This window comes from Parasutterella secunda (assembly GCF_023336895.1).
GTDB classification, from domain to species: Bacteria; Pseudomonadota; Gammaproteobacteria; order Burkholderiales; family Burkholderiaceae_F; genus Aphodousia; species Aphodousia faecalis.
In genome coordinates this window covers 1-42148 of the sequence record NZ_JAMBLT010000013.1, presented here as the reverse complement: position 1 = coordinate 42148, position 42148 = coordinate 1, and the positions used below count along the sequence as shown (strand labels likewise).

Below are 42148 nucleotides of genomic sequence, written 5' to 3'. Positions count from 1 at the left end.
GACCGACTCAATGGCATTGGTTGTATAGATTACCCGACGGATATCCTCAGGATAGCTAAACATCGTGATGAGATGATCCCAATGTCGGCGCCATTGCTCGGCAATCACCGGATACTTATCCTTCCAATCCGCATCAAACTGCTCAAGGGCTTCCAAGGCTTGTTGTTCGGTTGCCGCTTGATAAATCGTACGTAACTGCGCTGCTACACGCTTGTAGTCTTTCCAACTGACAAAACGCAAGCTGTTGCGAACCATATGAACAACGCACAATTGAACCTGTGTGTTTGGATAGACAGCCTCAATGGCCTCAGGGAAGCCTTTCAGACCGTCAATGCAAGCAATCAAAATATCTTCAACACCCCGATTCTTAAGTTCGGTTAAAACCGATAGCCAGAACTTGGCTCCCTCATTTTCTGCCAGCCAAAGACCCAATAGTTCTTTGTTGCCGGATAAATTGATCCCCAACGAGACAAAGATGGCTTTGTTGACCACACGTTGATTGTCACGGACTTTGACAACGATACAGTCCATGAAAACGACCGGATAGACCGCATCCAAGGGACGATTTTGCCACTGGATAACTTCATTGATGACTCGGCCGGTCACATTGCTAATGAGCGTGGCCGACACATCGACGTCGTAAAGTTCCTTAATGGTTTCACTAATTTCACGAGTACTCATCCCTTTGCTGTAAAGGGCGATGATTTGGTCATCGAGCACGCCCGTTCGCGTTTGGCCCTTGGGGACGATTTGCGGTTCGAAACTGCCATCTCGATCTCTTGGAACCGAAATGGCAATCGGTCCCTTCTCGGTCTTTAACGTCTTCTTGCTTGAGCCATTTCGGCTATTGGTGCCACTATGACGCTCATATCGGTCATAGCCAAGATGGGCATCCATTTCGCCTTGTAAGGCTTGCTCAATCAAATGCTTACGCATCTGTTGGATGAAAGGCTCAATTTCATCACTTTTTAACTGTTCGGTTGGAATACTGGCGATTAGGTTTTAAGCTTGTCTTGGTTCATTGGTAAATCCATTTCCTTCACTCCTAAGAGATTAGCAAATATTGGATTTACACAAAGTTATTTACAGTCTCTCTTTTCCCATTCTATTCTTAATCTCCGTCAGATATTTTTCCACTCGATCAAGTTCTTCTCGCTTTTGAACGATTTGCTCAAGATATTCATTGACTCGCTCTAAGAGCCAAGGTGTTCCCAATGTAGGATTATCCCTAAACTGAAGAAACCTCTCGATACATTCCAATTTCATGCCGTTTGTTCGGCAGTCCATAATAAAGCGCAGACGTCTGAGGTCTTTCTCTGTATAAGACCTCTGTCCGCTCATGCTTCGGGCGATATTTGGCAGAACACCTTTTTGTTCATAAAAACGAATGGTTCCAATAGGGCAACCAGTTAATTTAGAAAGCTCTCCAATTTTCATTTCTATCCCTTGAAGCTACAGTAGCTGTAGATTTTATTCTTTCCTCATCTTTTATGAAAAAAAGAGGATGAAATGCTTTTTCAACAAATTCGCAGCGCTACCTCTATTGTCTCTTTTGGAGGAAAACGCTTTCTAATTGATCCGATGTTAGCCCCTGCCAACACCTATCCGATTGTTCCGGATGCACCGGTTTGCGGTCGAGGCAACCCAACCATTGAATTACCATGCCGCCCGGAGGATCTTTTTGATGTAGACGCTTATATCGTGACACACTGGCACTTTGACCATTTCGATGAAGTCGCAATGAGAATTCTGCCGAAGGATATTCCGCTTTTTGCAAAAAATGAGAAAGAGGCACAGGCCAGTCGAGAAGTCGGCTTTACAGACGTTCGGGTTTTAAAGGAAGAAGGGATTGAATTCGAGGGAATAAGCCTCTACAAGACACCTTGTGATCACGGTTCAGGGGATTTGGTTACTGAACATTTCTACCAACTTGTTCAATTAACCGATGAAGCGTGCGGTCTTATCTTTAAATGCAAAAATGAGCCCAAGACATTCTATTTAGCGGGTGACACCATTTATTACCAAGGTGTAGTTAATACGATTAATCGCTTTAATCCGAACGTCATAGCTGTCAATGCGGCTGGAGCCCAAGCTCCGAAAGGTCATGCGTTAATCATGAACGAATATGATGTATGGGCATTAATGAGCGACTTTCCACAATTGGAGGTAATCGCAACCCATGTTGAGGGTGTTTCTCACGCAACAGTTAATCGAAAATTGTTAGCGGATTTTGCCAAAAATAAAGGACTGTCTAAGTTATTTATTCCACAAGACCTTGAAACCTTAGAGTTCTGAAAATAATCTTTAAGTCCGTTTGATTTATAGTCAGATGGACTTATTTAGATATTAAATTAATATCGAAATAATATCAAACAACAATTATTTATTAGATATTCAATTAAATCCCTGTAAAGATTACAAGGTTTATGTTAGAGTTCGGACTGTTTAATTTACTCATCGATTAAGCACCATGCGTATTGGAGAACTGTCCAAATTATCCGGCGTGGCCGTAGAGACCATTCGTTTTTACGAAAACGAGGGACTTATCCCCAAAGCGGCCCGCTCGATGAACAATTACCGTTCTTACACGGAAAGTCACCTTAAGCGTCTGCAGTTTATTCGTCACTGCCGAAGCCTCGATATGAGTTTGGAAGACATCAAGCTTTTAAGTGATGTTGGAGCCAGGCGCAATGAAGAGGCCTGCAAAGTGCAGGAAATTATTTCCCGCCACATGAAAAAGATTGATGAACAAATCAATGCGTTAAAAGAGTTGCGCCAACATTTGGGACTATTGTCCCTATGTTGCCACGGCAATCACGCCAATGGCGAACCCTGCGGCATTATAGAAGGGCTCAATAGTGGCGCCTGTTGTCACAATTGTGAAAACCTCAAAGTCAAACGAACGGTTAAGAAAACGGACTTAACGAAACACACCAATCTCTAATTCATCATGCTCAGTCAATTTTTCACCTTTGAAGTTTTAATGGTTCTCGGAATTTTAGGAATTCTGACCGCTTGCCCAACTTATTTTATTTATGCGATTGCGCGCACCAAACCATCCGCGCGTCCCATTCCATACTTTCCGCATGGCGTGCACGGCTGGCTCCTAGTCTTTGTGGCAACGGTTATTCTCTCCATCATTCTGACAGCCATTGACGCGATAAACGCCGTTAATGTCATGAACCAAGCCGGCGCCATGAATTGGGCGGTCCTTTCTCCCTCCATCGTCATCATCGGCTTGTACATTTACTGCCTTTGGTTAATTGCCCGCAAGCGCGAAGCCTATGTTGTCAAACAAACCATTGTGATTTTGTGGGTGGTGGGGCCGATCTCGTTGATGTTCTTGAGCCTGCTTTTCGGAGCTTCGGTTGATAACGCCACGGTGGTTCGCTCATGCCTTTATGCAGCACTTTGGACGCTTTACTTTTTATTTTCAAAGCGGGTGGCCTGTACCTACGGAACCAAAGCCGTTGACTCTTATGTGCACTTGGCCATTGAAATGGCTGATGCTCAAAAAGCACAAAAAGAACGGGAAGAAAAGGCTGAAAAAGCTAAAAGAGTAAAAAAATAATGGCATAGCCGACAAAAAAGCCTTCCGAGTTAAAATTCAAGCGGAAGGCTTTTTTATAGAAACCGATTTTAGAAGCCGTATTCCTCACGACTGCGTTCAATGGCTTCCTTCTTTGATTCTTCATCAGTATAGAAACCCAGACGGTGATATTCCTGCTTAGGCGCATCCAAATAACCGACACAACGGAAGGTGTAAGTCACCTTGGCGCCGTTGCCTGTTTGATGTCCTGAACGAGACACAGCCTGCAGGGGCTGCATGCCCTGATTTCTTTTACCGCAAAAATCAATCGCTTCTTGGCGAGCGTTGTCGCGGACAATCACTTCTTGTTCAACCCACGGTTGTTGCAGTTGAAGCTCAAAAGTCGAGGAGTCTAATTGCTTCATGCTGCGCTCCGGAATAAATTTTTCGGATGAAGCGCAACCAGCAAGCAGGCTAACGGTCAAAGCTGAAGCAATCAAGGTCAATGTACGCATACCAATTCCTTATTTTTCAAACGAGGATATTGTACCGAGAATTAAAGTGACGAAGCGGCAACGATCGGGTAAGAAGTTGTTTCAACCGAGAGTGTACCGTCAGATACAAAAAGCATGTCCTGGCACGCTCCGCCGATTTTGATAAGCACATCACCGTGGCGAATACTTTCCTTCATTGAGGGTGCTTTTTGGCTTAAAAAAGCAATGGGAAGCCATCCGTTTGAAGATTCTATGGCAAGCTCAACGTGCTTGCGAGCCGTGTCTCGATAAAAGAATAGCGGTGCGCGAACGCCTTTGGTCGCATAGTTTTTGATGATTTCAGCAGCCGTAAAACCGGCAAGCACGCCGTAATAGTTGGCGTGCGCATAGAGCTCTTCACCTGAAGAGCAACCTAAAAGAAAGGTCAAAAGGCCGCTATCGGCATAGGTCAATTTGGATCGTTTCACTTGCCGACGCTCTTTGAGTTTCATTGAGGGGACTTCTAAAAGCACACCGCAATCGAGCAAAAAATCCGTCCAATAGATAGCCGTGGCATAACTGATCCCGGCTTCTTTTGCGTATTTGGAATGATTGAGCTCTTGCATATTGTGCTCGGCCAACACCTTCATGTAGCGGAAAAAGAGAGCGTCTTTATAGGCATGAAGGACATCTCGGACATGATTGGCAAAAAAATCAGCCAGCCAAGACTCATAAAAAGAGGAGGTTGATTGAGCCAAATCGCTGCGAGGTAAAAAACCGTTTCGAATCACATCAAAAAAGCCGGGTTGCGGATAGCTGATGCGAAGCGCAATCGCTTCGTTTCCCCAAAGACACGGTTCTTTTTGAGTGTACTCTCTTTGTGAGAAAGGCAACACACGGTGGCACTTTAAGCCACCGTATTCAATCAACAGATTTTTCTTTTCTATCGGCAAATACCCGACAAACACGATTTGTGAAGAATCGTCGGTTGGCAAAAAGTCCGTCAATTCAGGCGCCTTTTCGATTCCATCGACAATCAATCGTTTGCCATAAACCGAGAAAAAATCCGCCGGCTGGGTTCGAGCGAGATTTCTTGGGTAAATATCATTGAGATCCACATAGGCCAGATCGCTGAAAACCGCTTTGACCAATGAGGTCTTGCCGACGCCGGGCATTCCGCTGATAAGAAACAGACTATGACTTTCACGTTCCCTTTTCAAAACTTCGGTTAACGATCGGACAATATGGGCTGCAATAGGCATTTTTAACTTTCGGTAAAAATTGAAATTATATTTTTATTTTAACAAATGTTCCTGAGCCGTTGACGAAATAAACTTCTCACTCGCATAATGGACAAATAAATAATGAGCGGAGATTAACGATGTCAAACTCAATAAAACTCGCGGCGCTTACCAATCATTCGGCGATCTGTCCGGAAATCGGTCTTTTTAATACACGCTGGGCTGAATTCGTACGGCAATACCACCAAACAATCCCCGGTTATAGTCAGACACCGCTCAGGGCACTTAAGCAATTCAGTCAATCGTTTGATGTCGGAAATGTTTTTGTCAAGGACGAAAGTTTTCGTTTTGGCCTCAATGCCTTTAAAGCGTTAGGCAGCTCCTATTGCATGGCAACACTTTTAGCAGAGCGTCTCGGGTTGCCACTTGGTCAAATGACTTACGAGAAAATGACCACACCGGATGTCAAAAAGCGGCTCGGCACATTAACCTTTGTGACTGCCACCGATGGCAATCATGGCAGGGGAGTGGCATGGAGTGCAAAGACCTTGGGCCACAAAAGTATTGTTCTGATGCCCAAGGGCACCGCCGCAGAGCGCTTGGAGAATATTAAAAAACTTGGAGCAAACGCCTCCATCACAGAATATGAATACGATGACACGGTCAAAATGGCCGCTAATGTGGCTCGCCAGACGGGCGGTGTGTTGGTTCAAGATACTGCATGGGATGGCTATGAAGATATCCCCACCCGCATCATGCAAGGTTACTTGACTTTGGGGCTTGAAATCGTCGAGCAACTAAAGGGCATTACTCCGACGCACATTTTCCTTCAAGCCGGTGTCGGATCTATGGCTGCGGCCGTTGCTGCTTTCTTTGCAAACATCTACGGTGAAAATCGTCCGATTATCACCATTGTGGAACCTCATGGCGCTGATTGCCTTTATCGAACGGCCTGTGCCGATGACGGGGAAATCCATGCCTACGAGGGCGAGTTGCAGTCTATTATGGCCGGACTTTGCTGCGGCATTCCCTGCACCGTAGCCTGGCGACTGCTCAAGCACTGTGCGGATTTCTTTGTTTCGATGCCCGATTTGGTGGCCGCGAATGGAATGCGGATATTAGGGGCACCGTTAGGGGATGATCCCCGAATTATTTCCGGAGAAAGTGGTGCTTCAACCTTTGGTTTAGTGGCTGAAATTCTTCGCAAACCGGAAAACCGTCCTATTAAAGATGCTTTAGGGATTAATGCTCAATCCAATATTGTCTGTATTTCCACGGAAGGAGACACGGATCTGGCCAATTACCGACGTATTGTCTGGGACGGCGCGTACTGTTCGAACTAAGTTGAAAAAATCCCCGTTTCATCAAAATGAAGCGGGGATCAAATTTAAAAATTCAGAAAAAAGAATCAGAGCACGCGTTTTAAGAACGCACGTGTACGGGCTTCTTTCGGATTAACCAAAACTTCCTCAGGCGAGCCTTGCTCGACAATGACGCCACCGTCCATGAAAATGACGCGATCGGCCACTTCACGGGCAAAAGTGATTTCGTGAGTGACAACGATCATCGTCATGCCGTCATCGGCAAGGCTTTTCATGACAGCCAACACTTCACCCACCAATTCCGGATCAAGGGCCGAAGTCGGTTCGTCAAATAAAATCACCTTCGGGTCCATCGCAAGCGTTCGGGCAATGGCCACGCGCTGTTGCTGACCGCCTGACAAGCGAACCGGGTATTGATCGGCTTTATCTGCCAAACCCACACGCTCCAATGTTTCAAGCGCGCGTTTTTGAGCGGCTTCTTTCGATTTGCCGCTCACCACCATTTGGCCCAACATCACATTTTCAATGACGGTCTTGTGCGGCCAGAGGTTAAAGCGCTGAAAGACCATCCCTAAATGTTCACGGACCTTATTGATATTGATTTTGCGGTCGGTAATCTCTTGACCAGCCACTTTAATGGATCCCGAATCCGCATCTTCTAAGGCGTTAATGCAGCGAAGCATCGTGGACTTGCCGGAGCCTGACGGTCCCAACACAACCACTTTTTCCCCACGACGAACCGTAAGATCGATGCCTTTGAGTACTTCGAGCGGTCCGTAATTTTTATGTAAATCGCGAATCTCAACAACCACTTCATCACTCATTTGTCATCTCCTTTACCCAAACGCTTTTCCATTTCACGGATGAGATAGGCCAAGCCCAATGTCATCACCCAGTACATCAAAGAAATGGTGAGATACGGTTCCCAGTAACGTGCCGAAGCACCGGCAACGGTACGGGCTGCGTAGGCCAATTCTGTCAAACCGATGGCAGAAACGAGCGATGAGTCCTTCAAAATGGCAATGGCGTTATTACCTAAAGCGGGCAGCATGCGACGGAAGGCCTGCGGCATGATGATGTGACGCATTGTTTGCCACCAGGTCATACCGATGGATCGCGCGGCTTCCGTTTGACCTTTGTCGAGCGACTGAATACCGGCACGGAAAACCTCACTCATGTAGGCGCCGGCATTTAAGGTAATCGCAAAAAAGCCTGCGATAAAAGCACCATAGTCACTGCGAAGCTCACGAGCAAGTGCTCCGTCAATGATGAGGCCGTCGACCGGATGAATAAAGATCGGTAAAACGGCGAAATACATCAAGAAAATCTGAACGAAAAGGGGAGTGCCGCGGAAAAAGCTCACCCAAATGGTCACAGGCCAACGAACGCCGTAATAAAGAATTGTCTTCCAGGGATCATGCCGGGCACTGGCCATACGGGCCATGCCGAGAATCATCCCGAGAATAATGCCGAAAAACACACATCCGATGGTGAGTTCAATTGTGATCTCTGCGCCTTCAACGAACAGCGGCCAGTACTCAGCCAATACGTCTAAACGAAAACCACCCATTTATTCTTACCTCTTTTATCCGAAAAACCCGACAACGCTTTTATAAACGCTGTCGGGAACTTTTCTTTAACGTTTTTATGAATTACTTAATCGGCAATTGAGGAACGGGGGTGTTTTCACCGAACCACTTCTTGTAAACCTTGGCATAGGCACCCGATTCAATCGTCTTCTTCAAACCGGCGTTGATTTGATCGAGCAATTCTTTGTTGCCCTTACGGACGGCAATACCGAAGTATTGATCTTCAAAGCTCGGATCACGAGTCATATTGAATTGCTTATCCGGGTTTTGAGCAGCGTAGTAAGCAAAGACACCGACGTCACCGATCGCGGCGTCAACACCACCGGCGGAGAGTTCTTCCAAAGCCAACGGCGTATTGTCAAAGCGCTTAATGTTCTTGCTGGCTTTACCGAAAACCTTGGTGGCTGCAATGTCGCCTGCGGAATTAGCCACCACGGACACGTTCTTGCCCTTCAAATCGTTGATCGAATTGATCTTCAAATTCTTTTGCGTCAGAATCAATTGGTGGGCGGCGAAATAGGGCAGTGAGAAATCAACCGCTTCCTGACGTTGCGGCGTAATCGTGATGCCGCTCATGATCATGTCACGGTCACCGTTTTTGACGGATTCGAAAATCACGCCAAAGAGCGTGTTAATGAATTCCACCTTAAAGCCTTGGGCCTTGGCGATTTCTTTCATCAAGTCAATATCAAAACCCACGATTTCTTTGTTGGGGGTTTGGAATTCAAACGGACGGTACGTCGCACCGGTACCGACCGTGTAAGTCGGCACTTCTTTGGCGGAAGTGGTTTGGTCAGCCATCGCTCCGCAAGAAAAACCAGCGCAAGCAAGAGCAATCGAAGCAGAAACGATTAAGTGTTTAAAGGACATGTTGAACTCCGGTATCTAGTGTTTTATTCATTGGGAAAATTGCTTTTCCTTTTTCGTTAAATTATGGTGATTTTCCTTTCACAGACAAGAAGAATTTTTTCAAAGAGATCAAAAAGTTAAGCACTCTTACTTAGACGAAAAAATGAAAACAAAAGACAACTTTTTGTCGACATTTTTGATGATTTTGGCGGTAAAACAAAAAGCTTATAAAAATGAATAAGTTAAGAGAAAGCGAGTAATGACTGTTTTCTAATAATCGACAAATGTAGGACTTAAATCAGAAAAATCTGGTCGGGTTAAAAGGAAAATTCACGCTTGATAAAAGTGGAGTAGACTGCAAGCGTTTTTTAACAACTTTGGCTCGATTAATGACTTCCAACGACTCACAAAATAAAGGATTGACACTTGGGATTTTGAGCGCCCTCGGTGCCTATTGCATTTGGGGGATGATTGCGCTTTATTGGAAGTTACTGACTGAGGCCGATGATGTAGAAATTCTTGCCCACCGTATTGTTTGGTCTTTAGTATTTGTGATCGGTCTTCTGATCGTAAAACATCAGTTGGGATCAACGCTTCGTTTATTAAAAAATCTATTCACCGCCCCTAAAGAAAATCACACATTGCTTTTGGTGTTGGCCACCGTTTTTGCTTCCGCCAATTGGTTGGTCAATATTGTCGGCGTCACGGCCGAACGGGTAGTGGAATTAAGCTTAGGCACCTTTCTTACCCCATTGGCGACCATGGCAATCGGTGTTGTGGTGTTTTCCGAAAAGATTTCAAAACTCAGAATGGCCGCCATTGCTCTTGCCGCAATCGGCGTTGCGGTTTTAATTACCGGTCTTGATCGCTTTCCCTGGATTGCTATCTTGGTGTCTTCTACTTGGGCGACCTACGGAGCTTTAAAGAAAAAGATTGTGATTGAGCCGCTTAAAAGTGTCGCGATTGAACACATTCTGATGGTCGGTCCTGCTTTGGCTTACCTTTTAAGTTCTCAAGGCTATTACCTAACGCATTTTGCAGAGGGGTTTAACGGGCATCTCAGCTGGGCACTGATGGGCACGGGGATTGTCACCTCGGTCCCTATGATTTTCTTTTCCTTTGCCGCCCAAAGACTGCCCATGACTGTTTTAGGCATCATTCAGTTTTTAAGTCCGGTCTTAACGTTCCTGCTCGGGCTCTTTGTCTTCAAAGAACAGGTGACAACGGCTGAGTTCGTTGCTCTAGGCTGTATTCTCTGTGCGGTAGGTCTCTATATTCTAGGCAATCGCCGTACGCGGGCGACTTAAAACGTTCTATGCACCTCCATGCAACCCAAGATATAGTCGATCAAGTTGTCCAAGAGCCTCAGCTCGTTATTTTTCTGACAGCAATGACTCATGTATTTGAGCTTGCGAAACATTGATCTACTCAGATCATTTCACGGTCTTTTAGCCAAGCTTTTATATCAGCTAGCACCTGAATTCATAACCAACGACCGCTATGCGACGACCCACGTTCACGTTTTCAGTATTGCGTTTATATTCAAACCTTACATCACAATCTTGAGATTTCTCCTGTTTTTTCTAAATACTCGTGCTTGATGTAGGTGTTTTCCCACCTTGTATCTAAGTAAAACTTCTTACACAATATCTACCGACCAGAGTTTACTCTGCACGTCATTTCGAAAATTGAGGAGTTTTAAAATGAAAAAGACCTTGCTTGCGGCCGCCCTGGCCTTATCTCTCGCAGGCAGCGCCCTTGCCGCTCAATTACCTAACGTTGCCATTTTGGCTACAGGCGGCACGATTGCCGGTACCGCTGGTTCCAGCACCCAGGTGACTGGATACAAGGCCGGTGACCTTGCCATTCAAACCTTGATTGATGCCGTTCCCGCCATCAAAGACTTTGCCAATGTCTCCGGCGAACAAATCGTCAAGATCAGCTCCAATAACATGACCGATGACGTGCTCTTGAAGCTCGCCAAGCGTTGCAACGAATTGTTGGCTGATCCGAAGATTGCCGGTATTGTGATTACGCACGGCACCGATACGCTTGAAGAAACCGCCTACTTCTTGAACCTCACGGTTAAGAGCAAGAAACCTGTGGTGCTCGTGGGCTCCATGCGTCCCGCTACGGCCATCTCCGCTGACGGCCCGATGAATCTTTTAAATGCCGTGAAGCTCGCTGCTGACCCGAATGCACAAGACCGCGGTGTTTTGATTGCCTTAAACGACCAAATTAATGCTGCACGTGAAGGCACGAAGACCAATACAACTAACGTGGATACCTTCCAGGCTCCGACCTTGGGTCTTTTAGGTTACGTTGCCGGCGGTCAAAACTATTTCTTGCGTGACACAACGATGAAGCACACGCACGAAACAGAATTCGATGTAAGCAAGCTCGATAAGCTTCCGCGTGTTGACATTGTTTACTCTCACGCCAATGATGACTCCGTCTTAGTGGACGCCGCTGTTAAGGCCGGTGCCAAGGGCATCATCTCCGCCGGTTCCGGTAACGGCTCCATCCATAAGGACACGGAAGTGGGCTTGGCTAACGCTGTGAAGAAGGGTGTTGTGGTTGTGCGCTCCAGCCGTACTGGCAGTGGCATCGTCACCCCCACGGGTCCCGATGACAAGTACACCAAGGCTGGTTTCTTAAACGGCTACTCCTTGAATCCGCAAAAGGCTCGTTTGCTCTTGCAATTGGCTTTGACGAAGACGGATGATCCGAAGAAGATTCAAGAAATGTTCACAAAATACTAGAGACTTACTAGTGAAGTATTAATGAACGGCTTGAATAGTCTCTGACTATTCCGTCAAAAGCTCCGAAGTTGACAAAATTTCGGAGCTTTTTTAAATTAAATTATTACTTCAAAAGATCGGCTTTTAACTTGGTATCAATGGGCTTGGCGCCAAGCCAGATTTTTAAAACAGCTTGATAAAGTTTAAGACCGCCGATTTTTTCACCAATCAACTTTCCGTTGACACTGACGCTCGTTGCATGCTTATCAGAGAAATCAAAATCCACTTGATCGCCTTTTTTAACATCGCCGATTAAATTCATCACAGCAATTAAAGATTGCAATTCCGTTTTGAGTTCTTCTCTTTCTATTTCGGTCGTATTATCCGCGATCCCATCTTTGAGCGCATCAACAAAGTCGGCCGCATCCACATCGCGTTCCAACACCAAGCGGACACTCTTCGGTCCCTTCATGGTAATCACTGTATTCGCATCATTGGACTTTTGACTCAAATAAAGGCCAGCAGAATAAACATCAACAAAAAAGATCTCGCGCAGACCGGCGCCGTTTAAAACGAGTTCCGCACCTTCTTTTGTTAATTTTTCCGCAAATTGGCTGGAGCCCACTTGAACGGCGGCCATAGCAGAACCTGCCATCAAACAACAAGAAATCGAAATTAAAAGCTTTTTCATGGTCGAATTGAAATGAGTTGATACAAAGTCGTGATTTTAGACATGTTTTAATTTAAAAGGTCTGACCTAAAATCGGTAAAAAAGAGGGGAGGTATGTCATGGTTATTTCCGTACATGCGACCGATCATACCAGGCGTTATACAACAGGCGAAGAGATTGCCAATGCTGTTACGCATGGTATTGCGGCTTTAATGAGCATCGCCGGTTTAGCAATTTTAGTCGGCTTTGCTGTTGCCTACTCGGGCTCACCAACGGTCATTACCGCAGTCAGCGTATTTGGCGCAAGCATGATCTTTCTATACGTTGCCTCGACGCTTTATCACGCCATTCCCAATCCTAAAGCCAAACGAATCCTGCAACGGCTTGACCATTCAATGATTTATGTCCTGATTGCCGGCAGCTACACACCGTTTTGTTTAGTAACGCTTGAAGGAGTAACAGGTATTGCTCTTTGTATTGCGGTTTGGGCGATTGCGCTCGCCGGTATCGCATTACAAGGTGTTTTAATCAAAAAGAGTAAATGGCTTAATTCGCTTTTGTACCTGGCGATGGGCTGGTTAGTTATTCTGGTCATTGAGCCATTGATAGAAAATCTTGCAAACGGGGGATTGTGGTTGTTGACCGCTGGTGGCTTATCATATAGTCTTGGCGTGATCTTTTACATCTGGAAATCGATTCCCTATAGTCACGCAATATGGCACGTTTTTGTTTTTGCCGGCACTGCTCTACAGTTTCTTGCAGTATTACTGTACGTTATTCCTGTATTTCACTAATAAGAAATAATTAGGCCCGCAACAGCGGGCCGTGATTTTATTGAGCCAGATGAATCGGAATCACTCTTTGGTTTGTGCTCCCGAAATATTGTCCTTGTTCTTTCACTTTAAGTTTTTCAACGTAAGGACCATCAACCAATGTGTCAATGTAGTCCATGATTTCACGGTCTTTAAAGTGCTCATATTTGCGTCCTGTCCAAACCCAAATAGTCTTATCCGGGCAGGCTTGGCGAACTCGTTTGCACAATTGTGTGACAGGACCGATATTTTGCTCTTCAAACGGGTCTCCGCCTAAAACGCTCAAACCTGACATGTAAGGGCGCTTAAGTAACTCAATGATGCGCTCAATGGTTTTCTCGTTGAAATCGTCTCCGGCGTCAAAGTCCCAAGACTCAGGATTAAAACAGCCCTTGCAGTGCAGGGTGCAGCCCGAGACAAAAAGCGAAACTCGAACACCAGGGCCGTTCGTTGTATCAAATTCACGTAATTGAGCGTACTTCATTGACAAGCCTCACTACATCGACACACGGCGCTTGATTTCAGCCATTTTGCCATCGTTCATACGCGATTGACCGTTCACATTGCTGTAACCCAAGTAACCACAGACACGACTGATGACTGACAAGTTGTCGCTGCCGCAGTGCGGACACTTGAACATGACGTTCGTCGAGTGCTTGCCGCAATTATTGCAGTAAGCTGCGTCAAAATTAACACCTTGATAGAAGCCCATGTCCATGCCGCGTTCAATGATCGCCTTGTCAGCTTCGAAGTTTTCAGGGTTCGTTAAGCGGACATATTGAATATGGCCGCCTTCACACAAGTGGAAGCACTTGAATTCATGGTCTTGCTTTTCAAACGGAGAAATATCTTCCGTAACATTCAAGTGGAACGAATTCGTGAAGTATTCGGTACTGTAGTGTTCAGCCGTTGCAAATTCATTGACCAAGCCCATTTCCTTGCAGTAGTCGTCATACTGACGAGCCTGGGTGGCGCAAAGGCTCTCCGCGGGCGTACCGTAAATGGCATAAAGATAATGATCTTCAGCCTTGAATTCATTTAACTTTTGTTGCAAGTAACGCAACACTTGAACAGCAAATGCAGAATTATCTTCAATCATACGTTTGCCGGTCCAAAGATAAGTTGCATCATCCAATGCAGTGATACCGAAACTGGCCGTCATGTAATCGACCAAGTCACCGACACGGTCATCGGGATCCTTCGTACCCTTGTAGAAGCCGCCTTGCGTAAAGGCCAAGGGGTTGGAAGAGCAACGTTGGTTGCGAATCACATCGTAGCGCTTCTTTAAGAAGTCACGAATCACCTGCAGGCGATCGTCGAGCAAATCCCAGAACTTTTCTCGCCAATCCAAGGGATGCTCGGTCATGGCCACCTTGATCATCAAGGGGATGTTCAAGCTCACAGCACCGATATTGCAGCGGCCGATTGTGACATATTTGCCGGTTTCCGGATCCTTCCACGGAGAGAGGTAAGCGCGGCAACCCATGGGGCTCGTGATGACGCCTTCTTCTTTGAAAAGACGGGAGACCGTGCCGTACTCACTTGAAATGCTAAGGTAGTCCGGATACATGCAGGTCGAGGAAGTCTTAACGGCTTCGTCGAAAAGCTGCGCGCTGTGCAAATCACCGTGCACTTGCTTCTTATCGTAGAGATAAACCAACTTCGGAAAGACCACGGGCTTGTGGTCGGGACCGTGGCCGTTTCTGCGCACACGCAGCATAACGGAATTGATGAGACACAAGAGGCGCTTGTCATCCTCGGGCAAAGAGACATCCCATTGACCGAAAGAAATCGTGGTGAATGCAAAGTCGCCGCGGCTGCAGGGCACCGTGTTTAACTTCAATTCGAGAGACTGGAAGCCTTGCTCCAACTCGCGAAGCAAAATCTTATCGGCGTAGTGACGGGCAACGTCTTCATTCAAAGCCAATTCATTTTTTGCTTCACTGAAAGCTTTGTTCCAGGTCTTGTGAGCGTAGGGCAGGAGAACCTTATCCAATTCAGCTAAAGTAAAACCACCGAATTGCTGTGCCGTGGCCACGAGCGTGATGTCGCCGATCACCTGCAGGGCAGAAAGCACCGTCTTCGGTTCCGTGTATTGAACGTTAGACATTTCAAAGCCGCCCTGAAGGACCGTCTTAATATCAAACAAACAGCAGTTCACACAGCCCAAGATCATGTCGCGCAGGTCATGGATGTAAATGTCACCGCGTTCGATCAATTCTTTTTCTTTGGCAGACAGATAGAACTGTTTATAAAGGCTCTTTGTCAAATAACCCTTGATCAAAGAACCCTTGGTGGACACCAAGGAGCTGTCAAAGTTAGCATTTTCGCGATCGCCCAAACGAAGGACATCGTCGGCGTCTTGACGCAACTTTTCAAAAGTCTTGGCGTAATTGGTTTTGTAATAGCGGTACTCGGCGTATGACTTGGCGACGTCTTCAAAACCGGTCACCGACAACACGGCAATGACAAGCTCATGAAGTTCAGCGACGGTCACCTGGTCGCGGTCTTTGATACGACGGAGGATGGCTTCAACGATTTTGTGACAAGAAGGCTCGTCAACGGTTTTATCGCAACGCATGGCGGCCTTATTGACCGCGATAGAGATCTTTTGCGGGTTGAAGTCTTCAAGTGACTGATCTTTTTTTACAACTTTCATGGCACATCCTCTGACGGTCAAATGACGTCAACTCTTATTTTTTAATAGGGAACGAGGGAGTCATTTTAATCACTATCAATTGAATTTCAAATAGTAAAAACTACTATCTTTTGGATGTAAAATTCATATTGACACAAGATATTGGTTGCTAAAAAAGTATTATTTTTGAAAACTGAATGTGATCAATAAGTTAGGCAATTAGCATTAGTGTTTTTTAAAAGTGTAACTATCCGTCTTTTTAGTTCTTTTCTATAGCTTCAATAGTCAGTGTAATTAAATTTTTATTCTCTAAAAGAGATTGTCCGATATACACTGCATACAGTAGATACCGTTAAATTTATAGATGAACCCATTGGCAGTACGTGCGGTTTGTGTCTTCTGTTTCATTCAAAAGCGTCTCAAATGAGGCTGTAAATGCGATTTAGAGTTACTGTACTGACTGCCTTTCTTTCTATTGACATTGGTCCTACAACTGGATTGGAACCCGGGAGGCAGGACAGCCTCTGTGACTTAGGAATGGCCCTCCAGTTTAGCAAACATTTTCCAAGCGTTCTTCCGAGTTGCTAAGCATGAAGCCTGTAATTAAACAAATTGGGTCATCTAGTTTAGTTTGGGGCTCTATTAAGCCTTTCTTTTCTCTAAATTCCACCGGTGATAGGTAGCCTAAAGCAGAATGCGGATGCTCTTCGTTATAAAGCTTCACAACATCTGGCAAGCTACTTAATGCCGTTTCAGCACTTTCAAGCTCTATAAACGGTAGATAATCCCGTTTGAGTGTTTTAACATCAAGAAAAAACCGCTCGGGTTTCGAGCGGTTCAAAGGAGTCTAGAGCGCCTTATTTTGCTTTGTACTCACGCAATTTTTCCGTGCCGTACATCGCGGTCATGGCTTTCCCATCCGGACCGATGGTGCCGCGGTGCATACCGGCGGAATTCATCGGGAAGGCGTACTGACCCTTGCGATCCAAGATAATCAAGCCACCGGTGCCGCCGATGGCGCCGACATCCTTAATGGCCGCTTCGCCGGCTTTTTGCACATCAGGACCCTCGTACTTGTAGTGTACGGAAACGTTGTAAGCGGCAGAAGTACGGATAAACATTTCACCAGAACCGGTTGCGGAAACAGCCACCGTGTCGTTGTTGGCATAGGTGCCGGCACCGATGATGGGGCTATCGCCGATACGACCGAAACGCTTGTTGGTCATGCCGCCTGTGGAGGTGGCAGCAGCGAGGTTGCCGTGTTTATCCAGCGCAACTGCGCCGACCGTTCCGAATTTGTAGTCGTACATCAAAGGATCGATGTAGAGCTCGGCATTGGAAGTTTTCTTGGCGCCGTCGTGATCCAACAGGATTTGTTCTTTTTCTTGAGCTTTTTTCAACTGATCATAGCGATGTTGGGTGAAGAACCACTTGGGATCGACGATTTCGGCACCATTGGCCGCACAGAATTTTTCTGCGCCTTTTGAAGCCATCATGACATGGGGCGATTTGGTGCGAACCAAGTCAGCGCAATTCACCGGATGCTTGACGTTGGTCACGCCGGCAACAGCGCCTGCTGTCAACGTCTTGCCGTCCATGATGGAGGCATCCAACTCGTTTTTCCCTTCATTGGTGAAAACGGCACCGCGACCGGCGTTGAAAATGGGATTGAGTTCCATTTGGTTGATAGCAGCCTTTACCGCTTCGACGGAAGTGCCACCGCGATTGAGCACTTCATAGCCTGCTTTCAAAGCCGCCTGCAGACCTTCGTGATAGGCCTTTTCTTCTTCAGGTGAAAAACGGCCTTCGACGATATTGCCGGCGCCGCCGTGAATGACTAAGCGGAAATCATCGGCAGCCAAAGCCGTGCCGCTAAGCGCAAGTCCAAGAGATAGTGCAACGAGTGTTTTGCGCATTGCTGTATCCTTTCTGAAAGATGCGTTAAAACGAGCTTTGAGTATATCCAATCAGCCATTAAACACTTTGTTAATGTCGCTTTGTGCCGTTAGTTCATGTCAATGAATGACGAAAAACAATGGGAATATTTACTAGCTCTGAATACAAGATAATCAATTTAACCAAACAACTATCAGGCACATTTAATTCTCAAAAATTAAAAAATCTTGCTTTTATCCATCAAAATGCTAATGGTAGCTATTCGATTGATCCGTACCTAGTTCAATCTATTCAATCAAATCTCGCATTTAGAAATCTATTGACAGAGACCATTGAGTTTGGTTTAAAACAAAATCAAATACAATACGCAAATCGCTATAAAGAAACAGATTTTGTTTTATATCAAAAATACACCTATGATGAGGTTCAACGTCTTTTAGGGTGGACTCGCAATTTAAATGCTCAAAATATTGGCGGATACTTCTACGACGCAGAAACTAAGACACTTCCTGTCTTTATTAACTACGTTAAAGAAGAGAACGCTATTGCATATGAAGACCGATTCATTTCTCCGGATGAACTCATTGCATTATCTAAGCACCCGAGAAAAGCGAGTTCGACAGACGCTGACCATATGTTTAAGCGTACCGAAGCCGATCGGAACAACAAAATTTATCTTTTTGTGAGAAAAAATAAAGACGACAAAGAAACTAAAGAATTTTATTTCTTCGGAGAAATAAACGCACATGGAAATCCGACAGAGGTTAGAATGCCGGAGTCCAACGATACGGCTTTTGAGATTCAATACAAACTTGAAACGCCAGTTCGTGCAGACATTTTTGAATATATTACTGCAGGGTAAATGAATGAAAACGATTGAAGTCGTCGCTGCAATCATTAAACACGATGATCAAATTTTCGCCACTCAACGCGGGTACGGTGAATTTGAAGGCGGTTGGGAGTTTCCCGGCGGCAAGATGGAAGCAGGGGAGACACCTCAAAAAGCGCTAGTTCGCGAAATTAAAGAAGAACTTGAAACAGATATCGAGGTAGGAGATCTCATTGATACCGTGGAGTATGACTACCCGAAGTTTCACTTGAAGATGCACTGCTTCATCTGTTCCATTAAGCACGGCGATCTTGTTCTCAAGGAGCATGAAGACGCCAAATGGTTAACAATCGATACTTTAGACACAGTGAACTGGTTACCGGCGGATCTCTCCCTTATCGAAAAACTCAAGTGTTACTTAAAGTAATTGCCGGAAGCTATAACTTATTGAGAATTCATATTTTTTTACGATTTTTCAAAAATGTCAGAAAGCTTTTTAGTTAAAATGGCGAACTCTAATTTCATTTTTGACGGAGTTCGCCAATGCGTACAAAGCTTTTGACCCTCTCCGCCTGTGCGGTACTTTTAACCGGTTGCTCAACTTTTACACATCAACCGGAAATCAATACTGAAGGAATCGACAGCATCTACGTTTACACGGGGATGCCTAAAAACAACGTCGAGTCCGACATTTATCAAGTTCTACTTAAAAAGACCCAAAAAGGATTAGAAGAGAAGGGCTATAAGGTTCTTCACGAAACTTCTAAATCAGACAGCGCCGATGCCAAACTCGTTGCGAGAATTGAAGGTGTTCAAAATAACTACGCGGTATTGGGTACCTACACAAAGCTTCGAGTCCACTACGAATTGCACGACGCTCAAGGCGAGCTGATTTACAAAAAGACTTACTCATCGGATTCACTACCGAATTCGCAGCTTGACGATTGGCACATCGCTTTGGCGACAGACCTTGTTGCTTCAGCCTATCACAAGATCAAGCCGCCTTATGAGAAATTGGCTACCAACGTGACAGAAGGGCTTCTTGAAGATTTCCCCGACGTCAAAGTTAAAAATTAAAGCACCAATGGTAATGAGCGCCTAATCAAAAAGCTTTCGGTCACCGAATGCATACCAGGCGCTCAGTCCCCAAAGTGCCACCGCGCACAACATGAAACCAACCACAGACAGCCACTGACCATCCCCTTGGTAAAGCAGACCGCAGATAAAGGGGCCAAAACCGGCCAAAACGTAACCGATTCCCTGCGCAAGACTGGAAATGACCAAAAGCTGAGAAAGACTGTTGGTCTTTTTTGCCATTAAAATCATCGCCATACTGAAAGTGATGCCTTGGGGAATACCGGCTAAAACACATCCCACAAAGGACCAGGTTCCGCCCAATAACCAAAGGACGATGCCGATAGCAAAACTTGCCGTCATAATCAGGGAGGCCGGGCGCTCACCGCCGACCGCTTTGATGAAAGCCGCCGTCAAAATACTCGCTGGCGCGCTCACGAGCAAGAAAACAGCGGAGCCCAATCCGGCCTCGGAAGCAGAAAAACCTAAAGTGCTCAAAATGGTGGGAAGCCACGCCACCGTTGTATAAATAGTGAGCGACTGCATTCCCATCACAAAAATCACGGCCCATGTCAGGGGCTTTTTCAATAGCGCCCACTGAAAAGCGCCGCCCGCCACAGTGATTCGTTTAGCGCGGGGCGCCAAAAACCACGCCACAAGCGCCAAAGCCGACATCAGCACCCAAAGCCCTAAAGGGGCCTCAAGAGAACCAAACGCATCTAAAAGCGGCACTGAAAAATAAGCGCCTATTGATCCGGAAAAACCGATAAATCCTGTGAACACTCCCATAACCAGGGCGATGTTATTCGGAAAATAATCTCTAAGCAAAACAGGCATCAACACATTGAGAACGGCAATGCCGATTCCGATGAGAGCTGTTGCCATAAGCATGACTGAATAAGAAGGGATTAGACGACCTGCCGTGCCGATAAGAATCAGTGCTAAACAAATCAATACGGTAACGAGAAGCCCGAAACGTTTGCTCATTGCTGGCGCCGCCGCGCAAAAGAGTCCGAAACAAGCGATGGGTAGTGCGGTGAGAAATCCGTAAGCGGGGTAGCCGATATGAAGGGTTTTAATGATTTCCTCTGCAACAGCGCCCACACAGGTGATGGGTCCGCGCATGACCAGAATCGTCATCAGCAAGGCTAGAAAAACAATGATTGGCGGATAAGCCGTATTTTTTATCCCTGTCATTGGTTAAAAATCAAAAAAAGACCCCGAAAGTGTAATCCCTTCGCGGCCTCATTCACAAACGAACAGTCAGATCTGAATTAAATCTGAAATTAATAGAGCTTCGAAATCACTTCGAGGGCAAAAACGTCCTGGGCCTTGATCAGTTCGCCCAATTGTTTATCGTCCTTAAAGTCAATCCCCCGGAAGACATCCGATCGTGATCCCCAAAGCGGTGGAGGCCACCATTGCAAGAAGGTTTATCGGTGAAAAGGCATTGATGAAGCCCGCGCCCATTGAAGATAATGTCTCTAACATGTCGGACTCCTTTTAGCCGAATAAAAGCCCCGTGGGAAGGGGAACTGAAAATACGAGAACACAACCGCCACCATCATGATCATCACGACAACAGTCATCAGGTTGTATTTCATCGGTACCTTCAAAAACAAAAGCGATCCAATCAAATACAAAGCGGTCGAAACGTAATAGCCACAAAAATACAGCAGCACCAGATACAAACCGATCGCTACGAACACACCGAAAAACTGTAGGGGCAAGAACCCGTGAAAGACAATCGGATAGTCGTTTTCAACATGATGGTTTTGTCGGAAAAGAAGGAAAGTGCGGATAAGATAAAGAGTGTTGACAAAAATCTTTGAATGTCTTGTGAAGTCAACGAATTGAATTAAACGAGGGAGAGAGTGGCGGGGGCACTTGGAATCGAACCAAGATACCTCGGTTCAGAGCCGAGTACACTAACCATTGTGCTATGCCCCTAAAGGTACCTAACGAACGTTAGGGCGTGAATTTTATCAGGTTGAAAGCAATTTGTCTGTACCTTCTTAAGTTTTTTTAAGAAGAAGTCTCATACGAACATGGGGAATTCCGTCTTCTAAAAATTCTTCAGACTCTGCCCTAAAACCTAATTTTTCATACAAACCTCGTACGTAAGTCTGTGCCTCAATGACAATTTCTCCAGCTCCTAATTGTTCTTTTGCAAACGCAATTGCGTGTTCGACGATTTTTGTCCCGAGTCCCTGATGACGCTTAACAGCAATCACTCGGCCCAATGAGACTTCATGTCTGAGGACACCGGCAGGAATGACTCTTAAATAGGCCAAAATTGTTTCGCCTTCTTGAAGCCAAAGATGGTAGGAAACTTTATCTGCCTCATCGACTTCCTGATAGGCGCATTGCTGCTCGACGACAAAAACGGCTACTCGTAACCGATAAATTTTAAAGAGCTCTTCAGTGGACAGTTCAGAAAAATGCTTAACAATAAAGTTCATGGTGGCACAGAAATAAAATAGGCACGATTTATTGTAATAAGATCAAGCACCATTGCCTAGAAAGTTAGTCATTAATTAAGTTCCGTAAAAAACGATCATGCTCCATGAGCCAGAGCCTGGGCAATTGACCAACAAATGGTTGAGGTTTGCGGAACTGACGGCAATTTTCAAGACCCCTCTGCTTTCTTTGCTTTATTATCCTTCAGTTATTCCTTCACTTCGTGTCAAATAGAGCGAAAATTTAACCGATTCTGTCTTGTACTATTGAACCTGAAGTCCTAACTTTGTTTTATTTTTATCAATGGTCTTAGCCCACCAATCAATTATCTCTGCGCTGACTTCTCCCTTTTTACTTCTGAGAACGAGACGCTGAGCTTCAAGTCTGAACGGAGAGTTAATCGTCACCACTGAACTGCGAAAAGCGGACTGACCGATTAAAAGGAAGTTCGGCAAAATGGCCCAACCCACCCCACGGGCTGCTAACCCCAAAGCCCATAAACCACTATCGATTTCCCAATAATCCGTGTTAACCACAGCAGGACTGGGGGATTGCGGATCACGCGCATGAACGACTATCTGACGATAACGTCTCAAATCATCCACTGTTGGTCTGTCAATGGCCGCAAGCGGATGATTCTTTGCCACGACAATCGATAACGGGGAGTGGCCCAAAATATATTCATCACTTTCTAGCGACGGATCTGATGAGAAAACCAAAGCCAAATTCATGGCTGTTTTCGTGAAAAACCACTTGGCTTCCGAACCCGAAATATTTTCAATCTGCAGACGAACCGAGGGGAATGATTTAGCAAAAAGTCTTAATAAATCAATCATGACCGGTGCTTCAAGCACCAAATCAATACCCATATAAATGGAGGGAGTTTGAGTCTCGCTAAGTGTAAGCGCGCGGTTTTGCAGACGATCGGCTTCCACTAAAACACGTTTGGCTCCGACCAAAAGCTCTCGACCTTGAGCAGTTAGCACCGGTTTAGGGGTTCGATCGAAAAGTTTATAACCAAGTTCGGCTTCAAAACCGGCAATGTGCATGGACACTACCGACTGCGCTCGCTTGAGGTTTCTCGCGGCCGCCGAAAAGGAACCCGTTTCCGCCACCGCTACAAAAGAGCGAATTTCATCAATTTTAAGACCCATTACGGCACCTCTATCAGAATGTTGATAGATTCTAACTCGTTATTTCGGCTTTTTGATGAAATAATACCAAGTATCTAGGTTAATCAATTAGTTATTTATGGCTTTACATTCTCTAAAACACAAACCAGACAGTGCAGTCAGCACTTCTGAACATGACTTATCAGTACTTCATACCCAGTCTGACTTACCTTTCAGTGAGAAAACCAATGCGGCAAACCGTACAAGAGCCGTCTCAAAGTTTGAACTTTGGGCTGCCCGTATCGGCTTTTTCACCGGAGGTTTCACTGTTGCATCATGGGCGCCATTGATTCCCTTTGTGCAATCCAAGCTTGCACTTGAGCCTTATGTTTTGGGATTCCTTCTTTTGGGATTAGGGGTGGGATCCTTTGTCGGTATGCCTCTTGCGGGTACCCTAACTCAGAGACTGGGCGCAAGAAACGCCATTGCTTTATCAGGTCTTGCCTCCTGCCTGCTTTTAGTGCTCTTGGCGTTGATGCCCGGTTTTTACTTTGAATGCTTCGCTTTACTGACTTATGGCGTTGCGCTAGGTTGCCTTGAAGTAAGCGTCAACATTTATGGCACCTATCTTGAAAATCGCCAAAAAAGCCGTCTCATGAGTGGGCTGCATGCCGCTTACTCCATCGGTGAAGTCGCCTCGGCTGCCGCTCTGACTGCTTTATTTGTCTCGGGTTTTGCCCCGATAACCGCCGTTGGGTTCTTGATGATTGTCTTAGCTTTGGTGTTAATCGCCATTTTGCGAAAAATTGAAAACACTAAACTTGAAGCGCCTAAAAAAGAAAAGACCGGCAAAATTTGTTTTAGTCTGATGGGTCCCATCGGTGTTTTGGCTGTTATTTGCGGCGTTATCTTTTTAGCTGAAGGCGCGATGCTGGACTGGAGTGCGATTTATCTTCGAGACAATGCCGGAGTACCCCAAGAAGCCAGTGCTTTCGGGTACACGCTCTTTGTCATCGCAATGGCTATTTCTCGCTTAACCGGTGACCAATTAACGACAAAGTTGGGCCCTCAAGCCGTTTTAACGATTGGCACGCTTTTGATTTTAGTAACGCTTTTGGCACTTGTTTTTATACCTCATCCGATCGCTGCGTTTGCCTCACTCTTTGTGATGGGTTTGGGTATTGCCAACTTGGCGCCGATTCTGATTTCGGCTGCCTCCAGAACCAACTCAATGGATAGTGTCAAAGCCATTACCGCTGTTACCACAGTGGGCTATGGTGGCTTATTAGCCGGGCCGGCATTGATTGGAGCGATTTCATCGGCCGTTTCATTACAGGGTGCTTTCTTATTTATCTGCGCACTGCTTACGATGGGACTGGTGATGATTAAACGGCATCAAAGTGTTTTCAACTAATCCGTATTAATAGGGGAAAAAGCCGGGCAAAAACTGCTCGGCTTTTTTGTCGCTGTTAAAGAGCACCAAAAATATTAAATATAGAGAATTCCTCAAAGATGAGCCATATTCAGGCAATCATTCTCAAAGAGCTTTTGCAAAAATAAAACAAAGAAAATTTGTTCAAAAGGGAGAGATCAATGAAAAAAATCCTGCTGCCCTTTGTTTTGAGCACTTTATTGATGGGAGAAACCGTGATGGCTCAAACTATTGAAATGATCATTGGTGAACGAGCTTTTGCCGTTGATCTTCTCAAACATGACGCGGCTCGGGCCTTTGCTGACAGGCTGCCGATGACGCTAACATTTGAAAACTTTGGTTCAACCGAACGCATCGCTTATTTAAAACAACCTTTAACGATCGGTTCAGCACCGACAGCTACTGATCCCAAAGTCGGCGATCTAGCCTATTACATTCCTTGGGGAAATATTTGTGTTTTCGTCAAAGATTTCAGACATTCAGAAGATTTAGTCCCGATGGGGAAAATGTCATCCGAAGCCACCGAAGCTCTTAAACAAAGCGGAAATCAGCCTGTTACATTCAGAGCAATTAAAAAATAGTGGAGAATTAGTATGAAAAGACGAGACTTTCTTAAATCATCGGCTCTGACAGTCGGGGCATTGGCCGCTCCCGGACTGACTCTCGCTGCCGACAACGACCTAACCTCGCGCTTGACTCACCGCGTCAACGATGCCAGCGCTCCGGAAGTTTTCTTTGTACCGCAAGTCAATTCAGAGGCGTTAATTCGTGTCTATAGTGCATTAAAACAAGCACTTAAAGGACGCGTTGGCATCAAAATGACTTTTGAGACTCCTGGTGGACCGCATTTAGATCCGCAATTAGTAAAGGCTTTAGCCGATCACACAAAAGCCACTTTAATTGACAATAATTGCTATCCGCCGAGAGACACAACGACCAAACATCTGGAAGTTGCTCGTGGCAACGGTTTTGACGAAACCATCGCCCCCATTGATATTTTGGATGCTGACGGATACATGGATCTTCCGGTATCAAAAGGCTACCACTTGAAATTTGCCAGAACCGGCAGTCATTTTGCCAATTACGATACGTTGATTTCAATGGTTCGCTTTAAAGCCCATTTTTTAGATTTCTATGGTGGCACCCTCAAAAATTTGTCCATTTGCATGGGAACAGGCGTGGAAGGAAAATGCCTTATCCACTCAGCCGGTGAAGTGATGGATCATTTTTCATCGCGCGATGATCAAACGACCTGCGAAGCGATGTCAGATGCTGTTAAAGCCACCATGCAAGCTAAGCAGGGGAGATGGGCATTCGTTAACGTTCTGGATGCTTTTGAACCGACCGATGGTTGCGAGCATGCTACCAATCTTGGCAATATCGGCATTTTGGCGAGCCTTGATCCTGTTGCCGTTGATCAGGCCTCCATCGATTTAACTTTTGGTGCCGCACCGAATGAGACGGTCAGACAAATCTGGGAAAAACGACACTCCACCATGTTGACAGCCATTGCCGAAAATAACAGCGTCGGTTACACGCACTACCGGTTCACCGAAATTAAATAATTCGTTAGCTTTGCACTATTCACTTTTTGGTTCAGGCAACAGGAACGAAGAGATGGCGCAAAGCGCACCGATTACAACGAGCATCACCATAACGGTGGTAATGCCGTATGCGTCAGCCACCATTCCTAAAATCGGTGTAAAAATTCCACCTAAACTTGCAGACAATCCCATGGTTACGCCCGAAGCCAATCCAACGTTTTTGGCTAAATAAGATTGTCCCAAAACCACAAAAGCCGCATAGGTTCCATTCAACGTGAAGCTGATCAGAATAAGAATCGGGTATATCCACCATACTGAGGGAACTACCAACACTAGTGCAAAGGCGGGGGCCATCAATAAATAACCCAACTTGCAAGCACGAATCAATCCCACTTTATCGGTTAACCAACCGCCCAACACGGTCATAACCGCACCGCTTAAACAAAGGAAGGACAATAAAGTCCCCGATAAAGCTTCTGATATACCAAAGCGGTAGATACAGTAAAGGGGAAGGAAGGCCAAAACGCTTGTCTGCGCGATACTTCTAAATAAAATGACAAAGCTCAAGCGCATAAATCCATGCCAATCGTTCGTGCTGCCTGTCGATACTTTCTTTTGATTTGCCGGGATTTTTTGGTTCTCAGCCCGTACAGAAGCAACCATTTTTGGGACAGCCCAAATCATTAACGCAGACATCAAAAGTCCGAAAACCAAAAACAATACAGTCCCTGAAGTACCCCATACGCTCAGAGCTGCAGCCGCAATCATTGGAGCAACGCCAAAACCGAGGTTGCCGCCAACCGAGAAAATACCGATTCCGGTGGCTTTATTACCTGAAGAAATACGATTAACAGTCCGCGCCGCGACAGGGTGAAAGATCGAGCTTCCCACTCCCATCAGTGTAATGGCGATAAAAACAAACCAATAATTAGAAAAAAGGCCGGAAATCCCCAAACCGATACCGCTCATTGCGATACCCAACGCCATAAACCATTGTTTTGAACTCTTGTCCGCCCAATAACCAAATACCGGCTGAACAATAGAAGACAAGCAGGATGAAGCAAACATAAGGCCTGCCACTTCTGTGTAGCTTAACCCGTTGTATAAAACTAAGAAGGGGAGAATAGCGGGGAGGGCACCTGGTGCCAAATCCACACATAAATGACCAAGAGAGAGTAAATAAACGAAAAATTTCTGCACGGCAAAGCCCACTGCGATGAACCGGTGACGGGGATTAGCATAACAGATTGATCGTTGGGAAAATAGGTTATTTAATTTATTTTTGAAATAATTTTAATACAATCCTTAATTTTTATTTGCTTTTCAAGATCGAATTGAAAATTATGTTGAATAACAAGTTATCCCAATCGCTTTTAGTGTCAGTTAGTCTATTAATATTGTTCTCGAGTTCGCTTCAAGCTCAGCCGATTACAAAAGATATGCCTGAAGAACAGCATGAAAGAATTCAAGAAGCGTCATCGGTAACGCCAATTACATCGGTTTTAGAAATTTTGAATCAAAGACTGTATAAGCCTTCTGAACTCAAGGAGCTATTGGCGTTAATTCAATCTTTTCCAAGACCGGGAATTGGACAGGCGCAGATGGCCGAACAGCTCAATGCCTATGGAATCAACGCCTTTAATCAAAAAGACCACAGTCTTGCCGTTAAACTCTTTCAACGCGCCGCAAAGGCCAATCCCGCAGAAACATCAATATGGTGCAATCTTGCCGCCGCCAGTCTGGAAACAAAGGACTATGCGACAGCACAGTCCTCAGCTCTTCAGGCTCTGATATTGCATCCGTACAAAAGAGACATCTGGAAATTAGTTCAACAAGCTTGCGCACAAAACAATAATGATACGTGCAGACAAAACGCAGAAATCGTTTTGAAAGCAATGACTCCTTCGGAATAACTCAGAGGAACTGAGCACCGATTATGCCTGCCAGCATAAGCGGAATGTTGTAGGCAATAAAGGTCGGAACACAAGTATCCCAAATATGATCATGCTGGCCATCTGCGTTTAACCCGCTCGTTGGTCCAAGCGTCGTATCCGAAGCCGGAGACCCAGCATCGCCCAAGGCTCCAGCCGCTGACATTAGAAGAATGGTCGCGGGCAGTGAAAAACCAACAGCCTCACACAAAGGCACGTAAATTACAGCCAAAATAGGAACAGTGCCGAAGGAAGTTCCGATCCCCATGGTGACAATTAAACCGATCAAAACGATGATCGTGGCAGCCATAACCTTGTTGGTATGCAAATAAGGGACAACACTTTCAATTAATTGTCCGACAGCACCGGTTTCTTTGAGAATCGCCGCATAGCCGCCGGCAATCAGCATGACAAAGGCAATAAATCCCATCATGGAAATACCGTGGGCAATATGCTGATCCAATTCCGAAAAACTAAAAGCCCTGCCCAAAATCATGACAATCAGTCCAAATAAGGCGGCTAAAGGTAAAGATTGCCAAATAAGCTGAACTGCCACCGCCAAAACAATAGCGATAAGTGCTGCCCAGTGCTTTTGTTCAAGCTTTGCAACAACCTCAGTCTTTACCTCAAGTGCAGCTTCAGAGTCTTTATATTTCCTTGGCTTTCGATAAAAGCCGAAAATCATGACCAAAAGACCAATAAACATTGATAGGCCAAGAATCCAATTGACAGAAGCCACATCTGAAACCGTGGTTGTCATACCGCTTCGCGTCATGCTGTCGGCAACAATGCCTTGGAAAATAAGACCGAAACCAATCGGTAAGGTAATATAAGGAGCTTCCAGACCAAAACTTAATGCGCAAGCAGCGGCACGTCGATCCAACTGCATTTTGTTCATCAAAGTCAAAAGAGGCGGAATAAGAAGCGGAATGAAAGCGATATGAACAGGTACCACGTTTTGGGACAAACAGGCAATAAATGCGAGAACCAAACAGAAAACCATCCTGCGTGATCCTAAATGCTTAGATAGCCACGCAACCAACATCTGCATCAGTCCGGTATCTGCGATAGCAACGGCGAATGTGCCTAATAATATATAGGATAAGGCTGTTGTGGCGTTAGCGGAAAAACCGTCAGCCAACAAAGTCATCGTTTGACCGATTTCAAGGTGACCGGAGATACCGGCTGTAATAGCTGCGAATATCAAAGCTAAAAGTACATTGACTTTAACCAAACACAATACGCAAAGCACCAACACTGAAAGAATAATCGGATTCAAAATCAAATCCATCTGACACCTCAAAATTTTTAACTGGTTCGACTTATACTACGCCTAACTAAATAACAAAAGGAAAATTCGTTTACAGTAGAGTGCGTAAGACAATCGTCCTAACTTTAAAAATTCCGCCTTGATTCCTCTTAATATCGCGCAACATAATAATAGTTATGTTGAATTATCCAAAGCTTTGGATAATTCAACTTATCCAAAGTATTTAGTTATCCAAAGTCCCCTTCATAACGTACTGATTTTTAATTGATTGATAAAAAATTACTTTGGATAATATTTTCGAATTCTGTCATTTTTTAAGGAGACCTTTATGCAAATGACGATTTCGGAATTACAAAATTTACTCGACCGGATTAATAGCGATCTTGCCAACAACGGCTACAGCAAAATGGGACCAAAACACATTTTCGGCTATGTCTACTCCCAACTACTCCTCTACGCCAAAGACAACAACCTCGAGCATTTCGACCTAAAAAAGGCAAAACAATTTTTACTGGATCGTTTTGGAATCAATAGTTCACAACCAAACTCAAGTCGAACCAATTATCGTAATCAACAGGTTCGTGCTATTAAACTAATTTTTGACTATCAAAAACACGGTCGAATACGTAGCAGGATGACCGATAATTACACGGACTCTTGCAAAACAACCCAAGAAAACAAAGCCTTTAGACCTTTCTTCTCAGACTATCAAAAATACCTCTCCTCTCTTGATTTGGCTAAAAATTCGATTTATCTGCATTTGATCGTTGCCAACAAACTTCTCTTAGGACTGCAGATCAAAGACCCGGAGGAATTGCGATCTCTATCAGAAAAAGATATCGACTCTTTTCTTACCAAATGTCACTTTAAAAAAGCTAACAGTGCTTCCACAAATGTTTACTCAATTCGCCACTTCATTCGCTTTTTATATCTTCATAAATACATTCCAAACGATTTTTCAGAGCTAATTTTTGCTAAACGCGGTTTACAAGGACATGAATTGCCAATAATTTGGTCCGATATTGAGATCACGAAATTATTAAAAGCTTGTGATCGCACAAATTCTACTGGCAAGCGCGACTATGCCATTATCCTTTTAGCGCTCCGTACCGGTCTCAGGGCTATTGACATTGTGAACCTGAAGCTAGCGAATCTAGACTGGAAGAATTCAAAAATATCGCTGATACAGGAAAAAACAAAAGAGCCTTTGGAAATTCCATTAACTAGGGATGTTGGATGGGCCATTATTGACTATTTACGAAGTGGTCGCCCTAAAACAGACAATCCTCACGTATTTCTACGACATCATCCACCATTTGAAAGGATGCGCGGCTCGACATCCTTACATGGAGTAATGAAAAAAAGAATTTTTGAGGCGCACTTAAGATTTGATTCCCCTCACGCCATGCACAGTTTGCGCCACACTTTCGCCACTCGCCTGATGAATAACGCAACGCCTATTCCAATCATCTGCAGCCTTCTGGGACATACGAACATAAAAAGTACTGAGAACTATCTTCGGGTCGACATTAACAATCTCAGACTGTGTTGTTTGAAATTAGGAGAGTACTACCATGAATAAACTACAAACTCCTGTTCATTTCAATTCCGTGTTCGCCGACGATTTGGTCAATTTCATTGCACTAAAAAGATCACTGGGAATCAAATTTCAAAATGCAGAATATTTCGCTAAACAATTTGATGAGCTCGTAAAAGGCAAACAGCTTCAGCAAAAAGCTTTAACGAAATCAATGGTAGTTGAATTCTGTACTCCTCAAGCTCATCAAAGTCCCAACACAGTGAAACCCAAAATTTCATTCATCCGACAATTTTCAATTTACTTAAGGAGCCGAAAAATATGTGAAGCTTGGCCACTGCCAAGAATTTACGGCGGCAGATATATTCAATTCGTACCCTATATCTACAGCCAAGAGGAAATCTTCAATCTCATCAAATGTTCCCAATATCAGTTTTACAAACCGAGTACTCCTTATTGGCATTTAGCTTTTCCTCTCATCATAAAAATCTTGATTTGCTGCGGATTACGTATTTCTGAAGTTCTGCGTCTTCGACTTAAAAACCTTAATTTGGATGAAAACTATCTACTCATTCTGAACAGCAAAAATGGAAACAATCGGATTGTTCCCTTCTGCGATGAGATCAAAGATGAGTTCGTCATTTATCTGAACTACACCGATCTTGATACCAGCTCTGATAACTATATTTTCCCCTACCGCTATGGGCAACCAATTTCTTCAGGCAGTTTTAGAACTCAATTCAATCATCTTTTGCAAACAGCCGGAATTCCGAGAACTGAGACCGGACCACGAATTCACGACCTTAGGCACACATTTGCGGTTTACAAACTAAAAGAATGGGCTGAGCGTGGGATGGATTTAAAGACTTTATTACCTTTTTTGAAATTCTATATGGGTCATAAAACATTTGAAGAAACGGCTTATTACCTGCGACTTACAGTCAACAGCTTCCCCTTGATCCGAAAGGTCATGGAACCCGTTGCCAAAGAGGTTTTCCCAAACTTTGATGATTATGTTTTTGAGGAATAAAGCAATGAAACCAACTGATTTTGCAGAAAAATTAACCGACTTTTTCAATTCATATCTGATCCGGGAACGAAACTTAAGTCACAACACCATTCGCTCCTATAGAGACACTTTCAAGCTTTTCTTGGAATACATGAAATCAATTGGCATGAAGCCGGAAAAGATCTCACTTAAGCACTTTACTGCAGAAAGAATTCGTGATTTTTTATTCTGGCTTGAAGATAACCGATTGGCCTCTGCCTCAACACGAAACCAACGAATGGCAGCATTACGATCATTTCTGCGCTTTCTAGAAATCGAATGTCCGGAACATTTGTTTGAAATTCAAAAAGGACTCGCCATTCGAAAGAAAAAATATCAGAAAAAGACGGTTCAGTATCTCACAATCTCTGATGTTCAAGCTCTTCTAAAGATCCCTGATGCCCGTACTCGCAAGGGATTAAGAGATTTAGCCATTTTGAGTCTGATGTACGAAAGCGGCTGCAGAGTTCAAGAACTGATTGATTTAACAGTCGACGATCTTAATTGCGGCAGAACCCCCACTATCAAAGTCATTGGCAAAGGTAATAAAGCAAGGCTCATTCCAATCAGTGATCAGGTCAAAAAGATTCTTTTGGAATATTTGAATCGATATAACTTAGCGAATGTTTTCGGGCCTCAATACTCTCTCTTTTTCAATGCCGGTCTGAGGAAACTCACACCGGAAGGCGTGAATTACATTCTCAAAAAGTATTACGAAATTCTAAGGCTTGAACGACCAAAATTGCCGGAAAGAATCCACTGCCACGTTTTACGCCACTCAAAAGCCATGCATTTGCTAAACAGTGGGGTTAATCTGGTTTATATCAGAGACTTTTTAGGACATGAAAATGTCACTGCAACGCAAATATATGCCAAAGCTGATGCAGAGCAAAAGAAGCGAGCGATTGTTGAGGCGTCAGCACCTGTGTGGGTAGATACGAATTTACCTGATTGGAACAAAGTATCGAACATAGAGGAAGTACTGGAGCATTTATGCAAACGTTAGCCAGTAACACGCCCCTAATTGTTTGTATGTATAGCCTTTTTCAATGCATTTTCATAAACTAATAATTAAGGTTAATTTACCTAGGGAGGTAATTATGAGATTTGTAGCCCCCCCCGTTCAATCTTGTCTGATTAAGAACTTTCCTTTAAAGCTTCTTAGCATTTCAATCTTCCTTACTCTGGGGCAAACTAGCTTTGCTTATGATTTCAGTATCCCTGAAACTCCGACTTTGCCAACTAATCTACCGTATAAAGTCTTAAATGTTGATAGCTCTACAACACCTAATGCTCCCTCTGGTAACCCTATTTCAGGTTCTGGTGATTGGTATGGTCCAACAGATAACACAATCACTAACAATGATGTTCATATTGCTATACAGGCAGATAATCGTGTGATTGGAGGTTGGTCCACAGAAGACTCTGAAATTGTTTACTTTAACCGTGCCGTTCTTAAAAAAGATAGCCGTGTGCTCGGAATTTATGGTGGTTACTCACTCAGTGGTAATACTGAAAACAATATTGTAGAAGTTTTTGGTAGTACATCAACAAATGGTGATCCTGAGGTCTATGGTGGATACAGTAACGATAAAGGCGATGCCATTAAGAATATAGTATTCATTCATAGCGGTGCCACAGTATATGGAGATATTGGCGGCGGTAAAGCGAACAAAGCAGGCAGGGCTGAAGGAAATATTGTTGTCATCGAACAAAACGCTGAAGTCACTGGCTACATCAATGGTGGTAATGGGGACTTGGGTGCCTTTAACAATTCTGTTTTTGTCCTAGGTGCCGTAAAAGGTACTGGATATTGGCTTTATGGCGGACAAGCTGGAACCAATAACGACAGCAATGGGAACACCGTTTACATCGGTCCTAGTGGACTTGTCGAAGGTCACGTATTTGCTGCCTACGCACCTCATGGAACCGCCTCGGACAACGTCCTGATCATTGAGGATGGCACCGTCCAAGGGAATGCCGGGGCCGTGAATGCTTATGCTGGAGGGATATATACAGAAGGGACAGGCAACGAGTTACACCTGCTTGGGAATGCCATTGTAGAAGGTGGAGCCGGTGCTCATTTTGACAGTTGGCAGGAAAACGCAACGCGTGGTCATAATGCTCTGGTACATGTCAACGGTACGGTGAAAGTCGGCAGTCTCTCAGGTTTTGATCTCCTTGTACTCGAATTGACAGACGATAACGTCAATACTGCCGCTATTACAATTACTAATGAACACGACGTGATTTATGAAGCGGATCCAATCTTAGACTTCACAAGCGTTTCTACCATAATTAATGGAGATGCTTTAACCGACCCGAACAACGGTGCCAAACTTATTGTCAGTCAGAATCAATCACTGAATTTAATGGTTGATGATAAAACGACCTTTTCGGACGAAACGAATGTCTTTGTCGATCAGACTTGGAAAGTTTCGGACGAAATTGTCGCTGATGGTGGAATCCAAATTGACGAGGTGTACATTGATCCTAAGGGTAATATCGTCACTTCATTGGACGGCGTTGAAACGATTTTAGGTAAAAAGGAAGAAAAGATCGTTAAGCCAACTGTTGAAAGTCGCACTCTTTCAGAATCTTTCTTAGGTACGATCGCGTTTGTCAACCAAGGTGCCGAGTTCATTGCCGATGAAGGTATCCGAGCAATGACTGAATCTGCTTCCCCTGATTCTGTTTCTGCATTTGGTGCAATTCACGGCGGTACTTCTAAATATGAAACAGGATCTCATGTGGACGTTGATGGCGTAACTTTGGCGACTGGTGCCACAACTAAGATCGGCAACTTAATGTTGGCAGGTTTCATCGAGGCTGGGTGGGCCTCATCTGAAAGTCATGTGACTAACGCCGATGGCGACGGTGACCATGATTACTACGGTGTGGGTTTAGCCACTCGATACAGCTTTAATAAGCCTTTTTACATTGACGGTTCTTTGCGATTAGGTAAAGCATCCACAGAATTCGATGGGCATTACGCAAAAGATGCAGCCGAATATGACGCTGATAGCCTTTACGGTTCAGTCCATATCGGTGCAGGTTATGTATTCAATCTGATGGAACAGCTTGATCTTGATGTTTATGGCCGTTATATCTTTACTTATCTGGAAGGAGACAAGGTGGATCTTGGTGGAAATAACGGCAGCTTAGACATGGAAAACACAAAGACACATGCTTTCCGAGTCGGTGCAAGGTTGAACGGAGACATCAATGAAAATGCCGCTTGGCGGTTTGGCTTAGCCTATGAACATGTTGCTGACGGCGATGCAAAATCTGATTTGCTTGTTTCAGGTCTTCGTGTACCGCTGGATGTCCCTACGCTTGAAGGTGATACGGGTGTTGTTGAGGCAGGTTTCACCATGAAACCCAACACATCTAGTCCCTGGTCTGCCGATTTTGGTGTTAAGGGCTACGTTGGAGATCGTGAGGGTGTGACCGGGAACATGCTCATTAGATACGCTTTCTAATTTCTCCTAAGCTTGAGTGCCTGATTGAAAAGTCAGGCACTTTTTTATTGCTTGAATTTAGGCAAATTTTGAAAATATTATCCAAAGTATTTTCAGAAAAGAGTATTGACATTCAATAGGTTAAGAAGAAAACTTTGGATAACAACTTGGTTCGGATAAGTTGAATTATCACGAGTGTTTAGTTATTCAAAGTTCCTCTTCTAACCAACTGATATCTCATATAAATAATCACTTATTTGAAAGACCGAGGAAAAAATTAATTTCTAACACTAGCCAATCCGAAATCCTGCAACTGGATGCTTCTGCTGAAAAAATAAAGCTCAAAATTCTGCAAATTTTGATCGCAGTCAAATCTTCAATTTGTCGACAGGATAAAGCCTTTCATAAAAAATCATTACTTTTCTACTTTGGCCTTCTACTGCAAAGCCCTTATACCGATAATCACTGTTATGTATTCGGTGAACTGCGAAATAAGATTTTTATTTAATAAAAGTTGATCTGTTCAAAATTTTCAGCTTATTTTGTCGGCCAATCAAGCCTTTTATTCAAATATATATTAAAAAAACTCGTCTATTTTCAATTGGTTAGTTATTTTTTGTTGGAAAAACTTTTTTGTAAACTGCTTCGCATTGTGTTTGAACAATATCCCATGAAAGGATTTTTAAAATGAAAAAAACACTTGCAAGCCTCATTTTTGCAACCATTGTTGCCGGCAGCACTGCTGCGCAGGCCGCTACCATCCTCGTTGGCACCGATGCGGGCTTAGCCCCTTTTGAATTCAAAGACCAAAAAAGCGAAGAAATCGTCGGTTTTGACATGGACATCATTAAAGCGGTTGCCAAAGCTGTCGGTGATGAAGCAAAAATTCAAAATATGCAGTTTTCAGGCATCATCCCCGCTCTTCAAACCAATATGATTGACGTAGCCGTGGCCGCAATCACGATTACAGATGAACGCAAAAAACAGGTACTTTTCTCTGACCCTTACTACGATGTTGGCCTGGCAATGGTCATTAAGGCGGCAAACAAAGACAAGTACTCAGAGCTCAAAGACATCGAAGGTAAAGCTATTTGTGCTCAGATAGGTTCCACCGGCTCTCTTTTGGCACAATCGGTTAAAGGGGCTAAGGTGATGAATTTTGACCAAGTAGCCGAAGCATTGATGGAACTGAAAATGGGCGGCTGTGAGGCTGCGCTTTTAGGTGATACGACAGCTCGCCATTATCAAAGTCAGCACCATGACAAGGATCTGTTGATCGTTCCTCACCTCTACAATCCGAAACAGGTTGGTTTTGCGGTCTCCAAAAATAATCAGGCGCTCGTCGAAAAACTCAACAAAGGTCTGGCAGCTATTAAAGCAAGTGGCGAGTATGACAAAATTTACGAAAAGTGGTTAGGCAAAAAAACTCACTAACTCAGTACATCCGAACCCAAGGCAATCCATCATCCAAGAGGTTTGCCTTGGGTATTTTCATTGCTTTTCCACTGACCTAAATTTTTGCAGACTGTGAAATGCTAGTTAACTGATTCTTCGTCTGGCACAGCAGTATAAAGGCCAACTTGTCCGACTTTGAACGAAAAAATTAATTTTCTGACACTAACCAGTCCAAAAGACTCAGACACCGTATCCCAGAATATTGTTGACCGATAAACAAAGGATCCAATGTCAAAATACATTTAGGATAATGATCGGCAATATTCTTTAATGAGTTTAATTCTCTCTCAAGAGTTTGCTCATCAGAAAGGTAAGCCGCTACTTGGTAATAAACATAATCATTTCCATTAGCCGCTACAAAATCAACTTCCCCCGCCCTATCTGTGCCAACATAAACAGACTGATATCGTCTCTTAAGTTCTAAATAAACAATATTTTCAATTACATGACCCAAATCCGGGCTTATACTGCTTATTAAGAACTGCCGAAAGGTCGGATCAACCAAATAATATTTCTCATCCTGTTTTAATAACTGACGAGCCTTAAGGTTGAATCGCGGAACTTTAAAGCAAAAATAGGCGTCCTCCAGTGCTTTTAAGTAAGCTGAAATTGTTGGTTCAGAAAACGATACTCCGAAGGACTTAGCCGTATTGGCAATTTTTCTAACTGATAACGAGGATCCCAAGCTTGAAGCCAGAATTTGAGACAACTTGATTAACAACGTGACATCTTTGATTCCTTTTCGATTACCCACATCTTTCAAAATCATAGAATCAAACAGCATTTGATAATAGTCTTTGCGCTCTCTAGGCATTCCTCTAAATAAAAGCGCCCCCGGGAAACTGCCTTCCGTAAGGTAAACCGCTAAATTTTCTCTGGAAGGTTCATCATGTTCTCTTGTTGTTAAAAATTCTTTGAATGAAAACGGATAAACCTTGATTTCCAAGTAACGACCCGTCAAATATGTTGTCAATTCTCCTGATAGAACATAGGCATTCGAACCGGTCATATAAAGGTCAATGTTTCCGAACAACATTAGGCTTTCGGCGACCTTCTCAAACCCCGGACATTCTTGTATCTCATCAATGAATACGTAATAAATTGAATCTTTGGCTATTTTTGAAGCAATGAAATCGTATAGGGATTTTTTATTCCTTAACGACTCATTAGATAAATCTGCCAAATTTAATTCAATAATGTGATTTTCGTTAATTCCGCTGGCTAACAGCTCGTTTTTCCATAATTGCAAAATCGTCGACTTACCACTGCGCCTCGTGCCGGTAAGTATTTTGATGATCGGTTTATCTTTTAACCGTTTTAACTGCTCAATGTAATAAGGACGAGGAATCATAAGATCGTCAAAATTAAATTTTATACTTTCGAAATTTTTGCTAAAGTATAAAATATTTTTTAGACAATTGACACTATGTGACCTTGCCTGAAAATAGTTGACAGTTTTTAAAACTATGACTGATTCGGTTGATAAACTTTTTAGTATTGCCAGATTTTCGTTACGAACTGGACTTAATTTGCTCACAGCCCCCGTACGACAAGGTTAATTCCCATAAGAACCATCGTAACCGAGAGAATGATCACAAGGAGTCTTGGTTTGCTCTTCTTTGCAATACGGGCGCCGATCTGAGCACCGATCACACAGCCGCAACCAATACAAATGGCCGGAACCCAAATAATGTGATTCAAGGAAGCATGGCTAATTGTGCCCACCAGAGAGCTGACCATCAAAATGAAGGTTGAAGACGCGGTGGCGATTTGAGCCGGGAAACCCAAAATAAAAACCATCATTGGGACATCGATAATACCGCCGCCAATGCCAAAAATAGTCGAGATAAACCCAACACCAAAGGTCAGAACTACACCAAGCCAAAGGTTAAACGGGGCCGTTGCCGGATCGAAGTCTTCAGGACGCGCAGTGGCTCGTTTGGAATTGGATTTCCAATACATGAAGCAACCTAAAACGACAAGCAGGCAACCAAAAGCGATGGAAAAACTCGCGCCAGTGAAATATTTGGAGACGAAACTGCCACAAAAAGCACCGGGAATGGTACTAAGCGCAAACGGTATCGCCGCTCGGAACATAATGCGCTTTTGTTTCATATAGGCATAAGCTCCAGAGACAGCGTTGCAAGCTACGGCAAAAAGGCTGGTACCGATAATTTGCTGAACTGTACTGAACGTCATGGAACCATCGGGAGCGTACATCGTATACATGAAAAGCGGCACAAGAATCAGGCCGCCACCAAGTCCGATAAGTGTCCCAAATGTACCGACACAAACACCAACCACCAAAAAGAACAAAAATTCCATGATCAAAAAAGCAATTAAAGAGGTACCTTCCCTTGGTTATATACTTTTCTATATGGCTTATCAACAAGTATTTTTTCTTAGAAGAAGCTTTTAACCAACACGAAGAACGTCGGAAAACCGAGTGGTATAGGAAGGACTTTTCATTTCGCGCTTCATTTTCCAATCTTCCGAATCGCGTTTAACAGCTGAAAAGCAAATCGTGCCGTTTCCGTATTTATTGTTTATTTGGTCCAGTGTTTCCGATAAACGCTCGTGTTTTTCTCTTACGAGGCCAAATAAATCTTCAGTCGTTTCTCCTTTACGCCGAATATTTTCCAAAATAACGCCGGCTTTTTTATAAGCAACTCCTTTCACGTAATGTTTATCCAGAAGTTTTACGGCGCTCTCTAATATGGTTGGTGTGTCGTTTACGTACATCGCCAAATCAACAGCGTCCATGGTGGCGTACACAGGCTTTCCCGTCTTAAAGCGGTTTGAATAAAGAAAAATACCGACGCGGGAGGTCATCAGATGCTCTTGCCGCAAGACTCGCGCGGCCTCTTCGGCATGCATGGTGATTGCACTTAAAAGATCGTTTTGATCGAACACGTCCTTGGAAAAGCTTCGGCTACGAAGAATTCTTTTTCTTGTTGGAGGTGTGGGTTCAAACTCAATTGCCTCAATCCCCCGAAGTTCACGGGCTGTTTGAATCACATTAATAGGGAAACACTGCTTTAATAAATTTTCAGAAGCTTGGGCTAATTCCAAAGGCGTTTGAATCCCGAGTTTCTTTAAACGCATAGCCAATTGGGAACCGATTCCCCAAATTTCCCCAACCTCTTGATAAGCTAAAGCTTTTCGTTGTCTTGATGAAGAAAGATCGTTCCAATTCAAAACCCCGTGAAGAGCCGGAATTTTCTTAGCTAAATGATTACAGTATTTGGCTAGTGTTTTGGTGGGTGCGATGCCGACACAGGCCGGAATGCCTATCCATTGCCGGATACGCTCCCGAATGCAAAGACCTAATGTTGTTAAATTATCCAGCCCTGAGAGATCGGCAAAGCATTCATCGATGGAGTAAACCTCAATGGCGGGTACCAACCCGGCGATGATATTCATCATGCGGGAAGACATATCGCCGTAGAGCTCGTAGTTGCTTGAAAAGACCGCAACCTGATGTCGACAAATAATATCTTTAACCTGATAAAACGGTACGCCTCTTTTTAGTCCCAGCGCTTTGGCTTCTGCCGTCAGCGTGACAATGCAGCCATCGTTGTTACTTAAAACAACCACCGGACGGTGACGTAAATCGGGTCTGAAAACGCGCTCGCACGAGGCATAAAAAGAATTTCCATCAACCAGAGCATACATGGAGAGCCTTCACTAGGCAGCGACTTTTCCGGAGACAGATTTGATCACAAAATTGACAACCCCGAATAGTTGCCACTCCTGACCTTCCTGCGGATAAATATCCGGATATTGGCCAGTAGAATTCTCTGCTTTTAAGTAAAAGCCCGAGGCTGTACGGACAAATCGCTTGACGGTATAGTCGTTGTCAATTTGCATAACAACGATGTCTCCATTCTTAGGACTGCGGGAACGGTCCACAACAATTAAATCATCTTCCGAAAGCCCAGCATCTATCATCGATTGACCGGAGACTCTTAAAACAAAGGTGGCCGGTTCGTTATCAACCAACAGTTCATTAAAGTCGATCGTTTCCTTGTAACTTTCAGCCGGTGAGGGAAAGCCCGCTTGTACGGAGTACTCAAAGAAAGGCACTGAAATTTTTGAGTACGGATGAACGGCGGTTATGCCGATAGCTAACTCCTTTGTCAGGCTCTTTGCCGTCGTCAAGGTTTGTCGAAGCCACTTTCCGCCCCCTTTTTCCTGAAACACTTTTTTTTGATCTGCAGTCACGCGGGCAATAATGGTTGCCTCCAAGGCTGCATCTCCTTCCGGTTTACGACCGGCGTTAACTCTTTTACCGCCCCGCTGTTTTTTTAACATATCCGTTCCTTGTTTTTTTTATTGAAATTGTAATACAAAATCAATAAAAGTCAATTTAATTCTTGAATGGACTCAATCAGATCTAGCAAAATTGGGCAGTAAAAAACTGAAAATATCCGCAAACCCGAAATGAAGCAAATTAGGCGTTTAAAATTTTTTATTCCAATTCCCCTATCCGGGTCAAAAATTGGTGAACTTCCAATGCGGTACGAATATTGAGTTTATGGCAGGCGTTGCCGCGATGGATTTTGACCGTATGTTCTTGAATTTGCAGTTGATCGGCGATGACTTTATTGGACAAATTCTGAGCCACCAGTTTCAAAATCATGCGTTCACGATTTGTCAGCGCCTCATATTGCGCATGCAGCATCTGCGTCTCGTACTGCTTTCGTCTGGCCTGAAGATTTTCCTCAACTAATCGTGCAGTGGTTTCGCGCAATTTTTCTGGTTCAACGGGCTTTTCGTAAAAGTCTTTCGCTCCCCGCTTCAAGGTGTCAACCGCCAGACCAATGTTGCCATGCGCCGATAGAAAAATAATCGGAAGATCTATTTCTCGCTTGTTAATTTCCTGCTGTAGCTCAGGCCCACTCATCCCCGGCATTCGCACATCCAAAATAATGCAGCCGGGATATCGAAGATCATCTTTTTCCAAAAACTCTTCGGCCGTCGCATAGCAAGCCGTCTCCAATAAAGGCTTCAGAATTTCGAACCGTTTCCTCATCATCGATGATTCGGACAATGGGACGATAAAGATCAGGATTCACAAGAGCTTTCATTGTTTTTTCTATTGCAGTTATCAAAGCTAAGTTTAACCATTAAACCGTGAGGATTAAACGCTTCGAATTGAAGACGAGTGGTATGCCGTTCGGCAATCACTCGGCAAATGGACAGCCCCAACCCCAGTCCTTCAATTTTTTCACT

General features: G+C 44.2%; 41 protein-coding genes and 1 pseudogene. 19 read left to right on the top strand and 23 right to left on the bottom strand.

What is annotated here, in order from left to right; genetic code table 11:
* Positions 1-1022: pseudogene (locus M3080_RS08415) on the bottom strand (IS256 family transposase); the annotation flags it as partial.
* A gap of 61 nt (positions 1023-1083) precedes the next feature.
* Entirely contained in the window at positions 1084-1437 is a 354-nt protein-coding gene (locus M3080_RS08410) for a MerR family transcriptional regulator (protein WP_249092707.1), read from the bottom strand.
* 72 nt (positions 1438-1509) lie between these two features.
* On the opposite strand from M3080_RS08410, the gene M3080_RS08405 reads away from it, so the two are divergent.
* The 3 genes from M3080_RS08405 to M3080_RS08395 all read left to right on the top strand — a co-directional run bounded on the left by M3080_RS08405 (position 1510) and on the right by M3080_RS08395 (position 3571).
* Positions 1510-2295 carry an MBL fold metallo-hydrolase gene (locus M3080_RS08405; RefSeq protein ID WP_022472698.1) on the top strand — a complete coding sequence of 262 codons (786 nt, stop codon included), beginning with the start codon at positions 1510-1512 and terminating at the stop codon, positions 2293-2295.
* A 175-nt stretch (positions 2296-2470) separates the two neighbouring features.
* The gene (locus M3080_RS08400) at positions 2471-2944 is read left to right on the top strand and encodes a MerR family transcriptional regulator (protein ID WP_249092706.1); all 474 of its coding nucleotides are present in this window, start codon (positions 2471-2473) and stop codon (positions 2942-2944) included.
* Positions 2945-2983: 39 nt separating this feature from the next.
* On the top strand, positions 2984-3571 hold the full coding sequence (locus M3080_RS08395) for a DUF2569 family protein (protein ID WP_249092705.1): 588 nt from the start codon (positions 2984-2986) through the stop codon (positions 3569-3571).
* A 68-nt stretch (positions 3572-3639) separates the two neighbouring features.
* On the opposite strand, the gene M3080_RS08390 is transcribed toward M3080_RS08395, so the two are convergent.
* The gene (locus M3080_RS08390) at positions 3640-4044 is read right to left on the bottom strand and encodes a hypothetical protein (RefSeq protein WP_249092704.1); all 405 of its coding nucleotides are present in this window, start codon (positions 4042-4044) and stop codon (positions 3640-3642) included.
* Positions 4045-4085: 41 nt separating this feature from the next.
* Positions 4086-5264, bottom strand: a complete 1179-nt coding sequence (locus M3080_RS08385; protein WP_249092703.1) for an ATP-binding protein — start codon at positions 5262-5264, stop codon at positions 4086-4088.
* A 119-nt stretch (positions 5265-5383) separates the two neighbouring features.
* Here M3080_RS08385 and dpaL point away from each other — a divergent pair, with 119 nt between their 5' ends.
* The gene (dpaL, locus tag M3080_RS08380) at positions 5384-6586 is read left to right on the top strand and encodes a diaminopropionate ammonia-lyase (protein ID WP_249092702.1); all 1203 of its coding nucleotides are present in this window, start codon (positions 5384-5386) and stop codon (positions 6584-6586) included.
* Between the two features lie 65 nt (positions 6587-6651).
* Here the strand turns inward: dpaL and M3080_RS08375 are convergent, their stop codons facing one another.
* The 3 genes from M3080_RS08375 to M3080_RS08365 all read right to left on the bottom strand — a co-directional run bounded on the left by M3080_RS08375 (position 6652) and on the right by M3080_RS08365 (position 9024).
* Entirely contained in the window at positions 6652-7389 is a 738-nt protein-coding gene (locus M3080_RS08375; RefSeq protein ID WP_249092701.1) for an amino acid ABC transporter ATP-binding protein, read from the bottom strand.
* Entirely contained in the window at positions 7386-8135 is a 750-nt protein-coding gene (locus tag M3080_RS08370) for an amino acid ABC transporter permease (protein WP_249092700.1), read from the bottom strand. The genes M3080_RS08375 and M3080_RS08370 overlap by 4 nt, the downstream gene beginning before the upstream one ends.
* A gap of 82 nt (positions 8136-8217) precedes the next feature.
* On the bottom strand, positions 8218-9024 hold the full coding sequence (locus tag M3080_RS08365; RefSeq protein WP_022473421.1) for a basic amino acid ABC transporter substrate-binding protein: 807 nt from the start codon (positions 9022-9024) through the stop codon (positions 8218-8220).
* Positions 9025-9392: 368 nt separating this feature from the next.
* Here M3080_RS08365 and rarD point away from each other — a divergent pair, with 368 nt between their 5' ends.
* Positions 9393-10310: an EamA family transporter RarD gene (gene rarD / locus M3080_RS08360; RefSeq protein WP_249092699.1), complete on the top strand. Its 918-nt coding sequence runs from the start codon at positions 9393-9395 to the stop codon at positions 10308-10310.
* Between the two features lie 396 nt (positions 10311-10706).
* Entirely contained in the window at positions 10707-11765 is a 1059-nt protein-coding gene (locus M3080_RS08355; RefSeq protein ID WP_249092698.1) for a type II asparaginase, read from the top strand.
* 103 nt (positions 11766-11868) lie between these two features.
* On the opposite strand, the gene M3080_RS08350 is transcribed toward M3080_RS08355, so the two are convergent.
* On the bottom strand, positions 11869-12399 hold the full coding sequence (locus tag M3080_RS08350) for a chalcone isomerase family protein (RefSeq protein ID WP_249092697.1): 531 nt from the start codon (positions 12397-12399) through the stop codon (positions 11869-11871).
* A 134-nt stretch (positions 12400-12533) separates the two neighbouring features.
* On the opposite strand from M3080_RS08350, the gene trhA reads away from it, so the two are divergent.
* Positions 12534-13208 carry a PAQR family membrane homeostasis protein TrhA gene (gene trhA, locus M3080_RS08345; RefSeq protein WP_249092696.1) on the top strand — a complete coding sequence of 225 codons (675 nt, stop codon included), beginning with the start codon at positions 12534-12536 and terminating at the stop codon, positions 13206-13208.
* A 37-nt stretch (positions 13209-13245) separates the two neighbouring features.
* Here trhA and nrdG read toward each other — a convergent pair whose 3' ends face one another.
* The 4 genes from nrdG to M3080_RS08325 all read right to left on the bottom strand — a co-directional run bounded on the left by nrdG (position 13246) and on the right by M3080_RS08325 (position 17780).
* Positions 13246-13710: an anaerobic ribonucleoside-triphosphate reductase activating protein gene (gene nrdG, locus M3080_RS08340; RefSeq protein ID WP_249092695.1), complete on the bottom strand. Its 465-nt coding sequence runs from the start codon at positions 13708-13710 to the stop codon at positions 13246-13248.
* A gap of 12 nt (positions 13711-13722) precedes the next feature.
* Positions 13723-15885 carry an anaerobic ribonucleoside-triphosphate reductase gene (gene nrdD / locus M3080_RS08335; protein WP_249092694.1) on the bottom strand — a complete coding sequence of 721 codons (2163 nt, stop codon included), beginning with the start codon at positions 15883-15885 and terminating at the stop codon, positions 13723-13725.
* A 529-nt stretch (positions 15886-16414) separates the two neighbouring features.
* Positions 16415-16705 (bottom strand): integrase core domain-containing protein, encoded by a 291-nt coding sequence (locus M3080_RS08330; protein WP_249092693.1) that lies wholly within the window; start codon positions 16703-16705, stop codon positions 16415-16417.
* A 16-nt stretch (positions 16706-16721) separates the two neighbouring features.
* Positions 16722-17780: an isoaspartyl peptidase/L-asparaginase family protein gene (locus M3080_RS08325; protein ID WP_249092692.1), complete on the bottom strand. Its 1059-nt coding sequence runs from the start codon at positions 17778-17780 to the stop codon at positions 16722-16724.
* Between the two features lie 119 nt (positions 17781-17899).
* Between M3080_RS08325 and M3080_RS08320 the strand changes: the two genes are divergently transcribed.
* The 3 genes from M3080_RS08320 to M3080_RS08310 all read left to right on the top strand — a co-directional run bounded on the left by M3080_RS08320 (position 17900) and on the right by M3080_RS08310 (position 19666).
* On the top strand, positions 17900-18622 hold the full coding sequence (locus M3080_RS08320) for a DUF3427 domain-containing protein (RefSeq protein ID WP_249092691.1): 723 nt from the start codon (positions 17900-17902) through the stop codon (positions 18620-18622).
* A 4-nt stretch (positions 18623-18626) separates the two neighbouring features.
* On the top strand, positions 18627-19016 hold the full coding sequence (mutT, locus tag M3080_RS08315; protein ID WP_249092690.1) for an 8-oxo-dGTP diphosphatase MutT: 390 nt from the start codon (positions 18627-18629) through the stop codon (positions 19014-19016).
* Positions 19017-19132: 116 nt separating this feature from the next.
* A complete protein-coding gene (locus tag M3080_RS08310; protein ID WP_249092689.1) occupies positions 19133-19666 on the top strand; it encodes a hypothetical protein in 534 nt (177 codons plus the stop codon).
* Positions 19667-19687: 21 nt separating this feature from the next.
* On the opposite strand, the gene M3080_RS08305 is transcribed toward M3080_RS08310, so the two are convergent.
* The 4 genes from M3080_RS08305 to M3080_RS08295 all read right to left on the bottom strand — a co-directional run bounded on the left by M3080_RS08305 (position 19688) and on the right by M3080_RS08295 (position 23277).
* On the bottom strand, positions 19688-20860 hold the full coding sequence (locus M3080_RS08305) for an MFS transporter (RefSeq protein WP_249092688.1): 1173 nt from the start codon (positions 20858-20860) through the stop codon (positions 19688-19690).
* Positions 20861-21031: 171 nt separating this feature from the next.
* A complete protein-coding gene (locus tag M3080_RS09330) occupies positions 21032-21154 on the bottom strand; it encodes a hypothetical protein (protein ID WP_258333221.1) in 123 nt (40 codons plus the stop codon).
* Positions 21155-21678: 524 nt separating this feature from the next.
* Complete coding sequence (locus M3080_RS08300; RefSeq protein WP_249092687.1) at positions 21679-22125, bottom strand: GNAT family N-acetyltransferase; 447 nt, start codon at positions 22123-22125, stop codon at positions 21679-21681.
* Positions 22126-22386: 261 nt separating this feature from the next.
* On the bottom strand, positions 22387-23277 hold the full coding sequence (locus tag M3080_RS08295) for a LysR family transcriptional regulator (RefSeq protein ID WP_249092686.1): 891 nt from the start codon (positions 23275-23277) through the stop codon (positions 22387-22389).
* 97 nt (positions 23278-23374) lie between these two features.
* Here M3080_RS08295 and M3080_RS08290 point away from each other — a divergent pair, with 97 nt between their 5' ends.
* The 3 genes from M3080_RS08290 (at position 23375) to M3080_RS08280 (ending at position 26232) form a co-directional block, all read left to right on the top strand.
* The gene (locus M3080_RS08290) at positions 23375-24649 is read left to right on the top strand and encodes an MFS transporter (RefSeq protein WP_249092685.1); all 1275 of its coding nucleotides are present in this window, start codon (positions 23375-23377) and stop codon (positions 24647-24649) included.
* Between the two features lie 179 nt (positions 24650-24828).
* A complete protein-coding gene (locus tag M3080_RS08285; RefSeq protein WP_249092684.1) occupies positions 24829-25248 on the top strand; it encodes a cyclophilin-like fold protein in 420 nt (139 codons plus the stop codon).
* Positions 25249-25260: 12 nt separating this feature from the next.
* Entirely contained in the window at positions 25261-26232 is a 972-nt protein-coding gene (locus M3080_RS08280; RefSeq protein ID WP_249092683.1) for a DUF362 domain-containing protein, read from the top strand.
* Between the two features lie 15 nt (positions 26233-26247).
* On the opposite strand, the gene M3080_RS08275 is transcribed toward M3080_RS08280, so the two are convergent.
* Entirely contained in the window at positions 26248-27411 is a 1164-nt protein-coding gene (locus M3080_RS08275) for an MFS transporter (protein ID WP_346429235.1), read from the bottom strand.
* Between the two features lie 143 nt (positions 27412-27554).
* Here M3080_RS08275 and M3080_RS08270 point away from each other — a divergent pair, with 143 nt between their 5' ends.
* Entirely contained in the window at positions 27555-28124 is a 570-nt protein-coding gene (locus tag M3080_RS08270) for a hypothetical protein (protein WP_249092681.1), read from the top strand.
* Between the two features lies 1 nt (position 28125).
* Here the strand turns inward: M3080_RS08270 and M3080_RS08265 are convergent, their stop codons facing one another.
* Complete coding sequence (locus M3080_RS08265) at positions 28126-29433, bottom strand: Na+/H+ antiporter NhaC family protein (RefSeq protein WP_022473402.1); 1308 nt, start codon at positions 29431-29433, stop codon at positions 28126-28128.
* A 307-nt stretch (positions 29434-29740) separates the two neighbouring features.
* Here M3080_RS08265 and M3080_RS08260 point away from each other — a divergent pair, with 307 nt between their 5' ends.
* From M3080_RS08260 to M3080_RS08240, 5 genes are all read left to right on the top strand, one after another.
* The gene (locus M3080_RS08260) at positions 29741-30994 is read left to right on the top strand and encodes a site-specific integrase (protein WP_249092680.1); all 1254 of its coding nucleotides are present in this window, start codon (positions 29741-29743) and stop codon (positions 30992-30994) included.
* Positions 30987-31979, top strand: coding sequence for a tyrosine-type recombinase/integrase (locus tag M3080_RS08255; RefSeq protein WP_249092679.1), 993 nt, complete (start codon positions 30987-30989; stop codon positions 31977-31979). The genes M3080_RS08260 and M3080_RS08255 overlap by 8 nt, the downstream gene beginning before the upstream one ends.
* A gap of 4 nt (positions 31980-31983) precedes the next feature.
* On the top strand, positions 31984-33003 hold the full coding sequence (locus M3080_RS08250; protein WP_249092678.1) for a tyrosine-type recombinase/integrase: 1020 nt from the start codon (positions 31984-31986) through the stop codon (positions 33001-33003).
* Between the two features lie 94 nt (positions 33004-33097).
* The gene (locus tag M3080_RS08245; RefSeq protein ID WP_249092677.1) at positions 33098-35479 is read left to right on the top strand and encodes an autotransporter outer membrane beta-barrel domain-containing protein; all 2382 of its coding nucleotides are present in this window, start codon (positions 33098-33100) and stop codon (positions 35477-35479) included.
* Between the two features lie 666 nt (positions 35480-36145).
* Entirely contained in the window at positions 36146-36892 is a 747-nt protein-coding gene (locus tag M3080_RS08240) for a basic amino acid ABC transporter substrate-binding protein (RefSeq protein ID WP_249092676.1), read from the top strand.
* A 169-nt stretch (positions 36893-37061) separates the two neighbouring features.
* On the opposite strand, the gene M3080_RS08235 is transcribed toward M3080_RS08240, so the two are convergent.
* From M3080_RS08235 to M3080_RS08215, 5 genes are all read right to left on the bottom strand, one after another.
* A complete protein-coding gene (locus tag M3080_RS08235) occupies positions 37062-38264 on the bottom strand; it encodes an ATP-binding protein (RefSeq protein WP_249092675.1) in 1203 nt (400 codons plus the stop codon).
* A 182-nt stretch (positions 38265-38446) separates the two neighbouring features.
* Positions 38447-39238, bottom strand: a complete 792-nt coding sequence (locus M3080_RS08230; protein WP_249092674.1) for a sulfite exporter TauE/SafE family protein — start codon at positions 39236-39238, stop codon at positions 38447-38449.
* Between the two features lie 90 nt (positions 39239-39328).
* Positions 39329-40588 carry a Y-family DNA polymerase gene (locus tag M3080_RS08225; RefSeq protein WP_249092673.1) on the bottom strand — a complete coding sequence of 420 codons (1260 nt, stop codon included), beginning with the start codon at positions 40586-40588 and terminating at the stop codon, positions 39329-39331.
* A gap of 12 nt (positions 40589-40600) precedes the next feature.
* Positions 40601-41227, bottom strand: coding sequence for a LexA family protein (locus M3080_RS08220; RefSeq protein WP_022473398.1), 627 nt, complete (start codon positions 41225-41227; stop codon positions 40601-40603).
* Between the two features lie 157 nt (positions 41228-41384).
* Positions 41385-41951, bottom strand: a complete 567-nt coding sequence (locus tag M3080_RS08215; RefSeq protein ID WP_249092672.1) for a response regulator transcription factor — start codon at positions 41949-41951, stop codon at positions 41385-41387.
* Between the last annotated feature and the right edge of the window lie 197 nt (positions 41952-42148).

Bases quoted from the DNA above. Each gene is read 5' to 3' on its own strand.
- mutT (WP_249092690.1), top strand. From the start codon at position 18,627: ATGAAAACGATTGAAGTCGTCGCTGCAATCATTAAACACGATGATCAA.
- M3080_RS08385 (WP_249092703.1), bottom strand. From the start codon at position 5,264: ATGCCTATTGCAGCCCATATTGTCCGATCGTTAACCGAAGTTTTGAAA.
- M3080_RS08355 (WP_249092698.1), top strand. From the start codon at position 10,707: ATGAAAAAGACCTTGCTTGCGGCCGCCCTGGCCTTATCTCTCGCAGGC.
- M3080_RS08280 (WP_249092683.1), top strand. From the start codon at position 25,261: ATGAAAAGACGAGACTTTCTTAAATCATCGGCTCTGACAGTCGGGGCA.
- M3080_RS08290 (WP_249092685.1), top strand. From the start codon at position 23,375: ATGGCTTTACATTCTCTAAAACACAAACCAGACAGTGCAGTCAGCACT.
- nrdG (WP_249092695.1), bottom strand. From the start codon at position 13,710: ATGAAGTACGCTCAATTACGTGAATTTGATACAACGAACGGCCCTGGT.
- M3080_RS08400 (WP_249092706.1), top strand. From the start codon at position 2,471: ATGCGTATTGGAGAACTGTCCAAATTATCCGGCGTGGCCGTAGAGACC.
- nrdD (WP_249092694.1), bottom strand. From the start codon at position 15,885: ATGAAAGTTGTAAAAAAAGATCAGTCACTTGAAGACTTCAACCCGCAA.
- M3080_RS08305 (WP_249092688.1), bottom strand. From the start codon at position 20,860: ATGACAGGGATAAAAAATACGGCTTATCCGCCAATCATTGTTTTTCTA.
- dpaL (WP_249092702.1), top strand. From the start codon at position 5,384: ATGTCAAACTCAATAAAACTCGCGGCGCTTACCAATCATTCGGCGATC.
- M3080_RS08350 (WP_249092697.1), bottom strand. From the start codon at position 12,399: ATGGCAGGTTCTGCTATGGCCGCCGTTCAAGTGGGCTCCAGCCAATTT.
- M3080_RS08395 (WP_249092705.1), top strand. From the start codon at position 2,984: ATGGTTCTCGGAATTTTAGGAATTCTGACCGCTTGCCCAACTTATTTT.
- M3080_RS08260 (WP_249092680.1), top strand. From the start codon at position 29,741: ATGCAAATGACGATTTCGGAATTACAAAATTTACTCGACCGGATTAAT.
- M3080_RS08235 (WP_249092675.1), bottom strand. From the start codon at position 38,264: ATGATTCCTCGTCCTTATTACATTGAGCAGTTAAAACGGTTAAAAGAT.
- M3080_RS08225 (WP_249092673.1), bottom strand. From the start codon at position 40,588: ATGTATGCTCTGGTTGATGGAAATTCTTTTTATGCCTCGTGCGAGCGC.
- M3080_RS08250 (WP_249092678.1), top strand. From the start codon at position 31,984: ATGAAACCAACTGATTTTGCAGAAAAATTAACCGACTTTTTCAATTCA.
- M3080_RS08410 (WP_249092707.1), bottom strand. From the start codon at position 1,437: ATGAAAATTGGAGAGCTTTCTAAATTAACTGGTTGCCCTATTGGAACC.
- M3080_RS08270 (WP_249092681.1), top strand. From the start codon at position 27,555: ATGTTGAATAACAAGTTATCCCAATCGCTTTTAGTGTCAGTTAGTCTA.
- M3080_RS08215 (WP_249092672.1), bottom strand. From the start codon at position 41,951: ATGATGAGGAAACGGTTCGAAATTCTGAAGCCTTTATTGGAGACGGCT.
- M3080_RS08230 (WP_249092674.1), bottom strand. From the start codon at position 39,238: ATGGAATTTTTGTTCTTTTTGGTGGTTGGTGTTTGTGTCGGTACATTT.
- M3080_RS08285 (WP_249092684.1), top strand. From the start codon at position 24,829: ATGAAAAAAATCCTGCTGCCCTTTGTTTTGAGCACTTTATTGATGGGA.
- M3080_RS08240 (WP_249092676.1), top strand. From the start codon at position 36,146: ATGAAAAAAACACTTGCAAGCCTCATTTTTGCAACCATTGTTGCCGGC.
- M3080_RS08390 (WP_249092704.1), bottom strand. From the start codon at position 4,044: ATGCGTACATTGACCTTGATTGCTTCAGCTTTGACCGTTAGCCTGCTT.
- M3080_RS09330 (WP_258333221.1), bottom strand. From the start codon at position 21,154: ATGTTAGAGACATTATCTTCAATGGGCGCGGGCTTCATCAATGCCTTT.
- M3080_RS08265 (WP_022473402.1), bottom strand. From the start codon at position 29,433: ATGGATTTGATTTTGAATCCGATTATTCTTTCAGTGTTGGTGCTTTGC.
- trhA (WP_249092696.1), top strand. From the start codon at position 12,534: ATGGTTATTTCCGTACATGCGACCGATCATACCAGGCGTTATACAACA.
- M3080_RS08405 (WP_022472698.1), top strand. From the start codon at position 1,510: ATGCTTTTTCAACAAATTCGCAGCGCTACCTCTATTGTCTCTTTTGGA.
- M3080_RS08365 (WP_022473421.1), bottom strand. From the start codon at position 9,024: ATGTCCTTTAAACACTTAATCGTTTCTGCTTCGATTGCTCTTGCTTGC.
- M3080_RS08220 (WP_022473398.1), bottom strand. From the start codon at position 41,227: ATGTTAAAAAAACAGCGGGGCGGTAAAAGAGTTAACGCCGGTCGTAAA.
- M3080_RS08325 (WP_249092692.1), bottom strand. From the start codon at position 17,780: ATGCGCAAAACACTCGTTGCACTATCTCTTGGACTTGCGCTTAGCGGC.
- M3080_RS08320 (WP_249092691.1), top strand. From the start codon at position 17,900: ATGGGAATATTTACTAGCTCTGAATACAAGATAATCAATTTAACCAAA.
- M3080_RS08255 (WP_249092679.1), top strand. From the start codon at position 30,987: ATGAATAAACTACAAACTCCTGTTCATTTCAATTCCGTGTTCGCCGAC.
- M3080_RS08310 (WP_249092689.1), top strand. From the start codon at position 19,133: ATGCGTACAAAGCTTTTGACCCTCTCCGCCTGTGCGGTACTTTTAACC.
- M3080_RS08375 (WP_249092701.1), bottom strand. From the start codon at position 7,389: ATGAGTGATGAAGTGGTTGTTGAGATTCGCGATTTACATAAAAATTAC.
- M3080_RS08300 (WP_249092687.1), bottom strand. From the start codon at position 22,125: ATGAACTTTATTGTTAAGCATTTTTCTGAACTGTCCACTGAAGAGCTC.
- M3080_RS08370 (WP_249092700.1), bottom strand. From the start codon at position 8,135: ATGGGTGGTTTTCGTTTAGACGTATTGGCTGAGTACTGGCCGCTGTTC.
- M3080_RS08295 (WP_249092686.1), bottom strand. From the start codon at position 23,277: ATGGGTCTTAAAATTGATGAAATTCGCTCTTTTGTAGCGGTGGCGGAA.
- rarD (WP_249092699.1), top strand. From the start codon at position 9,393: ATGACTTCCAACGACTCACAAAATAAAGGATTGACACTTGGGATTTTG.
- M3080_RS08245 (WP_249092677.1), top strand. From the start codon at position 33,098: ATGAGATTTGTAGCCCCCCCCGTTCAATCTTGTCTGATTAAGAACTTT.